54 protein-coding genes, 12 pseudogenes and 1 riboswitch (1 of these 67 cut by a window edge) are annotated in these 55,192 nt (G+C 61.7%); of the genes and pseudogenes, 36 read left to right on the top strand and 30 right to left on the bottom strand.

Features of this window, described 5'->3' with window-relative positions; translation table 11 throughout:
* Positions 1-388, bottom strand: the 5' portion of a protein-coding gene (locus tag N181_RS35560) for a DUF6152 family protein (RefSeq protein ID WP_050994707.1). Its footprint begins 110 nt before the window's first position; the window shows 388 of its 498 coding nt (coding positions 1-388); the start codon lies at positions 386-388; the stop codon falls past the left edge of the window.
* Positions 389-430: 42 nt separating this feature from the next.
* On the opposite strand from N181_RS35560, the gene N181_RS18300 reads away from it, so the two are divergent.
* The 4 genes from N181_RS18300 to N181_RS18285 all read left to right on the top strand — a co-directional run bounded on the left by N181_RS18300 (position 431) and on the right by N181_RS18285 (position 3,337).
* Positions 431-1,465 carry an alpha/beta fold hydrolase gene (locus tag N181_RS18300; protein WP_050994706.1) on the top strand — a complete coding sequence of 345 codons (1,035 nt, stop codon included), beginning with the start codon at positions 431-433 and terminating at the stop codon, positions 1,463-1,465.
* 18 nt (positions 1,466-1,483) lie between these two features.
* The gene (locus N181_RS18295; protein WP_162130047.1) at positions 1,484-1,765 is read left to right on the top strand and encodes a hypothetical protein; all 282 of its coding nucleotides are present in this window, start codon (positions 1,484-1,486) and stop codon (positions 1,763-1,765) included.
* Positions 1,766-1,887: 122 nt separating this feature from the next.
* Positions 1,888-2,787 (top strand): LysR family transcriptional regulator, encoded by a 900-nt coding sequence (locus N181_RS18290; protein WP_050994704.1) that lies wholly within the window; start codon positions 1,888-1,890, stop codon positions 2,785-2,787.
* 307 nt (positions 2,788-3,094) lie between these two features.
* Entirely contained in the window at positions 3,095-3,337 is a 243-nt protein-coding gene (locus N181_RS18285) for a membrane protein (protein ID WP_037434358.1), read from the top strand.
* 69 nt (positions 3,338-3,406) lie between these two features.
* On the opposite strand, the pseudogene N181_RS34850 reads toward N181_RS18285, so the two are convergent.
* Positions 3,407-3,566 (bottom strand): annotated as a pseudogene (locus N181_RS34850) (recombinase family protein); the annotation flags it as partial.
* A gap of 128 nt (positions 3,567-3,694) precedes the next feature.
* The gene (locus N181_RS18275) at positions 3,695-4,264 is read right to left on the bottom strand and encodes a helix-turn-helix domain-containing protein (RefSeq protein ID WP_240533479.1); all 570 of its coding nucleotides are present in this window, start codon (positions 4,262-4,264) and stop codon (positions 3,695-3,697) included.
* A gap of 129 nt (positions 4,265-4,393) precedes the next feature.
* On the opposite strand from N181_RS18275, the gene N181_RS18270 reads away from it, so the two are divergent.
* On the top strand, positions 4,394-5,404 hold the full coding sequence (locus N181_RS18270; RefSeq protein WP_050994708.1) for a threonine ammonia-lyase: 1,011 nt from the start codon (positions 4,394-4,396) through the stop codon (positions 5,402-5,404).
* A 35-nt stretch (positions 5,405-5,439) separates the two neighbouring features.
* A complete protein-coding gene (locus N181_RS33260) occupies positions 5,440-5,589 on the top strand; it encodes a hypothetical protein (protein ID WP_153451303.1) in 150 nt (49 codons plus the stop codon).
* 38 nt (positions 5,590-5,627) lie between these two features.
* Here N181_RS33260 and N181_RS18265 read toward each other — a convergent pair.
* The 4 genes and pseudogenes from N181_RS18265 to N181_RS18250 form a co-directional block, all read right to left on the bottom strand.
* Positions 5,628-5,872: pseudogene (locus tag N181_RS18265) on the bottom strand (IS5/IS1182 family transposase); the annotation flags it as partial.
* 91 nt (positions 5,873-5,963) lie between these two features.
* The gene (locus tag N181_RS18260; RefSeq protein ID WP_037400143.1) at positions 5,964-7,037 is read right to left on the bottom strand and encodes a lipocalin-like domain-containing protein; all 1,074 of its coding nucleotides are present in this window, start codon (positions 7,035-7,037) and stop codon (positions 5,964-5,966) included.
* Positions 7,027-9,438 (bottom strand): ABC transporter permease, encoded by a 2,412-nt coding sequence (locus tag N181_RS18255; RefSeq protein WP_080579197.1) that lies wholly within the window; start codon positions 9,436-9,438, stop codon positions 7,027-7,029. The genes N181_RS18260 and N181_RS18255 overlap by 11 nt, the downstream gene beginning before the upstream one ends.
* A complete protein-coding gene (locus N181_RS18250) occupies positions 9,435-10,091 on the bottom strand; it encodes an ABC transporter ATP-binding protein (RefSeq protein ID WP_037400160.1) in 657 nt (218 codons plus the stop codon). Before N181_RS18250 ends, N181_RS18255 begins: the two co-directional genes overlap by 4 nt.
* A gap of 612 nt (positions 10,092-10,703) precedes the next feature.
* On the opposite strand from N181_RS18250, the gene N181_RS18245 reads away from it, so the two are divergent.
* From N181_RS18245 to N181_RS18230, 4 genes are read left to right on the top strand one after another with little or no spacing between them, the layout of a single operon-like run.
* Positions 10,704-11,153 carry a thiosulfate oxidation carrier protein SoxY gene (locus tag N181_RS18245; protein WP_037434356.1) on the top strand — a complete coding sequence of 150 codons (450 nt, stop codon included), beginning with the start codon at positions 10,704-10,706 and terminating at the stop codon, positions 11,151-11,153.
* A gap of 18 nt (positions 11,154-11,171) precedes the next feature.
* A complete protein-coding gene (gene soxZ / locus N181_RS18240; RefSeq protein WP_234885955.1) occupies positions 11,172-11,498 on the top strand; it encodes a thiosulfate oxidation carrier complex protein SoxZ in 327 nt (108 codons plus the stop codon).
* Between the two features lie 16 nt (positions 11,499-11,514).
* Complete coding sequence (locus N181_RS18235; RefSeq protein ID WP_234885954.1) at positions 11,515-11,874, top strand: c-type cytochrome; 360 nt, start codon at positions 11,515-11,517, stop codon at positions 11,872-11,874.
* Complete coding sequence (locus N181_RS18230) at positions 11,871-13,145, top strand: NAD(P)/FAD-dependent oxidoreductase (RefSeq protein WP_060563642.1); 1,275 nt, start codon at positions 11,871-11,873, stop codon at positions 13,143-13,145. The genes N181_RS18235 and N181_RS18230 overlap by 4 nt, the downstream gene beginning before the upstream one ends.
* Here the strand turns inward: N181_RS18230 and N181_RS18225 are convergent.
* From N181_RS18225 to N181_RS18190, 10 genes are all read right to left on the bottom strand, one after another.
* The gene (locus N181_RS18225; protein ID WP_050994703.1) at positions 13,088-15,265 is read right to left on the bottom strand and encodes a heavy metal translocating P-type ATPase; all 2,178 of its coding nucleotides are present in this window, start codon (positions 15,263-15,265) and stop codon (positions 13,088-13,090) included. The two genes, N181_RS18230 and N181_RS18225, sit on opposite strands and share 58 nt — an antisense overlap.
* Positions 15,262-15,975, bottom strand: a complete 714-nt coding sequence (locus N181_RS18220) for a sulfite exporter TauE/SafE family protein (protein WP_037400172.1) — start codon at positions 15,973-15,975, stop codon at positions 15,262-15,264. Before N181_RS18220 ends, N181_RS18225 begins: the two co-directional genes overlap by 4 nt.
* 67 nt (positions 15,976-16,042) lie before the next feature.
* On the bottom strand, positions 16,043-16,165 hold the full coding sequence (locus N181_RS35225; protein ID WP_014331375.1) for a hypothetical protein: 123 nt from the start codon (positions 16,163-16,165) through the stop codon (positions 16,043-16,045).
* Positions 16,166-16,287: 122 nt separating this feature from the next.
* Complete coding sequence (locus N181_RS18215; RefSeq protein WP_014331376.1) at positions 16,288-16,509, bottom strand: hypothetical protein; 222 nt, start codon at positions 16,507-16,509, stop codon at positions 16,288-16,290.
* On the bottom strand, positions 16,463-16,657 hold the full coding sequence (locus N181_RS34285) for a hypothetical protein (RefSeq protein WP_080577740.1): 195 nt from the start codon (positions 16,655-16,657) through the stop codon (positions 16,463-16,465). Before N181_RS34285 ends, N181_RS18215 begins: the two co-directional genes overlap by 47 nt.
* Positions 16,658-16,659: 2 nt before the next feature.
* On the bottom strand, positions 16,660-18,321 hold the full coding sequence (locus tag N181_RS18210; RefSeq protein ID WP_037400175.1) for a cbb3-type cytochrome c oxidase subunit II: 1,662 nt from the start codon (positions 18,319-18,321) through the stop codon (positions 16,660-16,662).
* A complete protein-coding gene (locus N181_RS18205) occupies positions 18,318-19,763 on the bottom strand; it encodes a cbb3-type cytochrome c oxidase subunit I (protein ID WP_037434350.1) in 1,446 nt (481 codons plus the stop codon). Before N181_RS18205 ends, N181_RS18210 begins: the two co-directional genes overlap by 4 nt.
* 76 nt (positions 19,764-19,839) lie before the next feature.
* Complete coding sequence (locus N181_RS18200; RefSeq protein WP_037434348.1) at positions 19,840-20,310, bottom strand: c-type cytochrome; 471 nt, start codon at positions 20,308-20,310, stop codon at positions 19,840-19,842.
* A gap of 12 nt (positions 20,311-20,322) precedes the next feature.
* Complete coding sequence (locus N181_RS18195; RefSeq protein ID WP_037434346.1) at positions 20,323-21,459, bottom strand: metallophosphoesterase family protein; 1,137 nt, start codon at positions 21,457-21,459, stop codon at positions 20,323-20,325.
* 126 nt (positions 21,460-21,585) lie between these two features.
* Positions 21,586-22,305 carry a hypothetical protein gene (locus tag N181_RS18190; RefSeq protein ID WP_037400188.1) on the bottom strand — a complete coding sequence of 240 codons (720 nt, stop codon included), beginning with the start codon at positions 22,303-22,305 and terminating at the stop codon, positions 21,586-21,588.
* 220 nt (positions 22,306-22,525) lie between these two features.
* Here N181_RS18190 and N181_RS18185 point away from each other — a divergent pair, with 220 nt between their 5' ends.
* The 6 genes and pseudogenes from N181_RS18185 to N181_RS35555 all read left to right on the top strand — a co-directional run.
* Positions 22,526-23,137, top strand: a complete 612-nt coding sequence (locus tag N181_RS18185) for an SCO family protein (protein WP_037434345.1) — start codon at positions 22,526-22,528, stop codon at positions 23,135-23,137.
* 72 nt (positions 23,138-23,209) lie between these two features.
* Positions 23,210-23,611 (top strand): annotated as a pseudogene (locus tag N181_RS18180) (aminotransferase class I/II-fold pyridoxal phosphate-dependent enzyme); the annotation flags it as partial.
* A gap of 110 nt (positions 23,612-23,721) precedes the next feature.
* Positions 23,722-25,362, top strand: coding sequence for a chaperonin GroEL (gene groL, locus N181_RS18175; RefSeq protein WP_037434344.1), 1,641 nt, complete (start codon positions 23,722-23,724; stop codon positions 25,360-25,362).
* A gap of 297 nt (positions 25,363-25,659) precedes the next feature.
* A pseudogene (locus tag N181_RS18170) lies at positions 25,660-26,634 on the top strand (IS110 family RNA-guided transposase); the annotation flags it as partial.
* 456 nt (positions 26,635-27,090) lie between these two features.
* A complete protein-coding gene (locus N181_RS18165) occupies positions 27,091-30,459 on the top strand; it encodes an AAA family ATPase (protein ID WP_037434343.1) in 3,369 nt (1,122 codons plus the stop codon).
* Positions 30,460-30,966: 507 nt separating this feature from the next.
* Positions 30,967-31,124: pseudogene (locus tag N181_RS35555) on the top strand (HlyD family secretion protein); the annotation flags it as partial.
* 227 nt (positions 31,125-31,351) lie between these two features.
* Here N181_RS35555 and N181_RS35220 read toward each other — a convergent pair.
* The 7 genes from N181_RS35220 to N181_RS18130 all read right to left on the bottom strand — a co-directional run bounded on the left by N181_RS35220 (position 31,352) and on the right by N181_RS18130 (position 36,672).
* Positions 31,352-31,483 carry a hypothetical protein gene (locus N181_RS35220; RefSeq protein WP_272949718.1) on the bottom strand — a complete coding sequence of 44 codons (132 nt, stop codon included), beginning with the start codon at positions 31,481-31,483 and terminating at the stop codon, positions 31,352-31,354.
* A 20-nt stretch (positions 31,484-31,503) separates the two neighbouring features.
* On the bottom strand, positions 31,504-32,088 hold the full coding sequence (locus tag N181_RS18155; RefSeq protein WP_037436958.1) for a HupE/UreJ family protein: 585 nt from the start codon (positions 32,086-32,088) through the stop codon (positions 31,504-31,506).
* A 24-nt stretch (positions 32,089-32,112) separates the two neighbouring features.
* Positions 32,113-32,676, bottom strand: a complete 564-nt coding sequence (locus N181_RS18150; RefSeq protein ID WP_037434341.1) for a hypothetical protein — start codon at positions 32,674-32,676, stop codon at positions 32,113-32,115.
* Between the two features lie 10 nt (positions 32,677-32,686).
* Complete coding sequence (locus N181_RS18145; RefSeq protein WP_037399055.1) at positions 32,687-33,892, bottom strand: agmatinase family protein; 1,206 nt, start codon at positions 33,890-33,892, stop codon at positions 32,687-32,689.
* Entirely contained in the window at positions 33,885-34,691 is an 807-nt protein-coding gene (locus N181_RS18140) for an ABC transporter ATP-binding protein (RefSeq protein ID WP_037399052.1), read from the bottom strand. Before N181_RS18140 ends, N181_RS18145 begins: the two co-directional genes overlap by 8 nt.
* A complete protein-coding gene (locus N181_RS18135; RefSeq protein WP_037399050.1) occupies positions 34,691-35,512 on the bottom strand; it encodes an ABC transporter permease in 822 nt (273 codons plus the stop codon). Before N181_RS18135 ends, N181_RS18140 begins: the two co-directional genes overlap by 1 nt.
* A gap of 77 nt (positions 35,513-35,589) precedes the next feature.
* Positions 35,590-36,672, bottom strand: a complete 1,083-nt coding sequence (locus N181_RS18130) for a putative urea ABC transporter substrate-binding protein (protein ID WP_050984114.1) — start codon at positions 36,670-36,672, stop codon at positions 35,590-35,592.
* Positions 36,673-36,764: 92 nt separating this feature from the next.
* Positions 36,765-36,873: riboswitch (guanidine-I (ykkC/yxkD leader) on the bottom strand.
* A gap of 519 nt (positions 36,874-37,392) precedes the next feature.
* Here N181_RS18130 and N181_RS18120 point away from each other — a divergent pair.
* The 13 genes from N181_RS18120 (at position 37,393) to dhaK (ending at position 49,364) form a co-directional block, all read left to right on the top strand.
* The gene (locus N181_RS18120; protein WP_037399119.1) at positions 37,393-38,718 is read left to right on the top strand and encodes an ABC transporter substrate-binding protein; all 1,326 of its coding nucleotides are present in this window, start codon (positions 37,393-37,395) and stop codon (positions 38,716-38,718) included.
* 123 nt (positions 38,719-38,841) lie between these two features.
* On the top strand, positions 38,842-39,768 hold the full coding sequence (locus tag N181_RS18115) for a carbohydrate ABC transporter permease (RefSeq protein WP_014330595.1): 927 nt from the start codon (positions 38,842-38,844) through the stop codon (positions 39,766-39,768).
* On the top strand, positions 39,765-40,721 hold the full coding sequence (locus tag N181_RS18110; RefSeq protein WP_037399044.1) for a carbohydrate ABC transporter permease: 957 nt from the start codon (positions 39,765-39,767) through the stop codon (positions 40,719-40,721). Before N181_RS18115 ends, N181_RS18110 begins: the two co-directional genes overlap by 4 nt.
* Positions 40,718-40,930, top strand: coding sequence for a hypothetical protein (locus N181_RS18105; protein ID WP_037399043.1), 213 nt, complete (start codon positions 40,718-40,720; stop codon positions 40,928-40,930). Before N181_RS18110 ends, N181_RS18105 begins: the two co-directional genes overlap by 4 nt.
* Positions 40,931-40,933: 3 nt before the next feature.
* Positions 40,934-42,031 carry an ABC transporter ATP-binding protein gene (locus N181_RS18100; protein WP_060563640.1) on the top strand — a complete coding sequence of 366 codons (1,098 nt, stop codon included), beginning with the start codon at positions 40,934-40,936 and terminating at the stop codon, positions 42,029-42,031.
* Complete coding sequence (locus tag N181_RS18095) at positions 42,024-43,031, top strand: ABC transporter ATP-binding protein (RefSeq protein ID WP_037399029.1); 1,008 nt, start codon at positions 42,024-42,026, stop codon at positions 43,029-43,031. The genes N181_RS18100 and N181_RS18095 overlap by 8 nt, the downstream gene beginning before the upstream one ends.
* A gap of 39 nt (positions 43,032-43,070) precedes the next feature.
* Positions 43,071-44,705: a dihydroxyacetone kinase subunit DhaK gene (locus N181_RS18090; RefSeq protein WP_037434338.1), complete on the top strand. Its 1,635-nt coding sequence runs from the start codon at positions 43,071-43,073 to the stop codon at positions 44,703-44,705.
* A gap of 179 nt (positions 44,706-44,884) precedes the next feature.
* Positions 44,885-45,505: a dihydroxyacetone kinase subunit DhaL gene (gene dhaL, locus N181_RS18085; RefSeq protein ID WP_153451297.1), complete on the top strand. Its 621-nt coding sequence runs from the start codon at positions 44,885-44,887 to the stop codon at positions 45,503-45,505.
* Positions 45,502-45,900: a dihydroxyacetone kinase phosphoryl donor subunit DhaM gene (dhaM, locus tag N181_RS18080; protein ID WP_037399031.1), complete on the top strand. Its 399-nt coding sequence runs from the start codon at positions 45,502-45,504 to the stop codon at positions 45,898-45,900. Before dhaL ends, dhaM begins: the two co-directional genes overlap by 4 nt.
* A complete protein-coding gene (locus tag N181_RS18075) occupies positions 45,900-46,244 on the top strand; it encodes an HPr family phosphocarrier protein (RefSeq protein ID WP_014330603.1) in 345 nt (114 codons plus the stop codon). The genes dhaM and N181_RS18075 overlap by 1 nt, the downstream gene beginning before the upstream one ends.
* Entirely contained in the window at positions 46,228-47,841 is a 1,614-nt protein-coding gene (locus tag N181_RS18070) for a phosphoenolpyruvate--protein phosphotransferase (RefSeq protein WP_037399027.1), read from the top strand. The genes N181_RS18075 and N181_RS18070 overlap by 17 nt, the downstream gene beginning before the upstream one ends.
* Entirely contained in the window at positions 47,842-48,252 is a 411-nt protein-coding gene (locus tag N181_RS18065) for a hypothetical protein (RefSeq protein ID WP_037399024.1), read from the top strand. It abuts the gene before it with no gap.
* Positions 48,253-48,368: 116 nt separating this feature from the next.
* Entirely contained in the window at positions 48,369-49,364 is a 996-nt protein-coding gene (gene dhaK / locus N181_RS18060; RefSeq protein ID WP_037399021.1) for a dihydroxyacetone kinase subunit DhaK, read from the top strand.
* A 333-nt stretch (positions 49,365-49,697) separates the two neighbouring features.
* Here dhaK and N181_RS18055 read toward each other — a convergent pair whose 3' ends face one another.
* On the bottom strand, positions 49,698-50,000 hold the full coding sequence (locus N181_RS18055; RefSeq protein ID WP_037434336.1) for a DUF982 domain-containing protein: 303 nt from the start codon (positions 49,998-50,000) through the stop codon (positions 49,698-49,700).
* Between the two features lie 716 nt (positions 50,001-50,716).
* Here N181_RS18055 and N181_RS18050 point away from each other — a divergent pair.
* The gene (locus N181_RS18050; RefSeq protein WP_037434335.1) at positions 50,717-51,079 is read left to right on the top strand and encodes an SPW repeat protein; all 363 of its coding nucleotides are present in this window, start codon (positions 50,717-50,719) and stop codon (positions 51,077-51,079) included.
* A gap of 151 nt (positions 51,080-51,230) precedes the next feature.
* Here the strand turns inward: N181_RS18050 and N181_RS31970 are convergent.
* From N181_RS31970 to gatC, 4 genes and pseudogenes are all read right to left on the bottom strand, one after another.
* A pseudogene (locus tag N181_RS31970) lies at positions 51,231-51,582 on the bottom strand (transposase); the annotation flags it as partial.
* Between the two features lie 53 nt (positions 51,583-51,635).
* A pseudogene (locus N181_RS33255) lies at positions 51,636-52,071 on the bottom strand (transposase family protein); the annotation flags it as partial.
* Between the two features lie 41 nt (positions 52,072-52,112).
* Positions 52,113-52,325: pseudogene (locus N181_RS34840) on the bottom strand (transposase family protein); the annotation flags it as partial.
* A gap of 239 nt (positions 52,326-52,564) precedes the next feature.
* Positions 52,565-52,852 carry an Asp-tRNA(Asn)/Glu-tRNA(Gln) amidotransferase subunit GatC gene (gene gatC / locus N181_RS18045; RefSeq protein ID WP_037434334.1) on the bottom strand — a complete coding sequence of 96 codons (288 nt, stop codon included), beginning with the start codon at positions 52,850-52,852 and terminating at the stop codon, positions 52,565-52,567.
* A 101-nt stretch (positions 52,853-52,953) separates the two neighbouring features.
* On the opposite strand from gatC, the pseudogene N181_RS33250 reads away from it, so the two are divergent.
* From N181_RS33250 to N181_RS33770, 6 genes and pseudogenes are all read left to right on the top strand, one after another.
* Positions 52,954-53,052 (top strand): annotated as a pseudogene (locus N181_RS33250) (protein usg); the annotation flags it as partial.
* A 149-nt stretch (positions 53,053-53,201) separates the two neighbouring features.
* A pseudogene (locus N181_RS18040) lies at positions 53,202-53,671 on the top strand (Hsp20 family protein).
* A 70-nt stretch (positions 53,672-53,741) separates the two neighbouring features.
* The gene (locus N181_RS18035) at positions 53,742-54,041 is read left to right on the top strand and encodes a DUF982 domain-containing protein (protein WP_014330918.1); all 300 of its coding nucleotides are present in this window, start codon (positions 53,742-53,744) and stop codon (positions 54,039-54,041) included.
* Positions 54,042-54,050: 9 nt separating this feature from the next.
* Positions 54,051-54,332 (top strand): hypothetical protein, encoded by a 282-nt coding sequence (locus tag N181_RS18030; RefSeq protein ID WP_037434333.1) that lies wholly within the window; start codon positions 54,051-54,053, stop codon positions 54,330-54,332.
* Positions 54,333-54,556: 224 nt separating this feature from the next.
* Positions 54,557-54,679, top strand: a pseudogene (locus tag N181_RS31955) (SPW repeat protein); the annotation flags it as partial.
* Positions 54,678-54,824, top strand: coding sequence for a hypothetical protein (locus tag N181_RS33770; RefSeq protein WP_162129746.1), 147 nt, complete (start codon positions 54,678-54,680; stop codon positions 54,822-54,824). The pseudogene N181_RS31955 and the gene N181_RS33770, both read left to right, overlap by 2 nt.
* Here N181_RS33770 and N181_RS34835 read toward each other — a convergent pair.
* Positions 54,821-54,931 (bottom strand): annotated as a pseudogene (locus tag N181_RS34835) (ETC complex I subunit); the annotation flags it as partial. The gene N181_RS33770 and the pseudogene N181_RS34835 sit on opposite strands and share 4 nt — an antisense overlap.
* Positions 54,932-55,192 lie beyond the last annotated feature (261 nt).

The raw sequence follows: 55,192 nt of genomic DNA, 5'->3' as shown, positions 1-55,192 counted from the left end.
TGCACGAGGGGAAGGCGACCGCGATTATCCTCTCGCCGCGGCGCGGGGCCGCACTCATGCCCCAATTCGCCAGCCGCCCAATCGGAGCGAGGTCGAGGGTATAGCGCCCTCCATGTTCCGGCGCCTGGGCTTTGGCGAGCACATCGCGGAAACCAATGCTTTCCAATTCGGGCGGGACGGGGACGTTGGCGGGATCCGCTCGCGGTGGGGTGGCGGCCACCTCAATCACTAATTCGGGATGAGGGTTTCGCCAGTGGACCTTTGTCACTGTCCCCTCAAGATAAAGTGGTCGGCCCGTGTCATAGCCGCCCCAACCATGGTGGGCGTGGACGGAGCAAACAAAGCCGAGAGCGGCTAGGAAGCCGAGGATGAGCGAACGGAAGTTCATTGTACGTTTCCTTCAGAAATAAGCCATGAGGCGCCCGCAATCATGACGCCGGCCCAAAGCGCCAACGATGCGAACGCGGCGGTCTGTGCCGGGGCGGGCGATCCGGAAGTCGAGCTGGCGGTCCGGGAGGTGAGCGATAACAACCTCCAGCCAGGCAAGCCGCCGGTTGTGCTGCTTCACGGCGCGCGAGTGCCGGGCATTGCTTCTTTTGATCTTCCGGCGGAGGGAGGCTCGCTCGCAGCCGACTTGGTCCGGGCCGGGCATCGTGTCTTCATCATGGATGCGCGCGGCTACGGTGGCTCAAGCCGGGACGGGCAAGACGGCAGCCAGGACGGACAACCCCTCGCACGATCCGACGCAGTGGTTCGCGACATTGCCGCCGTCGTCGAGGTCGTACTGGCGAGAACCGGTGTGTCGAAAGTTGCACTCTTGGGCTGGGCCACCGGCGGTCACTGGGCGGGCATGTATTCAAGCCAGAACTCCGACGAGGTGAGCCATCTCGTGATCTACAACAGCCTTTACGGTACGCACTCCGGCCACAAAACCCTGGGGCCGGGCTCTGACATGGCCAATCCGAATAGCCCCGGCCAGTTCAATGTCGAGCGATTCGGGGCTTACCGCCTGAACACCGCTGCCTCCCTGCTGCCATCGTGGGACCGCTCGATTCCGGTCGAGGACAAGGCCGCCTGGCGCGATCCGAGGGTGGCCGAGGCCTATCAAGCCGCGGCGGTTGCCTCTGATCCGACCTCTATCAGCCGCAACCCGCCCTCGTTCAGAGCCCCGTCGGGTGCGATGGCCGATTCCTTCGAGCTCGCTGCGGGACGCAAGCTGTGGGATGCCGCTTCGATTACGTCGCATGTGCTGGTGATCCGCTCGGAGAATGATTTCTGGAGCCGACCGGAGGACGTCACAACGCTGGCGCAGGATTTGAGACAGGCTGCAAGCGTGCGCACAGTCACAATCTCCGACGCAACACATTTCGTTCATCTTGACAGGCCGGAGCGCGGTCGCAGCAGGCTCCTCGCCGAGGTGACCCGAACGCTCGCGCAGCCCGCCAACGTGAAAGCGGTTCGCTGAGAATGGATCATGGAGGCCATGCTTGTTTATCTGGAGAGCCTTCCCCCCAGCGCCTGGATGCGCAAGGGAGTGTGGCCATTTCCCGTCGTGAACCTGCTTCACATGCTCGGGATCGCCCTTCTGTTCGGCGGCATCGCGGTACTCGACCTCCGTGTCCTGGGTCTCGCTAGAAAGTTGCCGGTCGCCGCGCTTGCACTCCTTGTCCTGCCTATCGCTGGTCACGGTAAAGTCCTGCCGCGTGATCGCTGCATGGGCGGTACCACCAAGAAGAATGGCCCCGATGAGGACCGTCCTGCTTAGGCGCGGGATCATTGGCTGCGAGCGCATTTGGAGTTCCTGTTTTGCTGCTGTCAGCTCTTGACTTGGCACCTCTTCGCGATTGAATCCAATATCAATCGGCAGATTATTGAGACGGGAGCGATATGGCCATCGATCTGCATCACTTGCGCCACTTCGTGGCCGTCGCGGAAGAACTCCACTTCGGCAGGGCAGCCGTCCGTCTCCACATGGCCCAGCCGCCACTCTCGCAGTCAATCAAACGCCTTGAAGCCGCGCTCGGCTTTGCCCTCTTCGCCCGCACGCAACGACGGGTCGAACTTACTCCCGCGGGCCATGTATTTCTGACGGAGACGCGACGCACCCTGCAGCAGGCGGACGAAAGCATACGCGTGGCGCGGCGCGCCGCATCGGAGGACCTGGCTGAGATCACGGTAACCTTCACGAGCGCGGCACTCTACCGCGTACTGCCAGCGGTGCTCCGCATCCACCGCCAACGGTTCCCGGCGGTGGACATCCGTTTGGATGAACGGTCGACCGACGCGCAACTCGAAGGATTGTTGGACGGCTCGATTGACGTGGGTTTCGTCACACCGCCCCTGAAGACGGTGGCAGGGCTCGAGATCGAGTTGATTGATCGAGACCGCTTCTGCCTCGCGGTTCCACTTTCAAACCCCTTGGCCACGCGGCGCCCCGTCGACCTGTCCGAACTCTCGAAAGAGTCTTTCGTGCTCTTTCCGTATATGCAGGGGCCAACGCTCCACGGCCGGCTGATAAGTGCCTGCCGGCAGGCCGGTTTCGTTCCGCGTGTCAGCCAGGAGGCGCGCCAGATGCACACGATCTTGAGCCTGGTCGCGGCGGGTATGGGCGTGGCCTTTGTGCCCGAAGGGGCGCGTTCGATGCGGGTGGACGGTGTGGCGATGGTGCCACTAGCGGGAATGCCGGATGATCTCACCTGGGATCTTGCAATGGTGTGGAAGCCGCGTAGCGCCCGCCGGGCGCTGGTCACGTTTCTGGAGACGGCGAGAGCGCTGCGGCCGACCTAGTTGTACGCCGTGAACCGCGAGGCGGTATCCCGCACGCTGCACCTCAAACGGCCATTGCCCCGTCGGTGGCTTTTCGACCAGCATCGCGACGCACGGCTCAATGCGCGCCTCCATCGGGTTTGGCGGCGGCTGATCGGGCGGCTTTATTGAGGGTCATGCCGGATCAACGCATTGAGCCGGAAAAACACACAGATCAGTCTAGTCGACCTGAAGCGGCCGAAAGCGATGCGGCATTCGGGGTCGGTGCACCGATATCCGGAACCTCTCCGCCCGTCGTCGGTTCTTCCTTTCCCAAAGGAGAAACAACATGGCCAACGACGAACTGAGCGCCGGCTTCACCGGGACGCCGACCGAACCGCCCACTGGTGTCCGAAAGGCAGCGAAGACAGCCACCGACGCAGTAAGCCGCGAAGCGAACGCTGTCGTGGTCGGCGCCGCGGATCACCCCTACACCGCAACTGGCTTCGCACTTACAGTCGCCCTCGCATTCGCGATCGGCTATATCATGGGCCGATCGTCAGTCGACAGCGGGCGGAGTTACTGGCGCTAGAAGCGGCTTCAGTCCCCGGCCAGGAACATCCTGATGAAGGTTTCGCGGAGCACCGCCGGGTTCTGCGCCTCCGCAGCGTTGATCAGTTTCATTCGCCCCACTCGCCAACTCCTTGACATCTTCGGTGACGATCCGGCGTGGCTCAACCTGAAAGCCGGCGGCCTCGATTTCCTGAATCTGATTCTCGGTGATCTGCCCAGTGGTTGGAGACGCTGACATAGGCAAAGGTGGATTCTGAATGGGCCTCTCCGGTCGGGGAAGTCGAGCATGTGGCTCAATGATGACGCCCAGACGTTACCGACTAGGCATTGGCGTTCGACCAGGCGGTGAGCGACCGGATCGTCCGGTATTCTCTGATCAGGAACCCTCCTGCGTTTCGCGGCCCGCTACGTTCTGCGGAATGAACCGATAGTGGATTAGGTCCATGACAACAGCCTCGCTCTCCGTCCGATTGCGGTAGCCGTGGCGGCGGTCGGCAGAAAACCGAAGCGACTGCCCCTCCTTGAGCAGCCTCCAATCTTCTTCGACCAGCAATTCGACCTCGCCGCGCAGGACGGTCACATGTTCAACAACCCCGATGTCATGCGGCTCTGAGATACTCTCAAAGTCAGGTGCGAAGGTTAGCTCGTATAGTTCGAAACCGAATCGGGCCTCATAAGGGAACAACAAGGCGCGCTGCATCCCTTCCTGCGACGGGCGCACCCGGAGACTACTGGCGTCACGCAAAAGCAAGACACCGCCTTCTTCGCGTTCCGGCTCAAGCAGGGTGGTCATCGGAACTCGTAAGCCCGTCGCGATCTTCCAAAGCGTCGCAACAGTCGGCGTGGATTCGCCACGCTCGATCTGGCCCAGCATTGCCTTGCTGACCCCCGTCTGTTCTGCGGTCTGATCCAGACTCCACCCGAGCTCGTGCCTGATGGACTTCAATAGCTTCCCCGTTCCAACGGGACTAATGGACTTCATTTAGACCTCGCATTGTGCGTTATAGCGCGCATCCCGAGTATGCGCTATAACGCACGCCCACTCAACCGCAACACAATGTCAAAGGACTATCCCATGCGATCTGTCGGTGAAAGATCCGCAGCATACCTTGAAGTCAGGCAACCAGATACCAGGCTCGACCTCGACCGCATCCTTGCGACTAGGGGACAAATTTCATCAGTGTTTCGCGACACGCCCCAATTCGCTTGTCCCGCTCTTGGCGACGTGTTGGGATGCGAAGTCGTCATCAAACTTGAGACCGCAAACCCGATCAGATGCTTCAAGGGACGAGGGACCGAGGTCATTATGTCCCGTCTGGCAAGCAGCCCGGATCCCAAAGCCGCGGTCTGCGCCAGCGCCGGCAATCTTGGGCAGGCGCTCGCACATAGTGGCCGGGCACGCGGAATTGGCGTAACCGTGGTGGCGGCGACAAGCGCCAATCCCGCGAAGATCGATCGCATTCGTCGGCTCGGAGCCGCCGTCGACCTGGTCGAGGGCGACATTGAGGAGGCGCGACAACGCGCCCGCGAGATCGCGGCCAGCGACAATGCTTTACTCGTAGAGGACAGCGAAAACCTCGACACCTGCGAGGCCGCGGGCACAATCGGGCTGGAGCTCATCGAAGGGTACGCCCGCATCGACACGATCCTGCTCGCACTCGGCGGCGGCGCGCTCGCCACCGGCGTCGGCCACGTCTTCAAGAGCTTGTCGCCCACAACGGAGGTGGTGTGCATCCAACCCAGCGGAGCACCCGCCTTGGCTCTGTCTTGGCGGGCGCGATCGGTCGTCACCACCGATCGCACCGACACGATCGCCGACGGCGTCGCCGGCCGCTTCCCGATCGCGGTGGTCCTTCAGGACCTACTCGCCGTCGCCGATCAAGTGCCGCTCGTCGAGGAAGCAAGCATCAAGGCGGGCATGCGCTTGCTGCATCGGCACGCCGGCCTCGTGGTCGAGCCCTCGGCCGCTCTCGGCATCGCGGCGATCCTGGAAGACCCCTCGCGTTACCGCGGCAAGCGTGTGGTAGCGGTGATCTGCGGGTCGAACGTGCTGCCGGATGCGTTTTCGGCGTGGATAAAGGACTAGGGTAGGGCGGCAGATGGCCGTGAATGTGTAGTTGAATGTCTGATATTCGGCACGAGAGCTCGCTCGAGCCTGGATCGCGACGGAAGGTGGTGGCGATCTCCCGTTACAAGTCGTCCCGATCGCCGAACTTTTTCACCTATGTACTCGAGCTCGCCGGCCGTCTCTGCCATCTGCTCGACGCCTAGCACGTAATTCTCATGCCCGATCGCGCAGATGTCGCAGCCGACTTGTCAAAGACCGGAATGTGCACGAGCCAACCGAGCATCTCAGCCGACCCGTACCAGCTGTGGGCCGCCAGCCGGGCCGGACAAAGGCCGAACTCTTCTCGCGAGCGCTCAATCATCCGCTTGGCGGCGGTCACTTCAGCCTGGCGAATGGCGGTTGTTGGTTCGACGTCGACGATGATCGCGTGGCCGAGATCGATCATGTACTTGGCGGGTAGGCAAAGAAGGCTGCGCCGCGGATGGCACTTTCGATGCCGGCGGGAAGGGCGGCAACCATCCCATCTGCCAGAGCGACACCGAGGGTACCTTCCTGCTTGTCAGGCCGTTCAGCTAATTTAGTACCCAGTCATCTCCAGATACCCCCTCCCGCCGACGGTGCCGCCGAAGCTGATCGGGCCCTCCCAGTACGGTATGGACGTTGCCATCCATGCTTGGTCGTTCAAAGGCTCGGTTGTGACGTCAAAGCCGTGGCTGGGGATACGGAGATTCCAAGAGACGGGAATTTGACGGCCTGCGACCTTGGCGGTTCGGACGGGGACGATCTGGAGAGCTCCCGCGGGCAAGGGCTCCGGCCGCCCGTCGGCGGTGATCCACGTCGCCGAGGTGAACCCCTCTCCTTTGTCTCTGAGACGGAATCCCATGAGCTTCTCCCCTGAATCCAGATGCAGCGAGAACCAGTCCCAGCCCGTCTGGTCTTCAGCGAGTGGCTGTGTGGACCATTCGCGATCAAGCCAAGCCTTTCCGGTCACGTCGACATTCCCAGTGGGTAGCGCAAGCGAGCCGGTTGCCGCGTAGAACGGTTGCGAATAGTAGTAGCTGGCCTGTCCCTGCGCCGATTTCACCGAATAGCCGTTATTGCCATGGGGCACCAGCGGGCCCGTGGCCGATAGGCGGAGTTCATAGCCGAAGTCCTTTGCTGTCGCGTGCAGAGTAAGTTCGGCCAGTTGATCCGCTCCTGGGGCGGCACCCCCCTTCATCTGCCAGTCGTCGATCCAGGCCGAGAAAGGTTCCGCCACGACCCCAGCCTGCCCTACTCCCCCGCGTGAAATACGTTCTGCCACGAAGTGGTCTTGGGAAGTGGTGACGGCTGCGTGACCCATCCAAATCTGTGGGCTCGCCCACCCTTTGGCCTCCCTTGGAGCAAGCGCTGACCGGAAAAGGGTCCACTGCGCTCCGTATTGAGTTCCGTCCGCAGCTTCAAGATTTGCCGTGAGATACCACCACTCTATTCGGAAATCCGGATGTGCGCCGTGGTCGTCGGGGAAACGGAACAGCAGGCCGGGCTGCGGCACCGAAAACCCTTCAGCCGCCGCGCCGAGGCCACCAAAACCCTGGGAGGCCGCTTGGCTTCCGGACAAGCTGGCCATGGTCATCACCGCAAAAGTGATCGCAATCGATCTAACGCTCATTGGCGAATACCTTGAGAAGTTCCGACGGCGCGAGTCCCGCCAGCCTACGAAGCGGGATCAACATGGAAACGACCGCAGCGGCGAGCGCGACGAGGCCGAGCCGGACCCACTCGTAAGGAAAGATATGCATTGGCACACGCCAGCCGAAGGCTTCGACATTCACCACCGCGAGAAGCACCCACGCCAGCGCCAGGCCGAGGGGTAAAGCGGTAGTAAATGTTGCCAGCCAGAGCACCAGGGTCCTTAGAATCTCAAGAATGGCGAGATCGCGCCTTGTGACCCCCATCGCCCAAACTGGCGCAAGCTGCGGGAGGCGCATTTCCGTAAGCGTGAGGAGGCTCAAGAACATAGCCAATGCTGCAACTCCAAGCGTGAGTGTGTTCAGCGCGCCAGTCACCAAAAACGTGCGATCGAAGATCCGCCGTGACTGTTCCTTCAGTGCCGCTTGATCGACGATGTTGTCCGGTGGTAGTCCGAATTCGTCCGAGAGGCTCGACCGCAGGTCTGCAACCTGATCAGGCTGGACCCGCAGACCGTAGCGCAGGCGCGAGACTTGCGGGTACCGAGAGGTCAGGGCGTCTATTCCGGCGATGACCTGGCCCTTTGGGTTTCCGTAATCCGAATAGGCGCCGACAACGGTCGACTTCCAGTCGCTGGCCAGATCCAGCTGATCGCCGATGCGGAGCCGCTCCCGCCTCCAGAACTGTTCGTTGACCAATACTCCTTCACCGGAAGCCACCCGATCCCAGACATCGGGCAAGCCAACGATCAGCGGCCAGTGCTTCCGGTAGGTCGGATCGTCAACAACACCGAAGATCTGCATCGGTTGCCCCCGGATCTCGGTGTCCACGCTGGAGATCGGCAGCACCGATTCCACCTTCGTTGCGAGCCACGCCCTGAGCCGGTCTGCCTCGAGTTCGTTCCGGGCGGCGACGTAAAGCTCCGCAGCGAGGCGTTGGTCGAGCCAGCCCACGAAAGTGAGACGGAAGCTCGACACCATGGTTCCGACGCCTACGTTTGCCGCCAGCGCAAGAAGCAATGCCATGAGGGCAAGGGAAAGCCCGGGGAGCTGTTGGCGCGCATCGGCCCAGAACCACATGATGAGCGCACCCGAAGACGCCCGCTGCATCAAGGTGAGGAATCCGGAGAGCACGGCCGGGAGAAGTAGCGATGCGCCGAGCAGAAGACAGCCAAGGACGCCAAAGCCCGCCTGAAGTCCATCAGCCCATAGAATAAGTGCTCCCGAGAGGCCTAGCAAAGCCGCTGCGGCCAGCGCCTGAAATCGCCGTCCGGTCCGCGACGACCGCCCCCACTTCTGAGGCTGGGCCGCCGCGAGCAAAGGCACCCGCATCAAGCGCACCAGGCTCTGTGTCGATGAGACCAATGTTCCGGCCACCGCGATGGCAAAGCCCGAGAGCCACCACTCCGGACGTAGGGAAAGCGTGCCGGGGACGCTGGCTCCGTAGAGTCCTTCGAGGGTTGCGGCGACTCCGGGCAGTAGCAGCGACGCGACCAGATATCCGACGATGACTCCGGCCGCCCCGGCGGCGAGGGCGAAAAGGACAAGCTCGGCGAGCAGCAAAACCGCAAGCGCGCTCAACGAAACTCCAAGGCACCGAAGCGTTCTGAAGGTCGGGCGCCGCTGCTCGAAGGCGAGGCCGATCGTCGAGTACACGATGAACAGCCCCACCGCAAAGGCGAGAAAACCGAAGGCCGTCAGATTGAGATGGAAGCTCTCGGTAAGATGCTCGATATCGCTTTGCGCAGTCGGCTCGCGAACTGAGAGCGCCGGGGCAAACGTTCCGAGTGGCTCCAGACCGGGACGTTGGTTCTCGGCGATCACAATCCGAGTGAGTTCGCCGTCTCTTCTTAATAGCCGCTCTGCCAAGCCGATATCGACGAAGGCTGCCCCATCCGGCATCCGATCCGAAACACGCAATGCGAGGTCAGTCTGCCCTCGTATTTTCTCCGCTGTTTCAGGAGAGACAACCATCGTACCCGGAGGCGAGATGAAGGAAAGCAAGTCCCCGGCATTCGCCAGATCGACGGTCCGCGTCTCTGCTGGCATCGTCAGAGGCTCGATGCCGATCACCCTCAGCCGGGTGGCTCCGAACCGATATTCCCCCTCGAGGACCGGCGACACGTTCCAACCCGCGCGTCTGAGCCGCACGAAGGCGTCCCGCGGGATCGAGCGCCCGCCTGGAGAAACCAAGTGCGCCAACCCGTTCTGATCCAATGCAGCCGCTGCGCGGGCGTAGCTCGCGCGGGCTTCTGCGTTGACCGCCTGCACCCCGGACCACAGGGCAGTCGCCAGCGCCAAGCCCAACATGAGAGCGCCGAGCTGTAGCGGCTGTCGTCGCCAGTGGGACAAGAGTGCCGCGGCCACGGTCGAAATCGTCATGTGATCTTCCCCGACCGCAAATGGATCTGCCGGTCGAGCCTGTCCGCGAGTCTGTGCGAATGCGTCACCATGAGCAGCGTCGATCCTGTTCCCTTCGAAAGCGAGAACATCAGATCCAGGACAGCGTCTCCGTTAGCCTCGTCCAGATTTCCTGTGGGTTCGTCTGCCAGAACCAAGCCGGGACGTGCGGCAAGGGTCCGTCCGATTGCCACTCGCTGCTGCTGTCCGCTCGAAAGCTGCTCTGGATATCTCGTCAGCAATGTTCCGACTCCGAGGCGCTCCACGAGTTCATTTTCCCACGCGGAATCGTGGCGACCGGCGAGCTTGGCGTGGAAGGCTATGTTCGCCGCCACGTCTAGTGAGGGGATAAGGTTGAACTGCTGAAACACGAGGCCAACTTCGGTTCGCCTGTAGGCGGCGCGACCTCGATCGTCCAGCTTGGAGATGTCTCGACCCCCGATCAGGATCTCGCCTGCGTCCGGGCGGTCTAGGCCGGCTACGAGATGCAGGAGGGTGCTCTTACCGCTACCAGACTCGCCTGTCAGGGCAACGCAGTCTCCCGCGCCGAGATCGAGATCGATCCCTCTCAACACTTCAAGCCGCCCTTCGGCAGTCTCATAGGATTTACTAAGATTGCGGAGTGCGATCACCATGGCGGCCAAGATCACGACGATGTCACATATGTAACTCTCCATGCCCGCCTGGAAAGGCCCACGGCGAGGATATGTGGATGCCGACCTCTTCGAAGTTCAGGTTCTTCGCAAATCGACTCCTAGCAAATAATGGCAGCCGACAATATGGCGCAGTCGGCTGGAGCACGCTTCAATCACCATTCAGGATGAGTGTAGGCCAGGTTGCACCAGATTGCATCGCCGCGCTCGTCCAGTTCTTTCGCGCTACATCCTCGAACCAGTTTGGCACGACGCTCAGACGCGCGATTAGAGGTCGCGTGAACGTCGCTGCTCGGCTTGACTCTATGGCGGATGCCGGCAGCATTTTCGTCAGTGCCGCCGTCGTCCAAGCGGCGGCTTATTTGCGTTTAAGCAAACGAACGACTCACACCGCCTCTAAGACGAGAAAGCGGACGCGGGTAATACTTCGATGTAAGCGTGACAAACCCTTGCATTGCAAACGATTTACGCGGCACGGGACAGGGTGTACTCTTTTTCCGAGAACCGCGCGATGGCACCCTTGCTGTTGTTTGAAGGATCGCTACCTCATTGAAGGGATGCACGCGATCCCCGCAAGGCGCCGGAGACAGAACGATGAGTTTGACGCGCCGCCATATGTTGACCCGCACAATCGGGACCGCAGCATGCGCACTTGCCCTGTTGGCGCCGAAGCGTATGCAGGCAGCGGATGGGGTGCAGGACTTCGTCTGGCGTCTGACCGGTCGGGCGGCGACGCCTTCGGATCGACTTCGCCTCGTGATGCCGGCGGAGTTCTCGACTGGCTATACGGTGCCTATGGACATCTCGATCGACAGCCCGATGACGAAGTCCGACCACGTCAAGTCCTTGCGGGTGTTCGCTCCTAAAAACCCACTCGTCGAAGTGGTTCAGTTCCATTTTGTTCCGGAGCGTAGCCTCCCTCGCGTCTCGACGCGCGTTCGCCTGGCTGCCCCGCAACATGTCGTGGCGCTTGCCGAGATGAGCGACGGTAGCCTGCTGATGGCAAAGGCCTGGGTGACTGTCGCCACCAATGGCTGTCTCTAAGTTGTGATGGGAGGTAAGGTGACCACTCCTGTTCCTCGCGTGATGGTTCCTGGCTCCGTGTCCAGGCACGAAGTGTTTCCGATCAAGGCCATTATTCAGCACGAGATGGAAACGGGACTGCGCACCGATAGCACGGGCCAGGTCATCCCGCGCAAGATCATCAACGGTTTTGTTTGCCGCTACGGCAGCGTCGAGGTGTTCCGGGCCGATTTACACGAGGCCGTCGCGGCCAATCCGTTCCTGGAGTTCTACCTTCGCGCTACGGAAAGCGGACGGCTCGAATTTATCTGGCAGGAAGACGGCGGCGCCATCTATTCGCTGTCTCACGAGATAGTGGTCACCTAGTATGACGCGGGATCAGATGACCGAGAGTGTCTTGTCCGCAAATGGGGAAACCAAACATCAAATCCATTCTCTCCTGAGACTCTCGCTTTCGCTCGCACTCCTTTTTCCTGGAGGTTCGGTGGCCGCAGATGCGAGCCATGGCGCCCAGATCGCTGCCGCCTGTGCATCCTGCCACGATCCGAGCGGCCGCGGCCATGCTATTCCGCCGATCACCTCGCTTGACGAGCAGACCATCATCAAGTTCATGCACAACTACCGAGCCAGCGAAAGTTCGAGTCATGTGATGCATGCGGTCGCGCTGTCGCTGTCAGAAGAGGAAATAGGGGCCGTGGCGCGCCACCTTGCCGCAAACGTCCGGCATCGAGACCCGCCATGACGAACTGGACGCGCCGGCAGATCTGTAGCATGGCCGGAGGCGTTTTGGCGGCGGCAGCCGCACCGCACGTTGCGCGAAGCCAGAACAAGCCGCGCGTCGTGGTCATCGGCGGCGGCATCGGCGGCGCGACGGTGGCGCGGTATCTCGGCGACCTGAAAACGATGGACGTGACCCTCATCGAGACGAAACGCCGATACGTCACCTGCTTCTTCAGCAATCTCTATCTCGCCGGACTTCGTTCGCTCGCCTCCCTGACCTTCGGGTTCGAGGTACTGACCGAACGCCATGGCCTCAAGGTAATCCATCAGGCCGCAACAGGGGTCGATCCCGGCACCAAGACAGTCACGCTTCGGGACGGCGTGAGGTTGGCCTATGACCGGCTGGTGGTCGCCGCGGGTATCGCCTTCAAATCCGGCGAGATCCGCAATTACGACGCGTCGGCTGCAGAAATCATGCCGCATGCCTGGAATGCCGGGCCACAGAGCGAGCTGCTGCGACGACAGCTCGAAAGCATGGAGGATGGGGGCGTGTTCGTGATCGTCGCGCCTCCAGATCCGTTCCGCTGCCCACCGGCGCCGTACGAACGTGCCTCGCTCGTCGCCTATTATTTCAAACAGTTCAAGCCGAGGTCGAAGATCCTCATCCTTGATGCCAAGGACCGCTTTTCCGGTCAGGAACTGTTCCAGGAGGCCTGGGGCCGCCACTATCCAGGGATGATCGAATGGCTGCCTCGGCAATTCACCGGGGCAGTCAAGATCGTCGATGTCGCAGCGCGATCGGTGGTGACTGAAGGCGAGACGTTCAAGGCGGCCGTCGCGAATATCATCCCGGCACAAAAGGCCGGAGCGATCGCTGAGAAGACCGAACTCACCGACGCGTCTGGCTGGTGCCCGGTCGATCCCGTGACCTTCGAGTCGACGCTCCAGCGCGGCATCCATGTCGTAGGCGACTCGATCATCGGCGGCGACATGCCGAAGTCGGCATTTTCCACCAACAGCCAAGCCAAGGCATGCGCCTTCGCGATTGCGGCCTCACTCACGGGCTCGCAGCAGTTTCCGTCGCACCTGTTCAATTCGTGCTACACGTTTCTGGCGCCTGACGACGCTTTCACCAATGCCATCACCTTCACGCCCGAGGGCGGAAAGATAAAAACGGTCGAAACGTTCATCAGCAAGGTGGGCGAGAGCGCCGAGGTTCGCCGTCGCACAGCCCATCAAGCGGTCGGCTGGTATTCGGCCTTCACGGCGGATGTGTTCGGCGAAGGCTCCTGATGGAATGCTTGCGCTTGCCGACCAGCGATTTCCGATGGATCCGGGTCGGGCAACTGCTGGAGCCGCATCGAATTCATCACCACGAGTACGCTCGATCCGGCCATGACGGCCGCCGCGAGGATCGGCTGCAGAAATCCGAGGGCCGCGGCGGTCAATGCAATGAGATTGTAGCCGAACGCCCAGAGGAGATTGGTGAGAATGGTTCGGCGAACCGCACGGGCCACGTCGACGACCCAGGGCAACATCCAAAGCCCGCCGTCGGGCAAGACGAGTGCGGCAGTTTCGCGGGCGAGAGCGGTGGCCGAACCGACGGCAATGCCGACATCGGCGTCCGCCAGCACAGGGCCGTCATTGAGGCCGTCGCCGACCATGGCCACAGCGGCCCGTTCCTTCCGCAGGCGGTGCAAGACTTGCCGTTTCGCTTCCGGTGAAAGGCGAGCTTCAACCTGGCCAATGCCAACGACCGCCGCGATGCGCCGGGCCGGTTCCTGCAGATCGCCGGTCAGGAGCACCAGGTGCATCCCGCGGCTTTCGAGCCCGGCAACAGCCGCGGATGCCTCGGGCCGCGGCGTGTCGTCGAGCGAGAGCAGCGCTTGAACACGACCGCCCCAACCGACATCGATGAGCGAATGGCCGTCGGCCTCGATCGCGCAGGCCCGCGCGCGTAAATGCGATGAAAGCGGCCATCCGAGGTCGCTCATCAGCAATTCGTTGCCGGCCGCCATCGGCTCGCCACCGAACGTGCCCAGAATGCCTCGGCCGGGCACGATGCGAATATCCTGCGCCGGAGCCGGCCGAATACCTCGGAGCTTCGCGGCCGCGGTGACGGCTCGTGCCAGGGCATGTTCGGAATACTGTTCCAGACCGCTTGCGCGCGCCAGCACGTCTTCCGTCTCCACACCGTCCCGCTCAATGTCGACCACAGTCGGCCTGCCCACCGTCAATGTGCCGGTCTTGTCGAAGGCCACGCATCGAAGTCCGGCCAGGGCCTCCAGCACGCCGGGGTCACGGACGAGGCAACCGCAGCGCGCCAGCCGTCCGATGCCAAGCGTCGTTGCGAGGGGGGCCGCGAGCCCGACCGCGCATGGGCAGGCGACGACGAGGACTGCCAGTCCGATTAGCAGCGCCTGGTCGATGGGCTGAGATTGAGCCCAGTAAACCGCCGTCAGGCCGCTCAGGGCGAGCACAATGGGCACGGAGATCGCGACGACGCGGTCGGCGATCCGTTGAGTCGGACTGCGGTGCGAGAGAGCATCGCGAACAGATCGACAGATCCGAGCCCATCGGGTGTTGCTTCCGGCACCACTGCTGCGGATGAGCAGCGGGCCATCGAAATTGACGCTGCCGGCAATCACCGGCGTGCCGGGCGCCTTGTGGACCGACCGGCTTTCACCCGTGATCACCGACTCGTCGACATTCGATTCTCCCTCGGAAATTACGCCGTCGACGGGAATACGGTCTCCGGGCAGCACCCGAACGAGCATGCCGGGCATCACGTCACGCACAGAGCGGCGCGTCTCCACGCCGTCAAGCACTACGGTCGCGATCTCGCTCTCTGCTGCCAGCAGAGGCTCGAGATCGCGGGAGGCTCTAGCCCGTCCAGCGGCCTCGAGATAGCGGCCAAGCGTGAACAGCAGCAACACCATGGACGCCGTGTCGAAATAGACATGCGCGCCATTGAACATGGCAAAGACGGAATAGAAATAGGCCGACGCCACCCCAACGACGACTAGCGACGATGAATTCAGGCGACCGGCCGCCGCGTGCTGGACCGTTTCCTGGAGGAAAGGTTGGCCGAGGAGGACCACCGCGGGCGTCGCGAAGGCGAAGAGCAGGCCATGAACCCATGGAAGGAGGCGAGCATCGGCGCCGGAAAATACACCCATGTAGAGAAACAGGCTCACAAGCATGATATTCATGGAGAGGAAGGCAGCGACGCCGAGCCGGATCAGAAGCCACGCCGCTTCGGCGTCCTCGCCTCTGCCTTCCCGGACCTGATAGGCGATGCAGCAGCCATAGCAGCAGAAGCTTCTCTCCGTTCCATTCAGCATCCGCTGCAATGGTCGTCGGCCGAGCGGAAGCAGGCAATGGTCGCAGAACCCTTCGCCCTGGAGGCTCATAGCAGGTGGTCTCCATGAAGCATGCCGGCAGGCAGGACGCCACGGCCAAGCGTCGTCAGTCCGAGCAGCAGAATAAACGAACCGGCTAGCCAGACGCCGCGCCGTCGCCACACGGGCCCCAGGACTCCGCCGATACCTCCCATCATCAACATCGCCGGGAAAGTTCCGAGCCCGAAAGCAGCCATTGTAAGGAAGCCGGAAACTGCTCCAGCCGTGCTCGCAGCTTGGGCCAGGAAGGCGTAGACAAGCGGGCAGGGCAGGAACCCATTGAAGACGCCGAAGGCGAGGGGGGTAGCGTGCCCCGGAACGTTCAGAACCTTGCGTAAGGTCGCGGCGAACAGGCTACCGCCAAGCCCCGCCGTCAGCCGGTGAAGCGTCCCGAGCAGGCCAAAAAACTGGAGAGCGATCATGATCATCAGAAGTCCCGCGACGATCGCGAGGGCACGCTGAGCGAAGTCAATGGGTTCCGCCAGCGGCAACGTCGCGGAAAAATCTGCGGAGGTGCAGATCATCTGGCCGAAAGCTCCGGCCAAGGCGCCGAGGAAGCAATAGGTGGTCAGTCGACCCGTGTTATAGAGGAGGTGCCGCAGGACCGTGCCGCCTTGGCCACGTCCATCGCGGCCGAGCGCGCAAGCGAACCCACCACACATGCCGATGCAGTGGAAACTGCCGGCAAATCCTGCGGCAAACAGCACCAGATACGGGGTCATCTATCACCCTTTCCCGCTCGAGCTCAGGCGCGCGAGACAGGCGGCGGCCGTCGCTTCCGGGAAGCAACTATTTCCAGGCGAGGTACGCCACCCAGACGAAGAAGCCGATGTGGAAAATCGCTCCCCCTACGAAGGCCAGGGTCTGGATAATCCCTGCATCGGCAATCGAGAAGGCGGTCTGCGGCAACATGCATTCCTCCTGTCAGCCCCAAAAAGCCAAGACGAGATTGAGCGTCAGCGTAGCGAGCAAAAGGAGCAAGTTCAGTGCCGCGACTGCTAGAATGATCCGCGCTGCCAACATCTTCCTGAACATCAGATCCGACCAGGTCCCAGGCCGCCCCAATACTGGTAAGCGTAGTAGAGGGCCCAGGCGAATAGCACGAAATAGACGACCAGCAGCCACACAGGTATGTAGCCGTGGCGCGACTTTATCGTTCCGCCCAAGTATTCTTCCATGTCATGGCGGGGAGCGTCGGCCAGCTCCGGCTCATCCCGCGTCACGTTCTCGGGGTTGCTCTCGTGCACGTCCTTCATTCTCCATTTCCCTTTCAAAAAATTTGCTCGACGCTTCGTCCGTGTTGTAGAGGGCGCCTGAGAGCACGCCCCAGATGAACAGGCACAAGGCGCCGAGGCTCATAAGAAGGGCGCCAATATAGGGTCCGGTGATCTCAAATTCGGGCACGGTCAGCCTCCTTGCGCCATTCCCGCCGCCGGGCCGTTTTCGCCCGCGCCCACTGCCGTGCCGCTGCCCGGGACATAGGCCTTGTCCGGGGTTGCTGCCTGCCGATCGAGCTCGTCGAGCGCCTTGCGATCGGCCTCCGGAATGTTCAGAGGTTCGAGCGTCAGCGGGTCCTTGTAGGCGGAGAGCACCAGAACATGGTAGGAGAGCGCCCAGCGGTCCTCGTCCGGAAAGGCATTCCGGTAGGACGGCATTGGCGTGCCGCTCATGCCGGTGGAAATCGTGCGAAAGATGTCCTCGACTGCCGGCCCCGATTTGAACTGACCGCTTGTGAGATCGGCCGGCACGACCGGGAAGCCGAGGTCATCCTTGAGACCCGCAGCTTTTTCGCCATCGCCCTTGCCGCCCTGGCCGTGGCACTCCCAACACTTGGCCGCCTGCCAGATTTCCTTTCCACGGGTGAGTACCTGCAAGGTGGGATCCGGAGGGCGGCCGATTATCAGTGGCGGACCGGGCGGCTCTTCGACGAAGAACGCATAGGGCGCGGACGGATCGGAGCGATCAACGGCAAGTTCGAATTTGATGTACTGGATGACGGCGAGGCGATCATTGACCGGCAATTCGTGCCACGCGGGCATTGCCGTGCCACGAATGCCGCGTGTGATGGTGCGCAACAGGTCACCGTCCGTCGGCAGCGGCTCCTTTGTCAGCCTGAACTTGAACACGGCGGCCGAGAAGTCGCGCGGACGCTGCTTGTAGAGGAAGGTTGCGGCCGGCCCGTTGCCGTCGCCCTTGACCCCGTGGCAACCGAGACAGCGTCTTTCGTAAACCTCCTTGCCATGGGCGATCCATTCGTCGGAGCGAGGGAATGTGACGTCGATCACTTCCAATTGCTGCGGTTCGAACAAATCACGCCACTTGCCACGTTGCATGCCAAGTTTCTGAAGATAAGCGATGAGGGCTTGGAGCTCCTGCGTTTCAGCCGCGATTCTGACCGCTTCCCCGGCAAACTGTTCGCCGGGGATAAGGACAATCGGTTTCTTGTCGCGCGCAGCAAGGGGAACGAAAAGCAGGCCGTCGGCGCTCGGCGTCAGGGAAATCGAGACCTGACTGTCGAAATTGAACAGGGACTCGGTTACCGACGTCCTTTCCAGCGTCCGATTTCCCGCGCCGTCGTCAACGATGCGGGCCGTTCCGGCGGGCTCGTTGAAGAGGCCCCGATAGGGGGCCATGATCGAGTCCGGCGAAAGCATTCGCGGATCCCAGAAATGAGCCAGGTGCCACTCGTCGCTGAATTTGAGGCCGACCCGCATCAGGTCCGGGCCGATGCGCCGCGTGCCGAACAGATGCGGCACGTCATAGGCAAATTCGCCGGCTTCCGTCACAGGCCCCCAGCGACGCGTCTCGCCCGTCACGGGACGGACGAACTGGGAGTGGCAATACCAGCAGCCTTCGCGCAGGTAGATGGCGCGGCCCTCCTTCTGCAGCGGTGTGTAGTCTGTTGCCTCGGTGACCATCCATTTGAGCTGGCCAAATCCGGTGCGGACAACCGTCGTTACCTTGGTGGTGCGCGCCGTCGGTTCGAAGAAGGGCAAAATGCCTTGAGTGAACACTGCGAGAAAGAAGAAGAGGACGCCTGCCACGAGGGCTACGAACCGCGCAGTCATTCGGCAGGCTCCCCGGCAGGCAACGGACCCGGCTGCGGAACCATCCGTCTCTCGATGCTGGGCTCGGCAAGCGTGGTCAATGCGAGGTTGATTACCAGCAGCGCCATGCCGAGATCCATACTGATGCCGGCGACGGTGCGGACAAACCAGTAGGGTTTCATCTGGACTACGGTATCCAGCCATTCAACGCCGTTCATCCACTGGAAACCCTGCTGGAGGCCGCCGGCGGTCAGCACAAGCCCCATCGTGGAGATGCCGACGGTAATCAACCAAAAGGCCCAATTGCCCAGCTTGAACGACCAGAGTTCGCGCTCAAACAAACGTGGCCAGACATAGATCAGGCCACCCATCGCCCAGATGACGAAGGTTCCGAACACGGTCAAGTGCGAGTGCGAGATAACGAAGTCGGTGAAATGGGTTGGCTGCTGCAGGCTGCGCAGCGCCTCGGTCGAGCCCTGGAAGCAGCCGACCAGGTACATGATTGAACCCGTGATCAGGAACTTGGCGGGCAGGTTCCTGCCGAATTCGTGCCACTTGCCCATCATCGTGCCGAAGAAGTTGACCAGCACGGTCCAGACGGGAATTATCAGCAGCATCGAGGTGACGATAGCGATCGTCTCGGCCCAGTCGGCGATCGGACTGTAAAGATAGTGATGAATGCCGACGAACGGATAGAAGAGCGCGAGCGACCAGAAACCGACGAGCGAGAGCTTGTGGGAGAAAAGTGGATTGCGGGCGCTGAGCGGCAAGAAAAAGTAGATCAGCACATAGCCAGCAGGCGTCAACCAAAGACCCACGATGTAATGGATGTAAAGGCCATGGAACGCGGCGCTGTTGATGCCGGCGATCGTGTAGGGCAGGATGAAACTGCCGAGCACGAGGTTCATCGTTGTCCAGACGAAAGCTCCGATCAGATACCACAAGGCGACATAGAGCGGGGGCTCGAGCCGCCTGGATATGGTGAGGAGGAACTGCGCGGTCACGGTCGCCACGACGGCGAAGATCGGGACTTCCGCAAAAAGCGGCAGTTCCCCTGCCTCCAGGCCGTGATTTTCACCGAAAGTCAGGGAGACGAGGGCGGCGGCGAGAGCCACATTCCACAGCCATGCCATAGGTATTCCGAGGCCGGGCCACGGCACGCGCACGCCGCAGAGGCGCGGCACCAGATAGTAGCATTCTCCGATGAACAGGGCCGAAAAAGCCCCGAAGATGACGCCATTGACATGGACAGGGCGCAATCGGCCGAAGGTCAATTCAAGATTGCCCGTGCCGAGATAGTCGGGATAGGTGAACAGGCCAGAAATGACGACCCCGACCGAGGGCGTCACCATCAGCCAGAACATGCCCCAATAGAGCCACGTACGCACGACGGGGCCGTCAACCAGTTTGTCCAGGTCAACGTCGGCGAACCTACCGCGCAACACGACCGCGGTCTCTGCCAAGACATGCCTCCTCTTCCCCACGCCAGTGAGGCTTCACGCAAGGATGGCCAGGACCGCTCATCCGGATGGCGGCCGCCTAAAACTTTCCTGGCTGCAGCACCGAACCAGTGTTGGACCAGGTAATATAGGCTTCGAGAGCCTTCATGGCCTCCGACTCAGGATCAATCTTCTCGCCCTGGTTCGGCTTTTCGATGCACCAGTTGATCATGTCGCGTAGCGTTGCGAACTTTGCCATCTGCGCCTGGAATTTCGGGAAGGATTGCGGATGGGTGTCGGACGCCATCGGGTGACACATGGCGCATGCCATGCCGGTCTTCGAGAGGCTCGTACCGACGCCCATAGCATCGGCTGTCGCCTGATCGCCATGGAAGAGGAGGTCGCCCTTCCTGACCTCTTCCATGAACGCCTCCTGGTAGATCTTGAGCTGCTCCGGACTTACCGGATCCTTGTGAGCGCTTGCCGGCCCGACGAGGACAGCGGCCAGCGCGATACTCCCGGCAGCCGCGGAGCGCCGCAGAAGGCTGCGGAAACTTGGCTTGATCGTCATGATCAGCCCTCCCTAGTATGGCCACATGTTGTCGGCGATCCTCGGGCGAATGATCTCCGAAACATTCTTGTCATGGTCTTCGGGGGACTGCACGAAGACCTCTTTGCGGCCCCACATGATGTATTCCACGTCGACCTCATCGGTGGCCGCCACATCTATCTTTTCCCAGCCAACGCCATCATAGGGATCGCCGGGGTCGACGCGGATCATGGGTTTGGTAAGCTTCGGCAAGCCTTCCGGTGCATAAGGCCAGGGCCAGGAAGTCGCCAGCATGCCGATCGACCGCAATGTGCCGATCTCGTTGTAGAGCACCTGATGCACGTGGCCGTGAATGTTGGTGACCTTTGCGAACGGCTTCAACACCTCATGCACCTCGCGCCAGTCACGCACCCAGAAATTCCATGGCGGATAATATTCGTAGAGCGGGTTGTGGCTAAAGATGACCACCGGTCTGGTCTTGTCCCAGTCGGCCAACGTCTTTTCCATCCAGTCGAGCTGGTCCCGGCCGACACCGGCCCATGGCCCGGCGACTGTACCATCGAGGGTGGCCATGTGGCCCATGCGTTCCTCGGGGGTCATGTTCTTGGCGGTCCAGTAGTCCGGACCTCTGCTGACGGTATCGAGGCCGATAAAGCGCACGCCCTTATGGTCGAAGGTCCAATTGGGTTGGCCAAACAGCTCGCCCCATTTCTTGCCCATGTCGAGGTACCAGTCGTGCTCGCCTGGGATGTAGTGCTTCGGGATCTTAATCTCCTTTAGGAGATCGACGCCGAGTTCCAGTTCTTCGATCTTTCCGAGCTGGGCCAGATCGCCACCGAAGATCAAGAAATCGGCCGGCGGATCCATCGCCTGGACTTCCTGCGCTGCACGCACGACCTTGTCGACGAAGCGTGTGTTCAAGGACCTTGGATAGAGATGGGTGTCGGAGATCCAGGCAAACTTGAACGGCGCCTCGGCGGCATGGGCAATATCGAGCGTGTTGAGCAGCGGCCACCAGGCGAAGGCCTGGCCGACAGTTGCCGCGCCGAATACCAGGGATCCGTGGATAAAGGTGCGGCGGGTAATTTTCAGTGAGTCGTCGGGGCGAACCCCTTCGGGTTGCAGTACGGAATGCATTTCACGACGAATGCGATCAAGTTCGTCAGACATGACGAATCCTCCTCTCAGGCCGAAAGAAGAAGAACTCGGCCCCACAGAGGCAGACATGGCATGTAAGCCAGTCAGTACTTTTCTTGTTCTTTCCTTACTTTTCTCATGCCGATACGTTTACTGATACTACTTCTTCATAAGCTCGATATCGAGCTTGGTGGCTTTCCCGCCCTCGACGCTAACGGAAAATTCCATAGGTCCGATAAAGGGCTGCACTGCCACGAGCTTGTAGTCGCCCGGCGGAATGTCAGTGATGGAAAACTTGCCGTCAGCGCCGGTAACCGCGTAGTAGGGATTGTCCACCACGTAGATCCAGCCTTCCATCCAGCCATGCGCGTCGCAGTCGATGCGCACCGTGCCTGGACGGGGCAATTCGGTGGGGATGCGCTGACCCTGGTTCGGCAGGGCCAAGTTGAAGGCGGTGCGCTTGCCGTAATAGCCATGGGTGTTGTGCAGCATCGGGTCCGAGTTGACGACGTCGAGCGGCCCGGGAGCGATCACCTGCACTTCCGGTACAAAGCGGCATTTCTCATTGTCGAGCTCAGGTGTCTTGCCGGCTGCCGGCCAATCCTTGCCGGAGGCCACCTCGACCAAGTACACGACCGCGCTTTCGACGGCCTGGTTTGCTCCAACGCGGATCAGCGGCTCTTCCCGCGGATCCCCGCAAACCTCGACATCCTTGGTCGGTATGATCTTCTGCGTCGGGACGGTGCCACGATACACGATAACGCCTTCAATGGACCCACCTCCGGTTACAGCGCTGACCTCATAGGACAGCGCGGGAGATGCCATCGTCATCACTGCGGCGCTTATGAAAAACTCGGAGAAGAAGTGGCGCTTTCGCATAGCAACCTCCCTTCCCAAAAGGAAGATTGCATTCTCTTTCAGAATGGTTCTAATATCAAGTTGAATCGGTAGGGCTGGCGACAGCCAGCGGGAAACACCCGGCCGCGCCTCATTCCGCATCAGTTGCAATCGGCTCTTCCTGACCAGGTCGCCACGCATCCGTTTTATGCCGCCCACAGCGTGCGGCGACAGCATCGGCTCGCGAGGAGGGAGGCACGACGTGGAAGGGCGGAAAGATCAGCGTGGTGCTTCAGCTTTTTGCAGCGCCGTCCTCTGCGGCTTCATATCAGCCGCGGCATTCATCGTCACCGCGCCTGCTTTCGCCGTTTCGCCTGTGACGATCGGAGGACCGTTTAGCTTGATCGCACCGGACGGATCGACGGTAACCGATGCAAGCTTCCGTGGGAAATGGATGCTGGTGTTCTTCGGTTACACTTATTGTCCAGACCTCTGCCCAACGTCGCTGAGCGAGATTGCACTGGCCCTCGACAAGCTAGGCCCCGACGCGGCAAAGGTGCAGCCGGTCTTCATCACCGTCGACCCCGAACGCGATACGCCCGATGTAGTGGGGCAGTATATCGGCGCGATCGACCGGCGTATCGTCGGTTTAAGCGGAAGTCAGCGGCAGATCGCCGCCGTGTCGGAGGAGTATGGCGCCTTTAGCGAGCGGCACTCATCGGGCGCGAGCGCGGGCGACTATGTCGTCGATCACAGCACATATATTTACGTCATGAATCCTCAGGGCCGCTTCGTGCGCGGACTGAAGGCCGGCACACCCGCTGACGCCATAGCCGACACGCTGCGGCGACTGATGACCAGGGCCGGTCAATAAAGTTGCGTCGAAACGGATGCAACGCAGAGACAGGGGACGACCATGCCGGAGCGTTTGTCGCAACCCAAAGTACCGGGCACGGTGCGATCAGCCCTACCGCCGCCGATCTGTGCCGCCGCCACCGCCTCGATCCGCCATTTGAAGGTCTCTCAGGTTGAGCGCCAGAATCATCAAGATCGTGTCCAGCGGGTGAAGGCGGAGCTAACTGCGGCGAAGCTGCCGGTCATGGCCAGCGACAGCCACATCGTTCCGGTGCGGACCGGCGATCCGGCGAAATGCAAGGCGGCATCCGACATGCTGCTCGCCGAGTACGGCATCTATATCCAACCGATCAATTATCCGACCGTGGCGAGGGGAACCGAGCGGCTGCGCATCACGCCCTCGCCGTGCCACGACGACATCATGATCGGGCAACTTGTGGCGGCTCTCACCGACGTTTGGCATCAACTCGGCCTGCCGCACGAAAGTGCCGCATGCGCGGCAGAAAAACTACCGCGCAAAGTCGTAGACGGACCACTCCGTTGCAAGGGTCATCGCGTCCTTGTTCATCTGCTCAGATGCACGGCGCACAAAGGGAGGGAGACATGACGGCCAAGGACATCAGGCTTGGCTTCCAGGCACGCGACAGCATGCTGCATGGCATCGATACGCTTGCCCGCGCCGTCGCGGTTACGCTGGGGCCGCGCGGTCGAAACGTTGCCATCCACCGCCCGTTCGGCACGAAGATCACCAAGGACGGCGTCTCAGTCGCGAGAGAAATCGAGCTAGAGGACAGGTTCGAGGACATGGGCGTTCAATTGCTCAGGCAGGTCGCCGTCAGGACCTCCTATCAGGCTGGCGACGGCACGACGACGGCGGTGATCCTCGCCGACGCAATCCTCAGGGGCGGTGTCCGCGCAGTCGCTGCCGGCATGAATCCGATGGACGTGAAGCGCGGGATCGATCGCGCCGTCGAGGCCGTCGGCGCGGCGTTGCAACAGAATGCAAGGCCCGTTGCCTCAGATAACGAAATCAAGCAGGTCGCCACGAATTCGGCGAACGGAGACCAGGAGATTGGCCAGATCATCGCCGAGGCGATGGCGAGGATCGGTTACGACGGCGTGATCATGATCGAGGAAGGTAGATCGCTCGAAACCGAAACCGAAATAACAACCGGTATTCAGTTCGACCGCAGCTACATTTCGCCTTACTTCGTCACCGATCGAAACAAGATGTGGGTGGAGATGGAGGACGCGTTTGTCCTTGTTTGCGAGAAGAAGCTCTCGAGCCTTGGCGAAATCTTGCCGCTTCTGGAACAGGTCCTCCAGGCCGACAAGCCGCTTCTGATCATCGCCGAGGAGATCGAGGCTGAAGTCAGGGCGGCGCTGATTGTCAACAGGCTCCGCGGCGGTCTCAAGGTGGCAGCCGTCAAGGCGCCGGCCTATGGCGAGCTCCGCAAGGCCATCCTGCAAGACATAGCACTGCTCACTGGCGGAACCGTCATCTCCGAGGATCTCGGCCTGAAGCTCGAGACCATATCGCTGGACGATCTCGGCCGCGCCCAAAAGATCAGGATCGACAAGCAGCATACCACGATCGCGGAAGGAGGCGGGTCAAGCGCGGAAATCACTGCGCGGATCGCTGCGATCAAGGCGCAGCTCGAGCTACCCACGTCCGACTTTGATCGGGAAAAACTCCAGGAGCGGTTGGCGCGGCTCTCCACCGGGATCGCCGTCGTCCGAGTCGGCGGTGCGACCGAGTCGGAGGTCAGGGAGAAGAAGGACCGTCTCCGTAACGCCATGCATGCCACCCGCGCCGCGGTAGAGGAGGGAATCCTGCCGGGCGGCGGCGTCGCACTGCTGCGCGCTAGCAAGGCAATCCAGACGCTGAAGGCTGGGAACCCCGACCAGCAGGCCGGCATCGACATCGTCAAGGAAGCGCTAACCTGGCCGGCGAAACAGATTGCGTCCAATGCGGGCGAGGACGGCTCGGTCGTCGCCGCTAGAATTCTCCAAAGTGATGATTACGGCCGGGGTTACGAAGCGCAGGCCGGAATCTTTTGCGACCTGCTGGTGGCGGGCATCGTCGATCCCGCCAAGGTCGTGCGCACGGCGCTGCTGGGAGCCGCCTCCATGGCCGGTCTGATGATAATGACGGAAGCGATCGTTGCCGAGGTGCCCGGCCCACCGCCGCCTGAGCTTCCCGGCCATCATGACCACGAAGACAATCTCGACATCGAGTTCTGAAGCGTCGAGGAGCTGTTTTGTGCTTCGTGTCAAGCGCACGTCGGCCGCCCAGTCGTGGCGTTTCTGCGCCGTGAAGCGCTTCTCCAGCACCGCCCCCCGGATCTCGATGGACGGCTGCCTCGTCCCAGCATTTCCGCGCTTTCGCAGGAGCGTTCCCGCGTTCCCCATGTGTGCTAAAAAGATGGTGTAACGGGCGGAACCCGGCCCGCCAGGTTTGAAGGGCTGGTGGTCGTCCCTCACAATGATGGTGTCGCGGAGTCAGGAGTGGCTGCTCCACAGCAGCACGGAGAGACGACCATGAAGCAGTATGCCTGCATCGACGTATCACTGGAATACTCAAGTGTGTGGGTGGTGGATGCGGATGGCCGCATTGTGCGGGAAGTAAAGATCCTCAGCGAACCCAATGCGCTGATCGCCTGGTTCGGCGGGCACGGCGTGGCGATGGAGCGAATTGGTCTGGAGGCCGGCCCCTTGTCGCAGTGGCTCCATGCCGGGATGGTGAAAGCAGGTCTTTCCGTCGAGCTGATCGAGACGCGCCACGTGCGTGCAGCCTCTAAGACGATGCCGGTAAAGACCGACAAGAAGGACGCACGGGGCATTGCGCAGTTGATGCGGCTTGGCTGGTTCAGACCGGTCCACTGCATGCCGCCCAGGAGGTGCGTGCTCTGCTGACTGCCCGCAAGCTCATTCAGGGTAAGCTTCACGACATCAAGATGAGCATCCGGGGCATCCCTGCGCGGCTTCGGCCTCAAGGTAGGGCCGACGACGCGGCGCACTTACGCGGGGCGCATCCGCGAGCTGACTGCAGGCCATTCGACCTTGGAAGCGATCGCCGCTTCGCTGCTGAAGGTGCGCGACGCGCTGGTGCATGAATTTGCAGGTTTTGAGCGCAAGCTGCGCGCCATCGCCCGCCAGGATGATAACGCACAGCGGCTGATGACGACGCCAGGCGTTGGTGTCCTGGTGGCGCTGACGTTTGTCGCGGCCGTCGATGCGCCGGAGCGATTCCGCTCATCACGCGCGGTCGGGCCGCACTTCGGATTGACGCCGAAGAAATATCAATCGGGCGAGACCGATCATAGCGGTCGCATTTCGAAGATCGGCGATGGGAGCATGCGAACCGCGCTCTACGAGGCGGCCAACGTGATCCTGACGCGACCGGTCAAAGGCTCCGATCTGAAGGGCTGGGCGTTGGCGGTCGCCAGACGTGCCGGTCCCAGAAAGGCGCGCGTGGCGCTGGCCCGCAAGCTGGCGGTGGTGTTGCATTGCATGCTCACATGCTCATGCAGGGTCAGGACGGCCGCACTGAACGGCGAACTTCGTGATCGATTGCGGGCACCGTTCCGACAGCCAGAGCTGAACGTGCGACCACTGTTCAAGCCCCAACTACCCCTCCTGCGCGTCGCATAAGCCCCAGAGAAGTTACCGGTCTCAAATTATTGACGCGGAATTCTCATAATTAGATGGCAAACGACCGATGACTTAGCCGGCCATGATAGAATGGGTCAAAGCTCAGCAACCCGCTCAAGAGTAGAAAGTGAATTGTCCGGGCTTAAGTCGTGGCATATTGATTAGTGACCTATTCAGCCAAACGCTGCGGGAATCTGCCTCGCAGCTATGTTACGCACGTTACATCTCAGTCGCATGCGCTAGTGTAAAATTCTGGACCTGTCTGAACAGCGCGTCGGAGCAAGCCGCAATTGGACCATGTCAGTTGGATTCTAGGTCATGCCCGATATCGGAGACTGGCTCGCCAGCATTAGGCTTGAGCGGTATCGCCAAACTTTCCTGGAAAATGGCATCGATCTCGATGTCGTCGACGATCTCACCGATGCCGACCTGAGGGACCTCGGCCTGTCCCTTGGTGACCGCAAGCGGTTTCTCCGGGCGGCCGCAGCCGTAGCTCACCAGCCGCCGCCTCTTGCGGCGAAACCACGACCCTCCGTATCTCCGATCCACAGCGAGGCGGAACGGCGACAGCTTACGGTGATGTTCTGCGATCTCGTTGGATCGACAGCACTGTCCACGCGCCTCGATCCAGAAGACCTGCGGCAATCGATCGTTGCTTACCATACTTGCGTCACCCAGGTCGTCGGCTGGTACGACGGCTTCGTTGCCAAGTATATGGGTGACGGCGTCCTCGTGTACTTCGGCTACCCGCAGGCTCACGAGGAGGATGCCGAGCGGGCCGTGAGAGCCGGCCTCGCACTGATTGACGCGGTGGACCGGCTCGATGCGGCAGGCGAACGCTTAGCTGTTCGGATCGGAATTGCGACTGGCCTGGTCGTGGTGGGCGACATCATTGGCACCGGTGAGGCCGAGGAACGTAGCGTCGTGGGTGAGACGCCGAACCTAGCGGCCCGCCTGCAGGCGCTGGCAGAGCCCGGCACGGTCGTCATTGCCGAGGCGACGCGCGCGCTGCTGCGGGGCCAGTTCAAGCTCGAAAGCCTTGGGGTGCGGCAGATCAGGGGATTTGCTGAGGCGGCTGAGGCCTTTCGGGTGCATGGCGAAGTGCGGAGCGACGACCGCTTCGAGGCTTGTCATGCGACCGAAGTGCTACCGCCGGTCGGCCGCGATCAGGAACTCGCACTGTTGGTCGATCGTTGGACTCTGGCCAAGGCCACCGAAGGCCAGGTCGTCCTGCTCGAAGGCGAGGCCGGAATCGGCAAGTCGCGTCTTGCGCTGGCATTTCGCGAGCGCCTCCTCAGAGAACCCCATCTGTTGCGCCGCTACTTCACCTCACCCTACCACATCAACAGCACGCTTCGTCCGGTGATTGCCGAGCTCGAACAGGCAGCGGGCTTTGAACGCGATGATTCATGGGCCGTCAAGCTCGACAAGCTCCAGGGACTGCTCGCCGAACAGGTGGGTGAGGTGAGCGAAGCGATCCCATTGCTGACCGAGCTTCTCGGGATCCCAAGCACCGGCCGCTATCCCATACTGAATCTTGCGCCCCAGCAGCGCAAGAATCGGACCTTCGAAGTGCTCATCGCCCAACTTGCCAGCCTGGCCGCGAAGCAGCCGGTGCTCATGGTGCTTGAGGACGCGCACTGGCTGGACCCGAGCAGCCTTGAGCTGTTCGGCTTGTTCGTGGACCGCATCCAGCAGCTCTCGGTGCTGCTAGTCATTACCTACAGGCCCGAGTTCGTGCCACCTTGGCGTAGTTACCCGCACGTGACAAAGGTGATCCTGAATCGCCTCGACCAGACGCAAGCTCAATCGCTGGTCGAGCGGCTGACCGGTGGAAAGCCACTGCCTGTCGAAGTGCTCGATTACATTCTGGCCAAAACCGATGGCGTGCCGCTGTTCCTTGAAGAGTTGACCAAAACCCTGCTCGAATCTGGTCTACTGGGAGAGGCCGGCGATCAGTTCAGACTGGCTGCACCTCTGCCGCTGCTGGCGATCCCGGTGACGCTGCACGATTCGCTCATGGCCCGTCTCGACCGCCTCGGAAGGGCCAAGGTGGTGGCCCAGATCGGCGCGTGCATTGGGCGCGAGTTCTCCTATGAGTTGATTGCGGCATTGGCGGCACTCGACGAGCCGGAGCTGCAGTGGGGGCTCGATCAACTGGCTGGTACTGAACTGGTTTTTCGGCGCGGAAGTCCCCCTAAAGCGACCTACAGCTTCAAGCATGCTCTCGTCCGCGATACCGCATATCAGTCCCTCCTCAAGAGCCGTCGCCGAGAGCTGCATCGCCGTATTGCCCAGGTCTTCGAAGAGCGGGCCCCACACGTCGTGGCCGCCCAGCCGGAGCTCTTGGCGCATCATCTCACGGAGGCCGGACAGCTACCGCAAGCGGTCGCGTTCTGGCACCGTGCTGGCGAGCACGCCAACGAGCGGGCGGCGAATGCCGAGGCCGCCGGCCATTTGGCCAAGGGCCTCGATCTGCTCGCTCAGATGCCCGAGAACCCGGAACGCCTCGAGCATGAGCTGACTTTGTTGTCCACCCTTGGGCAAGTGCTTACCGCTGCGAAGGGCTATGGGCACCCGGAGGTCCAGCGCATCTACAACCGTGCTCGCAACCTGGCGGAGCGGGTCAAAGATACGCCCAGGCTGTTCCCGGTGCTTCTCGGCCTCACCATCCATCATGCAGTGCGGTGTGAGCTTTCCGCGGCGCGGGGCCTCGGCGAACGGCTCTTGGCGTTGGCGCAGCAAACCTCGGAACCCGTGCTCATGGTGGAAGCGTCCTACGCGCTCGGCATCACCTGCTCCTGGCTTGGCGAATTCGCCTCGGCATGGCAGCACTTCGAACGCGGGATCAACCAGTACGACATCGCCCAGCACCGGGCGCATCTGGCGCTTTACGGACAAGATGGAGGACCGATCTGCCTATGCCGCGGCGGCATGGCGCTGTGGTATCTCGGCTACGAGGACCGGGCGCTGGAACTGATGGACGAGGCGCTCGCCATAACCGCGAAGCTCGGACATTTGTTCAGCCGCGCCTATGTACTAACCTGGGCAGCGATTCTCCACGTGCATCGACGGGACGTAGCGAAGGCGCAAGAGGCGGCGGAGTTGGCGTCAGCGTTCGCGGTAGAACACGAATTTCCGTTCTGGCACACCCAAGGGGTCTTCCTGCAGGGGTGGGTGCAGGCCGAACGGGGCCAAGTCACGACAGGTATAGCGCGGTTGCGAGAGGGGCTGGCTGGCATGCAGGCGATCGGGTCAGGAATGACCGAGCCTTGGGCGATGGGCTTACTCGCGAAAGCATATGGCAAGGTCGATCGTTTTGCTGACGGCATCACCTTGATTGACGAGGCGCTTACCAGTGTCGCGCGCACTAGCAACCGCTGGTGTGAGGCGGAGCTACATCGGCTCAAGGGCGAGCTCATTTCATCGCTCTCGGAGCGCGATCCAGCCGAAATCGAGGCATGCTTCCACCGTGCCCTTGACGTCGCCCGCATGCAGGATGCCAAGATGTGGGAACTGCGCTCGGCGGTGAGTTTGGCACGGCTTTGGCGGGCTCAGGGTCTTAGAGCGCAAGTTTGCGAGCTGCTCGAGCCGCTCCTCGGCTGCTTCTCGAAGGGCCATGGGACGCTGGATCTTCAGGACGCCCAAGCGGTCCTTGAGAGCTGCGAAGATAGATCGACTACGTGACCACTTGCTAAAACCCTTCGGATGCGTGACTTTTTGCCAAATACATTCAGGACGTGCGGTGGCGTGTATCGGTTGCGGTGCCCGCTGACCTTCGAAGTTGTAGGATGTACGGCGGCGGTCGCTCACATCAAGAGAGTGGGCAGAGATATGGAGAGGCGGCTCAGCGCACCGCCTCAGGGAGAGGACGAGGTCGGCACGCTGGAGCGGCAGAAAGCCTGCCGCCGGGAGTTGATCGATCCCGCAATTGACGAATTCCAAGATGGCTCAAAACACAACTTGACGCGGCTTGCGCTTCCCTGCGCGAACACCATGGCGGTGTCGGTCGCCGAGTCTTCCGTCGCTGCTGTAAGTGGTCGAGGCCGAGGCCGAGCAGCGCGGGCGAGGAAATCCGCCGCGGCCGGCCAAGACGCGGCGTTGGCCCCGGGCTGGAACTTCACCGCGAGCCCGAGGATCGCCCTAGCTGCACGGCATCGAACAGGGCCATCGTCGCTGTAATCAGCCCCGAGCACCAACAGCCACGACGAACTGGCGTCGGGCGAAGTGAGCACCTGGCGCTGGCTATACCTGCACACATGGTCGAGGCAGTCGGACTGGTCGACGCAATGGTCCTGCGGATTCAGGCGGTTATGCTTCGGGTGCAGATACGGGTGCTGAGCGGACATTGAGTTGAGTGCATTGCGGACCTGTTGTGCTTTGAAAACCGCATAATGTATCCAAGGGAACTATAAGCGTCCGTGGCCGCGGTTCGATCTTTCAAACTTGCTTGGGCGCGAGTTCGCCCAAGGCGATAGGCATCGGTCCACTCGAGGGACACCACATCCTTTTCAGTTGGTAAAGCTTCTGTCCGGGTTATGCCTATGGGGACGTTTGCGGAGTCACGGGCACCGCGCTTTCAAGGCTCCTTCGGCGTGTTGGATGTCCGCCGAAGCGCTGCCCGGTCCAGGGGCTGAAGACCAAAGCGGAAAACCATGCCCGCGAAGACCAGCTGTCGCCAGTAAATCAAGATATTGGTAATGGCATGCATATCCATCTCCTCGCTAAACGTCACGCGATGAAAGCTAGGCCGATACCGGCGCCCAGGATTACCGTCCCGATGATGCGAAGCGCCGACCTCGCGGTCGTGCCGTATCGGGCAAGTGCATGGCAGGCGGCGATGCCGGACATGTGCAGGATCACCGTGCCGCCGACGAAACCGAGGATATGGCCGAGCGGCGCAGCGGCCGGACCCTCCGTCCCATGGGCAAAGCCATGGAAAAAGCCGAAGGTGGCGGCGCCGGTGACAGCGAGCGCAACTGGCATGTTCGCGTTCGCGATCAACGCCGCGCCCAAGAGGACGACGGAGGTGATGATCACCGTTTCGACGAGGGGGACCGTTACGCCGGTCAAGGCATACGCCGCGCCCGAAACCATGGCCGAGACGAAGGCGAGCGGCAGCCGCCAGAGCGCTGAGCCGCCGAGCCGTGCGGCAATCAGTCCGACGGCGACCAAGGCGAGCAGGTGGTCAAGACCCGAAAAGGGGTGGAGGAAGCCGCTTTCGACACCGTGGAAATGGTCGCCGGAATGAGCCAGAGCCTGGCAGGGCAGAGCGGCGAGAACGGCGGCGAGCGCGGTGAGAATCCTGAAGTTCATGGCTTTGCCTTTCTGAAGGGAAATTCACTCGGTCGGTTCGATGTCGAAATGCGAGGCGTCGGTCCGGTCTTTGAGTTTGCGCGCCTCTGTGAAGTGCAACCGAACGACCGCCTGGCCGTCGTGATAGAGGAAGCTGAGGTCTTGGCGGCGCGAGGTCATGCGCGCCGGCAGCACGTCGTAGCGCACGCCATTGCCGCCGAGGAGCGGCACGACCGCGCCGACATCGGTGCGATCCGCGGCCTCGACGCGCAGCAGGTGCAGGAGTTTCCCTGAAGCGTCGAGCCCAACGAAGGGGATGTCCGCAAGCCTGAGGAAGCTCGTCGGATCGCTCGCACGGGCGAAGTTCTCTACGAAACTTGCCTCCACGAGATCGAGATCGCGTTCGCGCGGGGGCGAAATGTCCTCACTTTCCGGGCGATGCGGCACCTGCCATTGCGCGGTGCCGCGCTGCCGATTGTGGCCGGGCCCCGCATGACGGTGGCGGTGCTGGTGATGATCGTGACCATGCTCATGCTCATGCTCGTGATCGTGATCGTGATCATGATGGTGGTGGTCGTCGGCGTCGTGATGGTGCTGTCCACCGTGCATAACTGTCTCCTTAGAAGCTCACCGGCTTGTCGATCAGGTGCTTGTGGGAGCCGAGTTTGCCATGTGCCAGCATCGACCCCAGCGCCTCTACCACCACCCGAACGCCGAAGAGCGCCGTGATGTCCGAAGTGTCGTAGGGCGGGCTGACCTCGACGACCTCTAGACCGCAGAGGCCCTCTGCCGCGACCAGCCCAAGGATCTTCAGCGCCTCGCGCGGCAGGAAGCCGCCCGGTTCCGGCCAGCCGGTGCCAGGCACGAAGCCGCAATCGATGCTGTCGACGTCGAAGGAGATGTAGACGGCGTCGGCGTCTTTCCAGGCGAGTTCGAGCGCGATCTCCGCGGTCTTCTCCGGTCCGAGCTTTTCGATGTCGTCGATCGTCAGCACATTCGTGCCGCGCTCGCGCGCCACCTTCACCCCATCGCGCGGTACCTGCCAGCCGCCGATACCGAGCTGGACAAGGTTCTTCGGCGAGACATTCGGGAGATTGGTCGCCCAGTACCAGGGCGTTGTATGCATGCGCTCGTCGAGGTCCTTTTCCTGGATGTCGATATGCCGGTCGAAATGGATGATGCCGATGCGTTTCGAGGTGCATTCAGCAATGCCTCGCACGCAGGGAAAGCCGATCGAATGGTCGCCGCCGAGCATGATCGGCAGCGCGCCCGAGGAAAAGACATGGCTGACGCCGCGGGTGATCTGGTCGAAGCTTTTTTCGAGATTGGCCGGAATGGTGAAGACGTCGCCGGCATCGCAAAGCGTCATCTGCTCGCGTAGGTCGACGCCCATCTCGTAGTTGTAGGGCGTATAGAGTGCGGAGATGCGGCGGATGCCCTGAGGTCCGAAGCGCGTGCCGGGACGATAGGTGGTGCCGCTGTCGAAGGGAATGCCGAGCACGGCGGCGTCATACTTGCCGACGTCACGGACATTCTCGACATAGGGCGCCTTCAGGAACGTATTGATCCCGGCAAAATGCGGCAGCTCGCCTCGCGCAAACGTGGGGATCGACTTGTCCGTCAGGCTTTTAGAGCCCGGCAAACCCATGTCGAGCGCCCATTTCTTTTCCCGTCCCCAGCCCTTGCCGGAAAGCTTCGCCTCCGCCTCGAGCGCCTTCCAGCCCTGGCTGTCGAGCATGTTGAAGTCCGGGTGGTGGCGGCGCTCGCGACCTCGCATCGCTATTTGGCCGGCGCGGCGGGACTGGCGGCTTGGGGGTTCACGCATCGGGCATGCTCCTTCGTGTTTCCTGGAATGTCGTGTTGGCTTCGATCGGCCGCGGAAAGCCGAGGATCGGGACGGGGCCGTCGCGGCTCAAATCGAGGTCGTAGATGATGCGGGCGCCGTAGCGCTCCGGCGCTTGCGGATCGATGCGCGGCTTGTCGAAGGCAAGCACTCGCGTGCCGAGGCCGAAGGCTTCCTTGAGATCGTGGGTGACCATGATCACGGTCATGCCGCGCTCTCGCCAAAGCGGCTTGATCAGCGCGTGCATCTGCGCCCGCGTGCCAGGGTCAAGCGCGCCGAAGGGCTCGTCGAGCAGCAGCACCTTGGGCTCCTTCGCCAGCGCCTGGGCGATGGCGAGGCGCTGCTGCTGCCCGCCGGAGAGCGTGCTCGGGAATTTCAGTGCGTGTTCGCTCAAGCCCACCGCCTCGACAAGCGCCCGCGCCTTGTCGACGGTCGCCTTGCGCTTCATTCCGAACAGCTTGGCGGTGAACGCGCTTTCGGCGAATTCGAAGCCGATCAGGACGTTCTGCAGTACGTTCAGGTGCGGAAACACCGAGTAGCGCTGGAAGACCACGCCGCGATCCGGACCCGGTTCGGGCGGCAACGCCGCTCCATCGAGCATTATGATGCCGCGCGTCGGCCGTTCCTGTCCGAGGATCATTCGCAGAAAGGTGGACTTGCCGCAGCCCGAGGGACCAACGACGGAGACGAAGGCGCCGCAGGCGATCTCGAGCGAGATGCTCTCGAGCACGATCTGGTCGCCATATTCCATCCAGACATTATGGACGTGGATCTCGCTCATCAACGTGCCTCCCGGACATACGCCCAAGGGAAGGCCCGCCGGGCGAGCCGCGCCAGGAGCCAATCGAAGAGGTAGGCGATGAGGGTGATCCAGGCGACGTAAGGAAGGATCACGTCCATGGCGAGATAGCGCCGGACGAGGAAAATGCGGTAGCCTAGGCCGCTCTCGGCGGCGATCGCTTCCGCAGAGATGAGGAAGAGGAACGCCGGGCCGAGCGAGAGCCTGAGCGCCTCGATGAGCCGCGGCATCGCCTGCGGCAGTGCCACGCGCAGCATCAGCTGCCAGGTCGAAGCGCCGAGGGTCTGCGCTTTGACGATCTGCTCGCTCGGGATGGCAGCGACGGCCATGGCGAGGTCACGAACGAGGAAGGGCGCGATGCCGATCACTATCAATACGACCTTGGAGAGTTCACCGAGGCCGAAGACGATGAAGAGCACCGGCAGGATGGCCATCGGCGGGATCATCGAGATGACGGCGACGAGCGGCGACAGGCCGGCGCTCGCCACCGGCAGCAGACCGAGCGTCAACCCGAGCACCAGGCCGATCGTGGCGGCTGCGCCGAGGCCGATGAACAGCCTCTGGAGGCTGGCCGCGGTATCGGACCAGAGGGCCAGATCTCCCGACCGCCGGTCGGGCTCGGTTGCCAGCCTGCCGATGCTCGTCGCCATTTCTGCGACCGGCGGCAGCAGCTTGTCGCCCGGATTTGCCGCCCGTCGCTCCGCTGAGGTGACGACGTAGAGACCGGCGATCAGCAGAAAGGGCAGAAGGGCAAGCAGAATCCGCGTTCCAGATCCTGGGACGATATTGATGGCGCGTCGCATGAGGCGGTTCCCATTTGAGAGGCACGTCGGGCGAAGATCGACTTCGGAGCGACCGTCTTGCCTGACCGAAAGGCCGCTTAAAGCGAGCCGTCTGCCGCGAGCTTCATGTAGCTGGCATCGAAGCGCAGCTTCACATTGTCTGCCGAACCCAGTACCTGGCCGCCCGGGAAGGCGATGCCGACGACGTCCTTGTTCGGGGCTCCATCGCCGAGAAGGCCATGGTCGAAGGAGAAGGTCCGTACCAGATCCATGGTCTTGACCAGATCCTCGCTCTCGGTGAAGGCGACCGCCTCCTGCGGCGTCGGGAAGAGCTTCGTCGCCGCCAGCTGGGCTTCGAAGCCGGCGAGATCGGTGCCGGACATCGACCCCATTGCGGCACGCGCCGCCTTGCCCTTCTCGCCCGGCTCGACGAGGACCGACATGGTCTCGTACCAGATACCGACGAGCGCCTTTCCGAAATCGGGATTGTCCTTGAGCACGTCGGTGTTGACCATCAGTGTATCGATGATCTCACCCGGGGTTTGCGTGGAATCGAACAGTGTGGCCGAACCGGGTTCGGTCTTGACCTCGGCGAGCAGCGGGTTCCAGGTGACCACGGTCGTGATCTCCGGCGACTTGAAGGCGGCGACCATGTCGGCGTCGGAGGTGTTGACGACCGCCACGTCCTTTTCGGAAAGCCCCGCGGTTTCAAGAGCGCGCGCGAGCAGGTAGTGCGAGACCGACAGCTCGACGAGATTGATGCTCTCGCCCTTGAGGTTGGCGGGGGTCTTCGCCGTCTTCGAGACGATGCCGTCATTGCCGTTGGAGAAGTCGCCGACGATCATGATCGTCGTGTCGACACCGCCGGCCGCCGGAATGGTCAGGCCATCCATGTTCGTTGCCGTCACACCGTCGAAGCCGCCGGCCGTGTACTGATTGAGCGACTCGACGTAATCGTTGACCTGCTTGACGTTGATGGTGATGCCGTATTTGTCGGCCCATTTCTTGACTATGCCGGCATCCGCCGCATAGGGCCACGGCATCCAGCCGACATAGATCGTCCAGGCGATATTGAATTCTTTCTTCGGCTCCGCCTGCGCCCCGCCCGCCAGAAGCGAGAGTGAAAGGCCGAGTGCGCCCGCCAGTGAAAGAAAACCGAATTTGCCATTTCCGAAACGCATCGTCTGTTCCCCTTGTTCAACTTGGGGCTCACGCTGCGCTCATCTCTCGGAATCACAGGCGGGATTCCCAAAGCAACGACACCGCTGCATGAGCCTCCCGGGCTTTTATCCCGCCGTGGACCCGGTGGATGTCTCCCCGCCGGGGGTTTCTCTCGGTCCAGTCATGTCCTGTTCGGCATCGGAACCCTAGAAACGAAGTCAGTATATCCATGCGTATTCTAAAGTAAAGCAGTAATCTTTGGAATTTATGCCTAAAGTTTGTGCGTGTAATGCTTACAATTTAGTCAGATAGGTCCAATATTTATCAACGCAACATTTAGGGCGACCTCATCAAGCCCGGTTTCCGTACGTTGAGGTCTGTGACGATCGGGGAAATTGCGGGGTCTGTTGAGAGGTCATCTTGAATACAATTGACGGTTCGCGGCCGTTTTTCCTCATGACTACCGCCAAGCTGGCGACATAGGCACACTATCTGCCATGGCGGCCGATGCCTGCAGCTCCGGCAAGTCCGGCCGGTTCGACGAAAACCGGGAGCGCCTGCACCCTCTGATCTCTCTCGGTGCGCATGCTGCGTTGCAGCGACGAATTGCACTTGATGTGTTTAGTAAAATGTATATCACTAAACATATTGCTCAACATGCGGGAGTACGGCTTGGACATGTGAGCAAGGGAGAATTTTCCGAGGCCGGCGTCGGTCGGTTCTGTATCTGGGAGGAATACATGCGGAAGATGACGAAGGCCCTGATGGGCATGTCGTCGGCACTCATGCTGTCGACGGCGATACCGGGAATGGCGAAGGCTGATGAATTGACGCTCTGCTGGGCTGCTTGGGATCCGGCCAACGCGTTGGTCGAACTCTCCAAGGATTTCACCGCGCAGACAGGCACCGGCATGAAATTTGAGTTCGTGCCTTGGCCGAACTTTGCCGACCGCATTCTCAACGAGCTCAATTCCGGTGGCAAGCTCTGCGACCTGCTGATCGGTGACAGCCAATGGATCGGCGGTTCCGCCGAGAACGGCTACTACGTCAAGCTCAACGATTTCTTCGATAAGGAAGGGATCAAGATGAGCGACTTCGCCGAAGCCGCGGTCAATGCCTATTCCACCTGGCCGAAGGGTTCGCCGAACTATTGGGCGTTGCCGGCCATGGGCGACGCCAACGGCTGGTTCTATCGCAAGGATTGGTTTGCCAAGCCGGAATTGCAGTCCGAGTTCAAAGCGAAATACGGTCGCGACCTCGGCCCGCCGCAGACCTGGGACGAACTGAAGCAGGTCGCCGAGTTCTTCAGCGGTCGCGAAATCGATGGCCAGAAGGTCTACGGCGCGGCGATCTTCACCGAACGTGCCTCCGAGGGCATTACCATGGGTGCGACCTCGGCGCTCTATCCCTATGGCTTCAAATACGAGACGACACCCGGCAAATACGATATGGACGGCGCCGTCAATTCGCCCGACTCCGTTGCGGGCCTCGAGGCCTACAAGGCGCTTTACAAGTGTTGCCAGCCGCCCGGTTATACCGACAGCTACATGGGCGAGGGGCTCGATGCCTTTAAGTCCGGCCAGGTGGCGATGGCGATGAACTGGTTCGCCTTCTTCCCTGGCCTTTACAAGGACGAGAAGGTCGGCGGCGACAAGATCGGCTTCTTCGTCAATCCCAAGCAGAAGGTCGCCGCCTCGACACTCGGCGGGCAGGGGATGTCCGTCGTCGCCAATACCGACAACATGGACGGCGCGCTCGCCTACATCAAATGGTTCGCCCAGCCAGACGTCCAGAAGAAATGGTGGTCGCTCGGCGGCTACGCCGTGCACAACGCAGTCCTGAATGATCCGTCCTTCAAGGCCAGTCAGCCCTTTGCGGCCGACTTCCTCGTCGCAATGAACCAGGTTCAGGACTTCTGGCAGGAGCCCTCCTACGCAATCCTGCTGCAGGCCATGCAGAAACGGTTGCACGATTATGTCGTCGCCGACCAGGGCACGGCGCAAGAGGCCCTCGATGGTCTCGTCAATGATTGGAAGGAAATCTTCGAGGACGAAGGCAAGCTCTAGTCTTGCTTCAGGAACACGGCCCGGCTGCGAGTCCGGGCCGTCGGTCCCGAACGGATCCTTCCTTGAACTCAGGTGACGATAGTGACCGATGCCCCTTCCACCATTGCGGAGCGATCCGCCGACATGCTTGCCCGAGCGACGCCGACAACGATTGCGGTTCGGGTGCGCGGCCTTTCGGACCGCGCCATCGCCTGGCTCTTCATAACGCCCACGATCGCCTTGCTGCTCGCGATCAATATCTTTCCGCTGATCTGGGCGGTCTATTTGTCCTTCACGAACTTCCGTGCGAACCGCCCCAATGCCGAAGTCGAGGGCGTCGGCCTACGCAACTACCAGCGCGTGCTGAACGACCCGGACATCTGGATCGCCATGCAGACGACGGCGCATTTCGTCTTCTGGACGATCCTCCTGCAGATGATCATCGGCTTCGCGCTCGCCTATCTCATCGACCGCAAATTCCGCGGCCACGCCTTCTGGACGACGGTCATCCTCATTCCGATGATGCTGTCGCCGGCGGTCGTCGGCAACTTCTGGCGGTTCCTGTATCAGCCGCAGATCGGCCTCTTCAATTACATTGTCTCGTTCTTCACGGGTATTCCGCCGTCATCCTTCGAGATGCTAGGTTCTGTAACCTTGGCACCGTGGGCGATCATCATCGTCGATACCTGGATGTGGGCGCCTTACGTCATGCTGATCTGCCTCGCCGGCCTCAGATCCATACCGGACTACATCTACGAGGCGGCCGAGGTCGACCGCGCCTCCGCCTGGCGGCAATTCTGGTCGATCACCGTGCCGATGGCCCTGCCCTTCATCATGCTCGCCGTGCTTTTCCGCGGCATCGAGAACTTCAAGATGTTCGACATGGTGATGCTTTTGACCGGCGGAGGGCCCGGTTCGACCACTGAGGTCGCATCGATCACGCTGAAGCGGGAGGCCTTTGAAAGCTGGCTCACCGGACGATCGTCCGCCTTTGCGATCATCCTTTTCGTGGCGGTGTTCGGCCTCGCCAACATCTATGTCAAGGCGCTCAACAAGGTGAAACAGCGATGAGCTCGGTCAAAACCACCGCCCATTCCGTGGTCGAGCCGACGCCGACCGTGAAGCGCATCGCCGGCGCGATCGTCATCCTCTATGCGCTGGTGACGATGATCCCGCTCGCCTGGATCTTCCTGACGAGCATCAAGTCGCCGCCGGATTCGATCAGCTATCCGCCGAAGATCGTCTTCACGCCGACGCTCGAGGGCTACTGCAACCTCTTCACGACGCGCACAAGGCAGACGCCGGACTATATCCAGGCGCTCCCCGCCCCGAGCAGTACCTGCGACGAGATCACCCGCGGCCGCAACATGGTCATCGCGGGTCCCTCGAACTATTGGCCGCGCTTCGGCAATTCGCTTCTGATCGCTTTCGGCTCGACCTTCCTTGCCGTCTCGCTCGGAACGCTTGCGGCCTATGGCTTCTCTCGTTTCCGCGTCCCGCTCGCCGACGATCTGCTGTTCTTCATTCTTTCGACCCGGATGATGCCGCCGATCGCGGTGGCGATCCCGATCTACCTCATGTATCGCCAGTTCGGACTGTCCGACACGGCGCTCGGCATGATCCTCCTCTATACCGCCGTCAACGTCTCGCTCGCGGTCTGGCTGCTCAAGGGCTTTATCGACGAGATTCCGCGCGAATACGAGGAGGCGGCGATGATCGACGGCTATACCCGCCTGCAGGCCTTCTGGAAGGTCGTGCTGCCGCAGGCGACGACCGGCATCGCGGCAACCGCGATCTTCTGCCTGATCTTCGCCTGGAACGAATATGCCTTCGCGGTGCTGCTCACGTCTGGCTCTGCGCAGACCGCTCCGCCATTCATACCGACGATCATCGGCGAAGGCGGCCAGGACTGGCCGGCAGTCGCCGCCGGCACGACGATCTTCCTGGTGCCGATCCTCGTCTTCACTATCGTCCTGCGCAAGCAATTGCTGCGTGGCATCACCTTCGGAGCGGTACGCAAATGACGAACCCGCAAGAAATGACCCATGCTGCTCGGCAGAAGCGGCCGTTTTTCCTCAGGCGCGGCCCGATGGAAAACATCGCCACGGTGCTGATCGCCGCAGGCTTCCTGATGTTGTTCCAGCCGTTCCTCCTGGCGCTCTACACCTATTCGCTCGCCATGCTGCTGGCTGGAACCGTCCTGTTCATCATCGTCTCGAAATTTCCGGAGTGAGCGATGTCCGAGATCAAGATCGTAAACCTCCGCAAGCAGTTCGGCGATTTCGTTGCCGTCGAGGATTCGAGCTTCACCGTCGAGGACGGTGAGTTCCTGGCGCTACTCGTTCCCTCCGGATGCGGCAAGACGACGACGCTTCGGATGATCGCCGGGCTCGAACTGCCGACCAGCGGCAAGATCTATCTGGACGGCGAGGACGTCACCTTCAACCGCGCGAGCGCCCGCGACATCGCCTTCGTCTTCCAGCTCTTCGCCCTCTATCCGCACATGAATGTGCGCCGGAACATCGGCTTCCCCCTCCTGTCCCAGGGCATCGCCAAGGCGGAAATCCGCGCCCGCGTGGAGGAGACCGCGAAGCTCTTGCGGATCGACCATATCCTCGACCGCTCGGTTTCCGGCCTCGCCGGCGGCGACCGCCAGCGTGTCGCGCTCGGCCGGGCGATCGTCCGGCGTCCGAAATGCTTCCTGATGGACGAGCCGCTCGGCACGCTCGACGCCGAATTCCGCGAGGTGATGGTCCATGAACTGCGCGAACTGCACAATCGCATCCATGCGACGACGGTCTACGTGACCCACGACCAGCACGAGGCGATGGCGATGGCCGACAAGATCGCGGTGATGAACCATGGCGTCATCGAGCAGTTCGGCACGCCGCAGGAAATCTACAATCGTCCCGCTTCGATGTATGTTGCCGACTTTATCGGCTCGCCGCCGATGAATTTCATGCGCTTCCATTCCGGGCTCAGGAGGGGGATGCGGTCGATCGTCCTCGACGGTCACGAAGTCGCCGTGCCGGAGGTTGGGGAGGACGTGGCGCCGGGCGAAATGGCGCTCGGCGTGCGTCCGGAACATATCCGCTTCAGCGATCAAGCCCCCATCCGCGGCGCCGTCTATGGCAGCGAATATCTCGGCACCAACCAGATCGTCGCCGTGGAGACAGCAGCCGGCATCGTCAAAGCGCGCGTTTCGGCGGATCGCAGCTTCAGTCTCGGCGAGACCGTCGGGCTCGAATTCAATCCGGCAAAGCTCGCCGTCTTCGACTGCGCCTCGGGCCGGGCGATCGCCTCCTCCCTCTATGCGGGGGCGCGCCATGTCTGAGGTCGTTCTTCACCGTATAGGCAAGACTTTCGGCGACACGGTCGCGGTCGAAGATCTGTCGCTGACCATCAGGGACGGCGAATTCGTCGTGCTCCTCGGGCCGACGGGCGCCGGCAAGACGACGAGCCTGCGTTTGATCGCCGGGCTCGAAAGGCCGGATTGCGGACGGGTGACGATCGCCGGTCGCGATGTCGGCCGGCAATCGCCGGCCGAGCGGGACGTGGCCTTCGTCTTCCAGCAATATTCGCTTTATCCGCATTTAAGCGTCTACGACAATCTCGCCTTCCCGCTGCGCTCCCCGGCTCGGCGGCTGAATAGTGACGAGATCGATCGGCGGGTGCGCGAGGTCGCACGCATGGTTCGGATCGAGCACAAGCTCCAAAGCCGCTCGACGCGGCTTTCGGGCGGTGAGATGCAGCGCGTCGCGATCGGCCGCGCGCTCGTTCGCCGGCCGGCGATTTATCTGATGGACGAGCCGCTGTCGTCGCTTGACGCCAAGCTGCGCGCCGAACTCCGCCTAGAACTGAAGCGCATCCAGAAGGAGCTGGGCTCCACGCTGCTCTATGTCACCCACGACCAGGTGGAGGCCATGACGATGGCCGATCGCATCGGCATCCTGTCCGAAGGGCGGCTGGTTCAGATCGGCACGCCGCGGGAGATCTACGCGGACCCGGCCAATCTGCACGTCGCGGCGCGCCTCGGCCAGCCGCACATAAACCTGCTGCCGACCGATCTCCTTCCGGGCGCGGCGCCACCCTCGGGCGCCAGCGCGATCGGCGCGCGAACCGAACATCTGGAGATCGCCACGGACGCTCAGGGCAATGCCGAGGTGGACTGGATCGAGCACCTCGGCGACCAGAACCACCTGCACATCCGGGTGAGGGGCCACAAGCTCGTCACGCTCGCCGACCCCTATCTCTCCATCAAACCGGGCGACCGGATCAACCTGACGCTGAGACAGCCCCTTTATTTCGGGTCGGACGGCGAGCGGCTGCGCTGATGCCACTGCGACCAATCGACAAGCAATTGGATGACCACGATGAAGCACTTTTTCAACCGCAGGGAAAACATCGTCACCGAAGCGCTGGATGGCATGCTGCAGACGGCGCCGGCCGGGAGCCTCGCGCGCCTCGACACCTACCCCGACATCAAGATCGTCATGCGCGGCGACTGGGACAAGGCGAAGGTTGCGGTCATATCGGGAGGCGGAGCCGGCCATGAACCATCGCATGCGGGCTTTGTCGGGAGAGGCATGTTGAGCGCGGCGGTTTCCGGCGAGATTTTCGCATCGCCGAGCGTCGAGGCGGTGCTGACGGCGATCCGCGCGGTGACCGGGTCGAAGGGCTGCCTGCTGATCGTCAAGAACTATACCGGCGATCGCCTCAACTTCGGGCTAGCAGCTGAAAAGGCGCGCGTCGAAGGCTTTCGCGTCGAGATGGTGATCGTCGCCGATGACATCGCGCTCCCGGATATCGTCCAGCCACGCGGTGTTGCGGGAACGCTCTTCGTCCACAAGATCGCCGGTCACCTCGCCGAGTGCGGCGCCGATCTCGAGACCGTTGCCGCCGCAGCCCGCTCGGCGGCGCGCGATATTGTTTCGCTCGGCGTTTCGCTCTCCTCGTGCTCGATCCCCGGCCAGTCCCATGCGGAACGGCTCGAGGCGGACGAGGGGGAACTGGGGCTCGGCATCCACGGCGAACCCGGTGTCGAACGGATCGCCCTGCAGGAGGCGCGCAGCATCGTTGCGACCATGTCCGAGCGGCTTTCCAGAGCTTTGCCGGGGGACGGCGGCTATGCGCTTCTCATCAACAATCTCGGTGCCGTGCCGCCGATCGAGATGGGACTGATCGCTCACACGGTCCTTTCCTCTTCACTCGCCGAGCGTGTGAAGCTGACGATAGGCCCGGCGCCGCTGATGACGGCGCTCAACATGAACGGCTTTTCGCTTTCCCTGATGCGGCTTGATGGCGAGCGGGAGGCAGCATTGAAAGCGTCCGTCGGGCCGCACGCCTGGGTACCTGCAGTCGAGCGGCATGACGTCACCGTGCTGCCGGCGATTGCCGTGCCGGCCACCCAGTCCGTGGTGGCCAGTCACGATCCGGCCGCCGATCGGCTGATCGCGGCGATCTGCGATCACCTGCTCTCCCTCGAAGCTGAGCTCAACCACCTCGACGCACGCGCCGGTGATGGCGATACCGGCTCGACCGTGGCGACAGGCTCGCGCAGCGTCCTGGCGCAGATCGAAAGGCTGCCGCTGAAGGACATCGCCGCGACGCTCTCGTCGATCGGCAGCATTCTCAGCACCAGCATGGGCGGCTCGAGCGGCGTGCTTCTGTCGATCTTCTTCACCGCCGCCGCCAAGGCCTATTCGGACACGAAAGACATGGCGGGGGCGCTGCTGGCGGGACTGGAACGGATGACCTTCTACGGGGGCGCAGGCGTCGGCGACCGCACCATGGTGGATGCTTTGGACCCGGCACTGCGCGCCCTCAAGGCCGGCGGTCTGACCGCTGCTGCTTCCGCGGCGCGTGCCGGCGCCGACGCGACTCGGGCAATGAAGAAGGCGAAGGCCGGGCGCGCATCTTATGTCGGCGAAAGAGATCTCGACGGCATACCCGATCCGGGAGCCATGGCGGTGGCCGCGGTCTTCGAAGTCGCGGCGGGGCTTCGTTAATGCACGTCGCCCAAGACTGTGCAGCGGTTTTTGGATGACGACATGCATGGAAACGAGACGTAAGGCGCGTGACTTAAGGCGCGTGGCACGAACCCGTTAGAATGCAACGCGCCTTTGGCACGTGCTCTAACGATGGCGGCCGATCGCGAGTATGATCGAGCGAGGGTTGGTAAAAGGTGTTGGTCGTGCTGGCAAATTCAGCGCTCATAGGCGGGTTGATCGAGGTCTGCCGCGAAGCGATTGCCGCCAATGCCGATCATCTGTCGGAGCTCGACAGGGCGATCGGCGACGGAGACCACGGCACCAATATGCGTCGTGGCTTGGAAGCGGTCTATGCCGAGCGAAACCGGCTCGCAGAGCTTGCCCTGCCGAAAGCCCTGGAGGAGATCGGCTTCACGCTCGTCATGAGCGTTGGCGGCGCGGCCGGTCCGCTCTACGGGACGCTTCTGATCGCGATCGGCCGCCAGTTGGACGGTGCGAACGGCCAGCATGACTTCGCACGCGCGCTCGAGCATGCCATCGATGCCGTCGCCCGGCGCGGCCGCGCAAGCCCCGGCGACAAGACGTTGCTCGACGTGCTTTACCCTGTGCATGCCGAAGTGGTAAGGCGCGCGGGTCTGGCAGGTATTTCCGAGCAGGCGGAAAGGGCGGCAAGCCTCACTTTCGGCATGAGGGCGATGCGCGGGCGTGCCGCGTTTCTTGGCGATCGGTCGATCGGGCATGTCGATCCGGGCGCGAAGAGTTGTGCGCTGCTGACGGCAGCGATCTGTCGTTTCTTGGAGGAGCAATGTCCGGCATGAACCCGAAATCCGCAAATGTCGGCATCGTCATCGTCTCGCATTCTCCACTCGTCGCCGAGGGTGCCGCCGACATGGTGCGCCAGATGGTTGGCGATTGCGTGCCGCTCGCCTGGTCGGGCGGCAACGCCGAAGGTGGCCTCGGTACGCATGCAGCTGGAATATTGGCAGCGATCGAACGGGCCTGGTCGGATGCGGGGGTCGCCGTCTTCGTCGATCTTGGCGGGGCGGAGACCAATAGCGAAATGGCGATCGAAATGCTCGGCGAACCCCGTTCCGGAAGAGTGATCATTTGCGACGCGCCTCTGGTCGAGGGGGCGGTGATGGCCGCCGCTGAGGCGTCGGGCGGTGCGGTTCTCGCCCGCGTCGTGGCGACCGCGGAGGAGCTGTCGCCGTGATGGACAACAGGTCGCGACGGGAAACGCCGGAGGCAGTCGATACGCACGGTTACTGCCAGGCGGAGATCGAGGTGACGCACGGCTTCGGGCTGCATGCTCGTCCGTCGGTCATCTTCACGCGGCTCGCCAAGTCGTTTCCCTGCACCGTCGAGATCGAGGTCAACGACAGCCACGTCTGGCTGAACGGCAAGAGCATCGTCAAAATCATGGGGGCGAGGATTCGCAGGGGCTCGATGCTGAAGATCCGCGCCCGAGGTTTACGCGCCGCCGAAGCGATCCATGCCCTCAAGGCGCTTGTCGAGCGCGACTTCGATGAAGAAAGGAAGCATGGCCGAAGCGCTTGAAATCGCCGGAACCGCCGCCTCTCCCGGCGTGGGGCTCGGGCCTGTCCATCGCGCCGCTGATGTTACGGCAGAAGTGTTTGCGCTCTCCGATACCGTGGCCGCGGAGCGCGACAAGCTGCTGCAGGCCGTCGCCACCGCCGTCGTGGAGCTCCGAGCACTCGCGGACCGGTCGGACGAGGAGAGCGCCGGCATTCTTGATTTCCAGATCGAGATGCTGCTCGATCCGGCTCTCGTCGAAATGGCCGGGGACCGGATCGTCGCCGGCGATGGCGCCGCTCTCGCCTGGGTCGGGGCGCTCGACGACTATATCGCCGGTATCGAAGAGGCGCCCGACGAGCAAGTGCGCGCCCGCGCGGTCGACATCGTCGATATCCGCAATCGCGTCGTGAGCGCGCTCACGGGCCTTCCTCTGGAGGATTTCGCGCCGGGTTCGGTCTTCGTCGGCAAGGACCTTGAGCCAAGCCTATTCCTTGCGCATGACTGGACCGCCGGCGGCGGCATCGTCCTCTTTGAAGGCAGCCTCTCAAGCCACGTGGCAATGCTTGCGCGCGGCCGCTCGGTGCCCATGGTCGTGGCGACGGGGCGGTTCGAAGTGGCGGACGGCGCACGCGTGCTCGTCGATGCGAATAACGGGAGAGTCGTCGTTGCGCCCGACGATTCGCATGTTCGCGAGGCGAAACCGACAAAAGCTGAAGCAAGGCCGATCGCCGCGCGCCGCGCCGGTGGAGTGGTCGAAACCGCCGACGGCGTTGCGATCCGGCTGTCCGCCATCATCAACGATCCACTCGAGCTCAGGGCCATTGATCCCGCGTCCTTCGCGGGCATCGGTCTGATGCGGACCGAATTTCTGGTGGCTTCGTCGGCGGATGCCGTCGACGAGCAAAGGCATTACGACATCTATCGGCATACACTGGAATGGGCCGGCGACGCGCCGGCGATCGTGCGCATGCTCGATCTAGGCGGTGACAAGACATTGCCGGGCTTAGGGGCCAGGAAGAGCGAATCCTTCATGGGCCTCAGAGGCATCCGGTTGCTCCTGGCACGGCCAGAGCTTGCCCGCGCCCAGGTGCGCGCCCTGTTGCGCGCCGCCGTGCACGGCAATCTTGGCGTCCTCCTGCCCATGGTAACTGTGCCTGACGAGCTCGACGCGATGCGGACCTACTTCGAAGAGGAGCGCGCCGTTCTCTTGAGGCGCGGGGTGGAGGCGCGCATGCCCGAGATCGGTATGATGGTGGAGGTTCCGGCGGCGGCGCTGATGCTCGAGCAATTTTCGCACTCGGCGTTTTTCTCCTTCGGCACGAATGATCTGGCGCAATATCTGATGGCTGCCGCAAGAGACGACCAAACCGTGGCCGCACTTTACGACGCCGCCACGCCAGCCGTCCTTAGGGTGATCGCCCAGGGCGTGAGGCTTGCCGAGGCGATGAAAAAACCGATCGGGATCTGCGGCGAGATGGCCTCCGACCCCCGACATATACCGGCGCTCATGGCCGCGGGCCTTCGCCACTTCTCTGTGGCGCCCAATCGCGTGACTGGCATACGATCGACAATCGGCGGCTTGTGCACGGACGGCCAGGCCGCGGCGGAGATGAAATGAATGTCGCGCGAGACGGTTGAAGACCCCATCATCGCCTACAAGACGATCTTGGCCCAGATTATCGACAATCGGCCGTCAGGAACCCGTCAGCGCCTCGCCGAGGCACTCGGCAAGCATCGCAGCTTCGTCACTCAGGTAACGAGCCCGGCCTATTCGACCCCGCTGCCGGCGCGCCACCTCGCGACGATATTCCGCGTCTGCCATTTCAGCCCGGGCGAGCAGGAACGCTTTCTTCAGGCCTATCAGTCGGCGCACCCCGGCAAGCTGCCGGATTTCGCAAGTGCGGAGAAGCTGCGCCAGCTCTCGCTGATCGTTCCCGATCTCGGCGATGAAAAGAAGAACCGCCTGTTCGACGAGGTGATCGAGGAACTCGTCCGGAATATGGCGAAACTGGTCGGAACGATGGATTAGAGGGTCGTGAGTGTGTTTCAGTATGTCGCTGCCTCCGGCAGAACCCTCTATATTCCTGTCCGATCGAGCGACAATTTGCGCGAGGCAGGAGAGCACGGCGTCGTGGGAGGGACAGGATGAAGAAATTCATGAACCGAGCCGAGACGCTGGTTGCTGAGAGCCTGGCGGGCCTAGTGGCGGCCCACGAACGGCTAGTGACCTTCGGAGCCGACGGGAAATTCGTTCGCCGGCGCAGCCTTCGGCCGGGCAAGGTCTCGCTCATTTCGGGCGGCGGCGCCGGGCACGAGCCGATGCATGTCGGCTTTGTCGGGAGAGGTATGCTGGATGCCGCGTGCACCGGGCATGTCTTCACGTCTCCAACGCCGGACCAGATTGTCGCCGCGATCCGGGAAACGGACGGTGGCGAGGGTTGTCTGCTCATCGTCAAGAACTATGACGGCGATGTCATGAATTTCGAGATGGCCGCCGAACTCGTCGCGGCCGAGCACCGGATCGCTACCGTCGTGGTGCGCGATGACGTCGATCCCGGCGGGTCGAAGCGCAGCCAAGGCAGGAGAGGCGTTGCAGGAACCATCGTGGTGGAGAAGCTGCTCGGGGCGGCGGCGGAGGCCGGATGGCGGCTCAATGAACTGAGCGCGCTCGGCGAGAGCCTGAACGGTCGCATCCGCACGATGGGGGTTTCGCTGCGTGGTGTTACCGTGCCCGACACGCAGCGGGAGACCTTCGTTCTGGCTGAAGATGAAATGGAGATCGGGGTCGGCATTCACGGAGAGCCGGGCCGCGCACGGGTCAAGTTCGCCGCCGCCGACGAAATTGTGGAAACTATGCTTGAGGTAATCCTAGGCGAGCTGGCATCGGAGCGTGACGAAAAACTCCTCATGTTCATCAATGGCTACGGTGGTACACCGGTGTCCGAGCTTTACCTCGTGTACAATGCTGCGAAAGCGCACTGCGAGCGCCTCGGCCTTACGATCGCCCGGCCGCTGGTCGGGACCTACGTGACCTCTTTGGACATGGCGGGCCTGTCAATCACCGTCGCGTGTCTTGCGGAACGAGAGCTTTCGCTGTGGGACGCGCCCGTCGACACGGCGGCGCTGCGCTGGGGAGGTTGATTTATCTTTCCCCTCTGCATGCCGCAGCCCCAGGGGCGGGGCACAGGGGCGAGGGTTTTGCGATCAGCAAGGACGGTTCATCCAGGTGCTAGCGGACTGGTGTCCCTCGTTTCCTGGATATCCCCCCTACTATCGAGCCGCCGTCTGGCATCGCCTGTCTTCGCGATGCTGGTTGATGCCCTGCGCTATCGATGACTTCCATGGGAGGAAAGCGGATTCGGAGGCAGGCTCACTGCCGCCCGCCAGCCTACCTTGAGAACCACGCAACAAGCGCTGCTTACCGCGCTAACTAGAGAGGCCGCGAGCGCGGCCCCCCCCACTCTCGAAGCCGGTTTACGGGTGTACTCGACCGCCGCCCGGTTCGGCCTTGGTCATCCACGGCAAGACCGCGGGAGCCTTGACAAGGATGCCCTTCTTTTGCGCAAAGGAGCGGAGCGCATCGCGCGCCACCTGAACTGGCTTGTGGCCGTCATGTGCCAGGTAGCACGTTTTCAGGGTCGCGTCGTGAATGATATCGCGATCTCCTTTGGACCACTCCTCAAGAAAATCGATCGCGTCTTCCAGGTTCGTGATTTCGAGGACCAGATCCTTCCTTTCACGTAGGTAAACTGGTCGGTCAAACATCTTCGTGTGCATTTCTACCTCACTGAATTCGTTGGTTTTCAACAAGGAAAGCGCTTTTGGATGGCGCCCGTCGAAGATCTATTTTCGCGGCTTGGCGAGTTCAAGGGGTAAAGCGTGCATTATGTATCCGCGCTTCTATGCAAACTCAAAGGTCCGGGGCGGACCGCGGGTTCGAGAGCATGGCCGCGCTCTTTCGAACTGACCGGCGAGTTGGAAAAGGGCTGGCTCATCGCCGAAGCGAGCGACGATGTTGAAGGCATGGAACGAGATTACGCTTCAGCGTGTCCAACACTGGAACGAATCCGGCCTTCCGGGTGACAAGAGCTCGCTCGGCTGCTGGCGAGCGGCTCCGGTCAGGGTGGCGCATCCGGTGACCGTCACGAGGGTGAGGAATCAACCAAGTTTATCCCGGCGGCGGCTGGTACCTCCCCCTTTTGCCGCGATCCGATTGCACGCCGAAATTTTCCTTCTCTCGTCGGCGGATTGGCAACCGCATGTCCCATTTTCGTCGCGGGCCTTCCTCCAAGGGTGTGTTCTGCCACTGTTCGCCTACGCGAAGATCGTCGATCTGTCGAGGCAGTCGATCACAATCGCCTTAGTCGTGGTTGCCGCAGCCCACGGAGATAATCGGGCTCTTGAAGATCGTATTTCGCAAAATTACATCGTTTCGCGCAGCGTGCACAGCACGCGAGAACTCCGTCGATCAAACTTCATTCGTGGAGGTTGTCATGGAAAATGGACTGATGGAAAGCAAGAAAGCACAGGATTGGCTCAATCTGGTTCTCGCAGTCGCCCTGTTCGTTTCACCTTGGGCGCTCGGCTTCGCCAGCGAAACCATACCAGCGTGGAACGCATGGATTGTCGGAATCTTGCTCGCCGCTCTGGCTGTTGCCGCGCTGTCGGCTTTTGCTGAGTGGGAAGAGTGGTCGAGCCTGGTGCTCGGGGTTTGGCTGATCGTCTCGCCCTGGCTGCTTCAATTCGCGGCGAACATGAACGCGATGTGGACCCACGTGGTCCTTGGAGCGTTCGTTGCCGCCGTGTCGGCCTGGGCCCTTTGGGACAATCGGCAGAACCCGCATGCTCATGCATGATAGAGAATTGGAGTATGGCCCGCCGCCTCAGCGGCGGGCTCAGACTGCTGACAAACCCGTCGATATTTTCGGCGGGTTTTTTGTTTTTGGGTTTGCGCTGTCGAGTGGATTGCGGCGGCTTGTATGTGTCGTCGCGGCGCGCATGACGTTTGCTCAGGCAGGTCTTGGGTGCCCTGGTCAGGACCATGGCGATCTTCTTGATGTTCTGCGCTGCGGCTGCCGGCAGGCACTGGCATGCGACGCGGGTTTGACTTCGGAAGCGGGCACAGCGATGACCGTGAAGCTGCTTGGCGTCGGCAAACGAGCGCTCGACCGTCTCCTTGCGGCGTTTGTAGATCGTCCTTGCCCCAGGACGTCAGGCGGTTGGCATCGGTGCGCTCGCGGGCATCGGCCCAGACATACGGGTTGGTCGCAGCGGCGTTTGAGGTGCAGGCGGCCAACAACGGGTAGTCGCGGCAGATCGCCGGGTCGGAGCGACAGTGGCGATAGCCGGTGCGATCGGAATAGGTGGCCGGCTTCGTTTCGGATCAGCAGCCGACTTCACCGGAATGCGCACTGAGCACCACCGAAGGTTCGACACTTCGACCGCAACACGGCCATCATGGCGGCGGGTATCGATAGCACCGGTATGGCGCTGAAAACGCAGCCCATGCAGCCTTATCACTCGATAGACGCGCTTGGCATTTGGCCAGGCACGCCACTCGTTGGTGGTGTTTCGAGCAAAATGGCGTGAACCCGGCGATAGCCGCAGGTCGGCATGTCGGCGATGATCGCTTTGATCTCTTCAACCAGTCCCCAATCAGCAAGCGGCGGCCGTCCACGGGCTTTGGAAGGGATCTGCTTTGCACGTTCTGCCATGTTTGACCGGGCAACACCCAAAGTCTTGCACACCGCCGTCACCGCGAAGTGCCCTTCGGCAATGACAGCGAGCGCAACAGATGTTTTTTTGGGCCGGTGGCAATCTCGAGCGCTTCCTTGAGAATTTCGCCTTCTCCGAACAGGACAGACCCTCCTTGTGCAAGGCGTGCACGATAACCGTGACTGCCTCTCCTTGGACCGGCAGATCCTGAAGGCTCCGGTTGGACCAGCCATGCCAATTTCGAGTCCGCCGGCTGCAATCAGGGCAAATGCCGAACCCTGGACCGGCAGCGGAAACAACCCAACTGTCATCAGCAGTGGGCGCGACACCCAGGACTTTTGCCCCTAGGCCGGGCGACCATTTCGTTTCGTTTGCATCCCCGCCCATAGCGGCATCATGTCTAACGGTGAGTGAAACACACAAATTGAGGAAGAACCTGATTAAGTGCAAAACGACAGGACCTTCGCCATAACACATCATTCGATCACAAACGAGATCGGCAAGCTTTCGAAGCATCGGATGTGGGCCGGAAATCTCAAGCCGCTAACACGCGCCATGCAAAGGGGCGCATCGTTTGGCGGCGATCGCCGGCCGTGAAATGCTCCAAAGCCCGAGGCTGTCTGTGCTTACTCGAGAATCTTGGGGACCAGGAAGAAGTTGCACTCACTGAGAGGTGCATTCGCCACGATCTCTTCGGCAAGACTGCCTTCGGTCACGACGTCCGGGCGCATTTTCATGGTTGTTGGCACAACCGAGGTCATCGGAGGGATGCCTTCGACATCAACCTCCAAAAGTTGCTCGATGAAGGTCAGAATTTCGTTCACCTCGCCACACATTTTTTCAGCCTCGTCTTCGCTGAGTGCGAGACGGGCAAGGCGGGCAATACGTCTAATGGTCGCGATATCTAACGACATAGGCTGCGTCCGATTTGATGGCTTCCGTCGCTTGCGCAAGATTTTGCCGATTTGAGCCTTCTGCCGCTAACACTGACTGCCTAACAGAAATCTGGTAAGTCAATCTCGACGGTCCGCTGCATTCCGTTCGCTATACGCATCAGCGCCTGATCCGGCCGAACGAATGGCGCCGTATTGAAGGTGAGTTCAAGCTGCATTGAGATTTGCGAAAATTCTCCAAGGCAGCACTTGAAGCCGGATTTCTCAAATACCAGATCATTGGCCGCCAGCCGCTGACAACAGGGCTGGCAATGCTGGAAGCGCCGTCTTTCGGCGCTCCATACCATGTTGCTTTTAGGAGGATATGGCTATGGCAACATCTTACGACTACACTCTCGATCGAGCGTTGGCTTTGACCGGCTCTTCAGCCTTCTGGAAAACGCCCAGCGCGACCGTTCGTCCAGCGATTGGCCGCCCGATGACATCGTCAAGACGGGTGACGACAGCTACCGCATCTCGATTGCGGTTGCCGGCTTCGCCGAAGGCGACCTCGACATCACATTCCAGACCAATCTTCTCACCGTTACAGGCAAGAAGCAGGATTTTCCGTCCGAAGCCTATCTGCACCGAGGCATCGCCGGCCGACCATTCGAGCATCGCTTCGAGCTTGCCGACCATGTCAGGGTGAGTGGAGCGGGATTGAGCAATGATCTGCTGACCATCGATCTCGTCCGGGAGATTCCCGAGGCATTGAAACCGCGCACGATCAGCATTCAAAGGGGTTCCGCCCTTGGACGGCCGGACGCCGCGCCGCAGATCGAAGCCCAGGGCGCCGCTTGAGCAAGTTTTCCACCGGAGGGCGACGCCGTAGTGGCGTGCTGCAACATCGCGGGTTGGAAAGGAGAGAGTTATGAAACCCGATATGTTCAAGAAACCTGTGCGTATTCTCGTCGGTCTTGGATTCCCGACGGAAGTGAGAAGCGTGATGGACGCTTACCGACATCTAGTCGAGTGGCCGATATCGCTCAGGGATGGTCCGCATTCGGTTGCGCTCAAGGCATGCCGCGCTGCCTTGCGCGGCGAGATTGAAGCTGAAACCGCACGCGGCTTGTTTGCCGCCTTCGCGGAAAAGCACGATCTGCTGGCGCCGGAAACTGACCTCGTCATGGCGACTCATGCGAGGTGGAGTAGGAAGCCGCACGTAAGCTGAGGTGAACCGATGATGGACGATATGTTTAAGCAGATTGCCGCAACTGCCGTGAACATCGGACCGGAAGTTCTAGCATCTCACTGGTCGCCGCTTCGACGTCCAATGGATGTGGTGAAGGCTCCTGCACTTTCTGTCGATGATAAACGGGCCATTCTCGCCGCGTGGGCTTCGGACTTTTACGCGATAGATTCGAAGCCGGCTCTCCGTCATATGCCAGGAACGCCTGAGCCGGTTTCAATCGATGAGGTTCGGTCTGCCCTGCGAGAGCTCGATTCGCGGTACGATATCTGACGAGCTATCTGGCGCCTGCTTCGAAGCCTTGCCAGCTTTCCGACGGGCGGTTCTCATATGAGGCGGCCCGTCAAAGATATACGGACTGGGAATGCAGTTCACATCGAAAGAATGCCTTCTTCAGACGGCGCGGTGCTAGCTTTCGCTGTTCATTATTGTTCCGGCGGCCGCTTTTAGGCCTGGAGGAGCGGTAGGCTGTGGTGCGGTTGAGCCGCATCTTCTCCTGGCTGATGGTCTCGCCCTGGCTGCTTCAATTCGCGGCGAACATGAACGCGATGTGGACCCATGTGGTCCTCGGCGTGCTCGTCACCGCCGTGTCAGCCTGGGCACTCTGGGACTATCGGCATGATCGAGAAAAAGGAGAGCACGGCCCGCTGCTTCAGCGGCGGGCTCTTCCGGATTGGCGATGCCGATCGATGCGCCGATCGCGCGGCACAGGGGCGGCACGGGGAAGGAACGGTAGAGCTTGCCGGCGGTATTAACGAGAACTAGGGGTGGCGGCTCTTGTCGTCTACGACGGTGTAATTGAGTCTCTGACGCTTTGCGTAGGCAATGGCGGCATCGCGGGTTGGGAAACGCATTTCAACCTGAGTCAGCGTGTCCCTCCCGCCCGTCTAGCCCATCAGATAGTCGATGATGGGTGGGGCTTGCCGTTCGAAAACCAGCAACCAAGGTCGCCCCGAGACGCGCGCCGAAGTCATCACAGAGCGTGACGGGCGAAAAATGCGTGCGACGGGATCAATGTTTGGTCGTGGGCAGTTGATGTCAGTCGCCAGGGGCTGGCAGGTACCGACATCCTCCAGGAGCTTCCGGTCAGCACGACCGGATTGTCTGTCTCGCGCAAGGGGTTCCGTCAACCA

The organism is Sinorhizobium fredii USDA 205, assembly GCF_001461695.1.
GTDB classification, from domain to species: domain Bacteria; phylum Pseudomonadota; class Alphaproteobacteria; order Rhizobiales; family Rhizobiaceae; genus Sinorhizobium; species Sinorhizobium fredii.
This window is presented reverse-complemented; position numbering and strand designations above follow the sequence as displayed.

Excerpts from the sequence above, each read along its gene's own strand:
- N181_RS18130 (WP_050984114.1), bottom strand. The coding sequence starts at position 36,672 with ATGCGTTTCGGAAATGGCAAATTCGGTTTTCTTTCACTGGCGGGCGCA.
- N181_RS18235 (WP_234885954.1), top strand. The coding sequence starts at position 11,515 with ATGACCGAGAGTGTCTTGTCCGCAAATGGGGAAACCAAACATCAAATC.
- N181_RS18090 (WP_037434338.1), top strand. The coding sequence starts at position 43,071 with ATGAAGCACTTTTTCAACCGCAGGGAAAACATCGTCACCGAAGCGCTG.
- N181_RS18065 (WP_037399024.1), top strand. The coding sequence starts at position 47,842 with ATGTCGCGCGAGACGGTTGAAGACCCCATCATCGCCTACAAGACGATC.
- N181_RS18145 (WP_037399055.1), bottom strand. The coding sequence starts at position 33,892 with ATGCGTGAACCCCCAAGCCGCCAGTCCCGCCGCGCCGGCCAAATAGCG.
- N181_RS18260 (WP_037400143.1), bottom strand. The coding sequence starts at position 7,037 with ATGAGCGTTAGATCGATTGCGATCACTTTTGCGGTGATGACCATGGCC.
- N181_RS35220 (WP_272949718.1), bottom strand. The coding sequence starts at position 31,483 with ATGCATGCCATTACCAATATCTTGATTTACTGGCGACAGCTGGTCTTC.
- N181_RS18225 (WP_050994703.1), bottom strand. The coding sequence starts at position 15,265 with ATGAGCCTCCAGGGCGAAGGGTTCTGCGACCATTGCCTGCTTCCGCTC.
- dhaK (WP_037399021.1), top strand. The coding sequence starts at position 48,369 with ATGAAGAAATTCATGAACCGAGCCGAGACGCTGGTTGCTGAGAGCCTG.
- N181_RS18245 (WP_037434356.1), top strand. The coding sequence starts at position 10,704 with ATGAGTTTGACGCGCCGCCATATGTTGACCCGCACAATCGGGACCGCA.
- N181_RS18095 (WP_037399029.1), top strand. The coding sequence starts at position 42,024 with ATGTCTGAGGTCGTTCTTCACCGTATAGGCAAGACTTTCGGCGACACG.
- dhaM (WP_037399031.1), top strand. The coding sequence starts at position 45,502 with ATGAACCCGAAATCCGCAAATGTCGGCATCGTCATCGTCTCGCATTCT.
- N181_RS18200 (WP_037434348.1), bottom strand. The coding sequence starts at position 20,310 with ATGACGATCAAGCCAAGTTTCCGCAGCCTTCTGCGGCGCTCCGCGGCT.
- N181_RS18135 (WP_037399050.1), bottom strand. The coding sequence starts at position 35,512 with ATGCGACGCGCCATCAATATCGTCCCAGGATCTGGAACGCGGATTCTG.
- N181_RS18115 (WP_014330595.1), top strand. The coding sequence starts at position 38,842 with ATGCTTGCCCGAGCGACGCCGACAACGATTGCGGTTCGGGTGCGCGGC.
- N181_RS18155 (WP_037436958.1), bottom strand. The coding sequence starts at position 32,088 with ATGAACTTCAGGATTCTCACCGCGCTCGCCGCCGTTCTCGCCGCTCTG.
- N181_RS18215 (WP_014331376.1), bottom strand. The coding sequence starts at position 16,509 with ATGAAGGACGTGCACGAGAGCAACCCCGAGAACGTGACGCGGGATGAG.
- N181_RS18290 (WP_050994704.1), top strand. The coding sequence starts at position 1,888 with ATGGCCATCGATCTGCATCACTTGCGCCACTTCGTGGCCGTCGCGGAA.
- N181_RS18210 (WP_037400175.1), bottom strand. The coding sequence starts at position 18,321 with ATGACTGCGCGGTTCGTAGCCCTCGTGGCAGGCGTCCTCTTCTTCTTT.
- N181_RS18295 (WP_162130047.1), top strand. The coding sequence starts at position 1,484 with ATGCTTGTTTATCTGGAGAGCCTTCCCCCCAGCGCCTGGATGCGCAAG.
- N181_RS18190 (WP_037400188.1), bottom strand. The coding sequence starts at position 22,305 with ATGCGAAAGCGCCACTTCTTCTCCGAGTTTTTCATAAGCGCCGCAGTG.
- N181_RS18230 (WP_060563642.1), top strand. The coding sequence starts at position 11,871 with ATGACGAACTGGACGCGCCGGCAGATCTGTAGCATGGCCGGAGGCGTT.
- N181_RS18055 (WP_037434336.1), bottom strand. The coding sequence starts at position 50,000 with ATGCACACGAAGATGTTTGACCGACCAGTTTACCTACGTGAAAGGAAG.
- N181_RS18220 (WP_037400172.1), bottom strand. The coding sequence starts at position 15,975 with ATGACCCCGTATCTGGTGCTGTTTGCCGCAGGATTTGCCGGCAGTTTC.
- N181_RS33770 (WP_162129746.1), top strand. The coding sequence starts at position 54,678 with ATGATCGAGAAAAAGGAGAGCACGGCCCGCTGCTTCAGCGGCGGGCTC.
- N181_RS35225 (WP_014331375.1), bottom strand. The coding sequence starts at position 16,165 with ATGTTGCCGCAGACCGCCTTCTCGATTGCCGATGCAGGGATTATCCAG.
- N181_RS18150 (WP_037434341.1), bottom strand. The coding sequence starts at position 32,676 with ATGCACGGTGGACAGCACCATCACGACGCCGACGACCACCACCATCAT.
- N181_RS18250 (WP_037400160.1), bottom strand. The coding sequence starts at position 10,091 with ATGGTGATCGCACTCCGCAATCTTAGTAAATCCTATGAGACTGCCGAA.
- N181_RS18105 (WP_037399043.1), top strand. The coding sequence starts at position 40,718 with ATGACGAACCCGCAAGAAATGACCCATGCTGCTCGGCAGAAGCGGCCG.
- N181_RS18140 (WP_037399052.1), bottom strand. The coding sequence starts at position 34,691 with ATGAGCGAGATCCACGTCCATAATGTCTGGATGGAATATGGCGACCAG.
- N181_RS18120 (WP_037399119.1), top strand. The coding sequence starts at position 37,393 with ATGCGGAAGATGACGAAGGCCCTGATGGGCATGTCGTCGGCACTCATG.
- N181_RS33260 (WP_153451303.1), top strand. The coding sequence starts at position 5,440 with ATGTCTGATATTCGGCACGAGAGCTCGCTCGAGCCTGGATCGCGACGG.
- N181_RS18270 (WP_050994708.1), top strand. The coding sequence starts at position 4,394 with ATGCGATCTGTCGGTGAAAGATCCGCAGCATACCTTGAAGTCAGGCAA.
- N181_RS18285 (WP_037434358.1), top strand. The coding sequence starts at position 3,095 with ATGGCCAACGACGAACTGAGCGCCGGCTTCACCGGGACGCCGACCGAA.
- gatC (WP_037434334.1), bottom strand. The coding sequence starts at position 52,852 with ATGTCGTTAGATATCGCGACCATTAGACGTATTGCCCGCCTTGCCCGT.
- N181_RS18070 (WP_037399027.1), top strand. The coding sequence starts at position 46,228 with ATGGCCGAAGCGCTTGAAATCGCCGGAACCGCCGCCTCTCCCGGCGTG.
- groL (WP_037434344.1), top strand. The coding sequence starts at position 23,722 with ATGACGGCCAAGGACATCAGGCTTGGCTTCCAGGCACGCGACAGCATG.
- N181_RS18300 (WP_050994706.1), top strand. The coding sequence starts at position 431 with ATGACGCCGGCCCAAAGCGCCAACGATGCGAACGCGGCGGTCTGTGCC.
- N181_RS18110 (WP_037399044.1), top strand. The coding sequence starts at position 39,765 with ATGAGCTCGGTCAAAACCACCGCCCATTCCGTGGTCGAGCCGACGCCG.
- N181_RS18075 (WP_014330603.1), top strand. The coding sequence starts at position 45,900 with ATGGACAACAGGTCGCGACGGGAAACGCCGGAGGCAGTCGATACGCAC.
- N181_RS18050 (WP_037434335.1), top strand. The coding sequence starts at position 50,717 with ATGGAAAATGGACTGATGGAAAGCAAGAAAGCACAGGATTGGCTCAAT.
- N181_RS18195 (WP_037434346.1), bottom strand. The coding sequence starts at position 21,459 with ATGTCTGACGAACTTGATCGCATTCGTCGTGAAATGCATTCCGTACTG.
- N181_RS18035 (WP_014330918.1), top strand. The coding sequence starts at position 53,742 with ATGAAACCCGATATGTTCAAGAAACCTGTGCGTATTCTCGTCGGTCTT.
- N181_RS18255 (WP_080579197.1), bottom strand. The coding sequence starts at position 9,438 with ATGACGATTTCGACCGTGGCCGCGGCACTCTTGTCCCACTGGCGACGA.
- N181_RS18100 (WP_060563640.1), top strand. The coding sequence starts at position 40,934 with ATGTCCGAGATCAAGATCGTAAACCTCCGCAAGCAGTTCGGCGATTTC.
- N181_RS18165 (WP_037434343.1), top strand. The coding sequence starts at position 27,091 with ATGCCCGATATCGGAGACTGGCTCGCCAGCATTAGGCTTGAGCGGTAT.
- N181_RS18030 (WP_037434333.1), top strand. The coding sequence starts at position 54,051 with ATGATGGACGATATGTTTAAGCAGATTGCCGCAACTGCCGTGAACATC.